The 40,683-nt window shown below is 65.6% G+C and carries 34 protein-coding genes and 1 tRNA gene (1 of these 35 cut by a window edge); 10 read left to right on the top strand and 25 right to left on the bottom strand.

Annotated elements, in window-relative coordinates; genetic code table 11:
- Positions 1–319: 319 nt before the first annotated feature.
- From rlmN to BMYO_RS10370, 9 genes are all read right to left on the bottom strand, one after another.
- Positions 320–1,489, bottom strand: coding sequence for a dual-specificity RNA methyltransferase RlmN (rlmN, locus tag BMYO_RS10410; RefSeq protein WP_094668394.1), 1,170 nt, complete (start codon positions 1,487–1,489; stop codon positions 320–322).
- A 138-nt stretch (positions 1,490–1,627) separates the two neighbouring features.
- On the bottom strand, positions 1,628–2,614 hold the full coding sequence (locus tag BMYO_RS10405; protein WP_094668393.1) for a phosphatidate cytidylyltransferase: 987 nt from the start codon (positions 2,612–2,614) through the stop codon (positions 1,628–1,630).
- A gap of 34 nt (positions 2,615–2,648) precedes the next feature.
- Entirely contained in the window at positions 2,649–3,200 is a 552-nt protein-coding gene (gene frr, locus BMYO_RS10400; RefSeq protein WP_094668392.1) for a ribosome recycling factor, read from the bottom strand.
- A gap of 105 nt (positions 3,201–3,305) precedes the next feature.
- Complete coding sequence (gene pyrH, locus BMYO_RS10395; RefSeq protein ID WP_094668391.1) at positions 3,306–4,046, bottom strand: UMP kinase; 741 nt, start codon at positions 4,044–4,046, stop codon at positions 3,306–3,308.
- 230 nt (positions 4,047–4,276) lie between these two features.
- A complete protein-coding gene (gene tsf / locus BMYO_RS10390; protein ID WP_094668390.1) occupies positions 4,277–5,131 on the bottom strand; it encodes a translation elongation factor Ts in 855 nt (284 codons plus the stop codon).
- A gap of 78 nt (positions 5,132–5,209) precedes the next feature.
- Complete coding sequence (gene rpsB, locus BMYO_RS10385; protein WP_094668389.1) at positions 5,210–6,049, bottom strand: 30S ribosomal protein S2; 840 nt, start codon at positions 6,047–6,049, stop codon at positions 5,210–5,212.
- 329 nt (positions 6,050–6,378) lie between these two features.
- Positions 6,379–6,864 (bottom strand): peptide deformylase, encoded by a 486-nt coding sequence (gene def / locus BMYO_RS10380; RefSeq protein WP_094668388.1) that lies wholly within the window; start codon positions 6,862–6,864, stop codon positions 6,379–6,381.
- Positions 6,865–6,869: 5 nt separating this feature from the next.
- A complete protein-coding gene (locus BMYO_RS10375) occupies positions 6,870–9,002 on the bottom strand; it encodes a long-chain fatty acid--CoA ligase (protein ID WP_094668387.1) in 2,133 nt (710 codons plus the stop codon).
- Between the two features lie 26 nt (positions 9,003–9,028).
- Positions 9,029–10,156 (bottom strand): GuaB3 family IMP dehydrogenase-related protein, encoded by a 1,128-nt coding sequence (locus BMYO_RS10370; RefSeq protein ID WP_094668386.1) that lies wholly within the window; start codon positions 10,154–10,156, stop codon positions 9,029–9,031.
- 137 nt (positions 10,157–10,293) lie between these two features.
- Between BMYO_RS10370 and BMYO_RS10365 the strand changes: the two genes are divergently transcribed.
- Both BMYO_RS10365 and BMYO_RS10360 read left to right on the top strand, forming a co-directional pair.
- Positions 10,294–11,514, top strand: a complete 1,221-nt coding sequence (locus BMYO_RS10365) for an NADP-dependent isocitrate dehydrogenase (RefSeq protein WP_094668385.1) — start codon at positions 10,294–10,296, stop codon at positions 11,512–11,514.
- A gap of 210 nt (positions 11,515–11,724) precedes the next feature.
- Positions 11,725–13,572: a substrate-binding domain-containing protein gene (locus BMYO_RS10360; RefSeq protein ID WP_094668384.1), complete on the top strand. Its 1,848-nt coding sequence runs from the start codon at positions 11,725–11,727 to the stop codon at positions 13,570–13,572.
- Here the strand turns inward: BMYO_RS10360 and BMYO_RS10355 are convergent.
- Positions 13,542–14,468, bottom strand: coding sequence for a M23 family metallopeptidase (locus tag BMYO_RS10355; protein WP_233428263.1), 927 nt, complete (start codon positions 14,466–14,468; stop codon positions 13,542–13,544). The two genes, BMYO_RS10360 and BMYO_RS10355, sit on opposite strands and share 31 nt — an antisense overlap.
- A 162-nt stretch (positions 14,469–14,630) precedes the next feature.
- Positions 14,631–15,482: an SDR family NAD(P)-dependent oxidoreductase gene (locus BMYO_RS10350; RefSeq protein WP_094668383.1), complete on the bottom strand. Its 852-nt coding sequence runs from the start codon at positions 15,480–15,482 to the stop codon at positions 14,631–14,633.
- Between the two features lie 304 nt (positions 15,483–15,786).
- On the opposite strand from BMYO_RS10350, the gene BMYO_RS10345 reads away from it, so the two are divergent.
- Both BMYO_RS10345 and BMYO_RS10340 read left to right on the top strand, forming a co-directional pair.
- A tRNA-Asn gene (locus BMYO_RS10345) sits at positions 15,787–15,859 on the top strand.
- Between the two features lie 106 nt (positions 15,860–15,965).
- Entirely contained in the window at positions 15,966–16,199 is a 234-nt protein-coding gene (locus tag BMYO_RS10340; RefSeq protein WP_094668382.1) for a hypothetical protein, read from the top strand.
- A gap of 71 nt (positions 16,200–16,270) precedes the next feature.
- Here BMYO_RS10340 and tsaD read toward each other — a convergent pair whose 3' ends face one another.
- The 13 genes from tsaD to BMYO_RS10275 all read right to left on the bottom strand — a co-directional run bounded on the left by tsaD (position 16,271) and on the right by BMYO_RS10275 (position 32,369).
- Positions 16,271–17,314, bottom strand: a complete 1,044-nt coding sequence (tsaD, locus tag BMYO_RS10335; RefSeq protein WP_094668381.1) for a tRNA (adenosine(37)-N6)-threonylcarbamoyltransferase complex transferase subunit TsaD — start codon at positions 17,312–17,314, stop codon at positions 16,271–16,273.
- Positions 17,311–17,958: a GNAT family N-acetyltransferase gene (locus BMYO_RS10330; RefSeq protein WP_094668380.1), complete on the bottom strand. Its 648-nt coding sequence runs from the start codon at positions 17,956–17,958 to the stop codon at positions 17,311–17,313. The genes tsaD and BMYO_RS10330 overlap by 4 nt, the downstream gene beginning before the upstream one ends.
- A complete protein-coding gene (gene tsaB, locus BMYO_RS10325; protein WP_094668379.1) occupies positions 17,958–18,779 on the bottom strand; it encodes a tRNA (adenosine(37)-N6)-threonylcarbamoyltransferase complex dimerization subunit type 1 TsaB in 822 nt (273 codons plus the stop codon). The genes BMYO_RS10330 and tsaB overlap by 1 nt, the downstream gene beginning before the upstream one ends.
- A 201-nt stretch (positions 18,780–18,980) precedes the next feature.
- Entirely contained in the window at positions 18,981–19,541 is a 561-nt protein-coding gene (tsaE, locus tag BMYO_RS10320) for a tRNA (adenosine(37)-N6)-threonylcarbamoyltransferase complex ATPase subunit type 1 TsaE (protein ID WP_094668378.1), read from the bottom strand.
- Positions 19,542–19,761: 220 nt separating this feature from the next.
- Positions 19,762–20,733, bottom strand: coding sequence for a DNA polymerase III subunit delta (holA, locus tag BMYO_RS10315; RefSeq protein WP_094668400.1), 972 nt, complete (start codon positions 20,731–20,733; stop codon positions 19,762–19,764).
- Positions 20,734–20,771: 38 nt separating this feature from the next.
- Complete coding sequence (locus BMYO_RS10310; protein WP_094668377.1) at positions 20,772–24,365, bottom strand: ATP-binding protein; 3,594 nt, start codon at positions 24,363–24,365, stop codon at positions 20,772–20,774.
- A gap of 1 nt (position 24,366) precedes the next feature.
- Positions 24,367–25,368, bottom strand: a complete 1,002-nt coding sequence (locus tag BMYO_RS10305) for a DUF4194 domain-containing protein (RefSeq protein WP_233428262.1) — start codon at positions 25,366–25,368, stop codon at positions 24,367–24,369.
- Positions 25,369–25,385: 17 nt separating this feature from the next.
- Positions 25,386–26,954 (bottom strand): DUF3375 family protein, encoded by a 1,569-nt coding sequence (locus tag BMYO_RS10300; RefSeq protein WP_094668376.1) that lies wholly within the window; start codon positions 26,952–26,954, stop codon positions 25,386–25,388.
- Between the two features lie 96 nt (positions 26,955–27,050).
- The gene (locus BMYO_RS10295) at positions 27,051–28,319 is read right to left on the bottom strand and encodes an ABC transporter permease (RefSeq protein WP_094668375.1); all 1,269 of its coding nucleotides are present in this window, start codon (positions 28,317–28,319) and stop codon (positions 27,051–27,053) included.
- Positions 28,316–29,056: an ABC transporter ATP-binding protein gene (locus BMYO_RS10290; RefSeq protein WP_233428261.1), complete on the bottom strand. Its 741-nt coding sequence runs from the start codon at positions 29,054–29,056 to the stop codon at positions 28,316–28,318. The genes BMYO_RS10295 and BMYO_RS10290 overlap by 4 nt, the downstream gene beginning before the upstream one ends.
- Positions 29,053–30,261 carry a peptidoglycan-binding domain-containing protein gene (locus BMYO_RS10285; protein WP_094668374.1) on the bottom strand — a complete coding sequence of 403 codons (1,209 nt, stop codon included), beginning with the start codon at positions 30,259–30,261 and terminating at the stop codon, positions 29,053–29,055. The genes BMYO_RS10290 and BMYO_RS10285 overlap by 4 nt, the downstream gene beginning before the upstream one ends.
- Positions 30,262–30,404: 143 nt before the next feature.
- Positions 30,405–31,331, bottom strand: a complete 927-nt coding sequence (locus BMYO_RS10280) for a hypothetical protein (RefSeq protein WP_094668373.1) — start codon at positions 31,329–31,331, stop codon at positions 30,405–30,407.
- A gap of 204 nt (positions 31,332–31,535) precedes the next feature.
- Positions 31,536–32,369, bottom strand: coding sequence for a hypothetical protein (locus BMYO_RS10275; protein ID WP_094668372.1), 834 nt, complete (start codon positions 32,367–32,369; stop codon positions 31,536–31,538).
- Positions 32,370–32,719: 350 nt separating this feature from the next.
- On the opposite strand from BMYO_RS10275, the gene BMYO_RS10270 reads away from it, so the two are divergent.
- From BMYO_RS10270 to BMYO_RS10245, 6 genes are all read left to right on the top strand, one after another.
- Positions 32,720–33,391: a response regulator transcription factor gene (locus BMYO_RS10270; RefSeq protein WP_094668371.1), complete on the top strand. Its 672-nt coding sequence runs from the start codon at positions 32,720–32,722 to the stop codon at positions 33,389–33,391.
- Complete coding sequence (locus BMYO_RS10265) at positions 33,388–34,944, top strand: sensor histidine kinase (protein WP_094668370.1); 1,557 nt, start codon at positions 33,388–33,390, stop codon at positions 34,942–34,944. Before BMYO_RS10270 ends, BMYO_RS10265 begins: the two co-directional genes overlap by 4 nt.
- A 309-nt stretch (positions 34,945–35,253) precedes the next feature.
- Positions 35,254–35,925 carry an MptD family putative ECF transporter S component gene (locus BMYO_RS10260; RefSeq protein WP_094668369.1) on the top strand — a complete coding sequence of 224 codons (672 nt, stop codon included), beginning with the start codon at positions 35,254–35,256 and terminating at the stop codon, positions 35,923–35,925.
- Positions 35,925–36,746 (top strand): energy-coupling factor transporter transmembrane component T, encoded by an 822-nt coding sequence (locus BMYO_RS10255; RefSeq protein WP_094668368.1) that lies wholly within the window; start codon positions 35,925–35,927, stop codon positions 36,744–36,746. The genes BMYO_RS10260 and BMYO_RS10255 overlap by 1 nt, the downstream gene beginning before the upstream one ends.
- Before the next feature lie 107 nt (positions 36,747–36,853).
- Positions 36,854–38,305, top strand: a complete 1,452-nt coding sequence (locus BMYO_RS10250) for an ABC transporter ATP-binding protein (RefSeq protein ID WP_233428260.1) — start codon at positions 36,854–36,856, stop codon at positions 38,303–38,305.
- Positions 38,302–39,207: a hypothetical protein gene (locus BMYO_RS10245; protein ID WP_233428259.1), complete on the top strand. Its 906-nt coding sequence runs from the start codon at positions 38,302–38,304 to the stop codon at positions 39,205–39,207. Before BMYO_RS10250 ends, BMYO_RS10245 begins: the two co-directional genes overlap by 4 nt.
- 814 nt (positions 39,208–40,021) lie before the next feature.
- Here BMYO_RS10245 and BMYO_RS10235 read toward each other — a convergent pair.
- Positions 40,022–40,683: the 3' portion of an SDR family NAD(P)-dependent oxidoreductase gene (locus BMYO_RS10235; RefSeq protein ID WP_094668366.1), read on the bottom strand. Its footprint extends 46 nt past the window's final position; only the last 662 of its 708 coding nucleotides appear in the window; its start codon lies beyond the right edge, outside the window; its stop codon occupies positions 40,022–40,024.

Genomic DNA, 40,683 nt, shown 5'->3' with positions numbered 1-40,683 from the left:
CAATTTCGGACGCGCTCCGCGCGTGCTCCGCTGGCTCGCCTGCCGGCTCGCACGTTGCCTACAAACAGCTCCGCTGTTTGCTTCACGGCAACGGCCCCGCAATTTCGGACGCGCTCCGCGCGTGTTCCGCTGGCTCGCCTGCCGGCTCGCACGTTGCCTACAAACAGCTCCGCTGTTTGCTTCACGGCAACGTCCGTCAGAGGGACCGATGCCACTTAGATAATTACGAGACGGACCACTGGCGTAAGACGCAAAAAAGCCCCTCTTTGGAGGGGCTGAATGATGCTCGGAGCAACCGCGCCGAGTTTATCGCTCGTGACTATCGCTCCTTGGCGGCGAGCTGTCCGCAGGCGCCGTCGATGTCCTGACCGCGGGTGTCACGCAATGTGGCGGTGATGCCCGCGGCATGCAGGATTTCCAGGAACCGCGCCTCATCTTCGGGCTTGGATGCGGTCCACTTCGATCCCTCAATCGGATTGAGCGGAATCGGATTCACATGCGCCCAGTCGTCGCCATAGTGGTTGAGCCGCTTGGCGAGCAGCTTGGCATGCTCGGCCTGATCGTTGATGCCGCGCATCAGGGCGTATTCGATGCTGACACGACGCTTGGAAGCCAGCCAGTAGTCGTGCGCCGCGTCCAACACCTGCGTGGTGTTGAAACGACGGTTCATCGGCACGAGCTCGTCGCGCAGCTCATCACTCGGCGCGTGCAGCGAGACGGCCAGACGCACCGGGATGCCCTCCTCGGTGAGCTTTCTGATGCCAGGCACCACACCCACGGTGGACACGGTGATGTTGCGCGCCGAGATGCCGAAGCCCTCGGGCGGCATCGCGGAAATCTGCCGTACGGCGGAGAGTACCGACTTGTAGTTGCCCATCGGCTCGCCCATGCCCATGAACACGATGTTGCTCAGGCGGCCCGGGCCGCCGGCCACCACGCCGTCGCGCATCATCTTGGCCGCCACGCACACCTGCTCGACAATCTCGCCGGCGGACATGTTGCGGGTTAGGCCCATCTTGCCGGTGGCGCAGAACGGGCAGCCCATGCCGCAGCCGACCTGCGAGGAGATGCACAGCGTGGTGCGCGTTGGATAGCGCATGAGTACGGATTCGATGAGCGAGCCATCGAACAGCCGCCACAGCGTCTTGATGGTGGTGCCTTCGTCGGCCACCTGCCGGGTGACCTCGGTGATGAGGTTCGGGAAGAACGCGGCGGCCGCCTCGTCGCGCTTGGCGGCGGGGAAATCGGTGAACTCGGCGGCGTTCACGTCGAAATGCCCGTAGTAGTGATTGGCGAGCTGCTTGACGCGGAATTTCGGCAACCCCAACTCGCCGGCCTTCTCGATGCGCTGTTCGGGCGTCATATCGACGAAATGCAGCGGAGGCTTGCCGCGACGGGCGTGGTCTTTGGACAGCACGTCACGGAAGGCGCCTTGGGTGCCGCCGGGCGTGATGCCGGTTTCCGGGGTTTCGTTGTCCTGGATGGTCATGGCTGTTCGCTTCGCTTCCGATGATCCGATGATGCATGAGATGCGGCAATCACGGCAGATGCCAAGGTGATTACCGATGTGATGCCTATGTGATGGCAGTTGATGAACGAGATAAGGGCGCAGGAGCGTCGTCCGGCATCACAGTCCGGTGACCCACAACAGCGCGCAGGTGAACGGCGCACTCATAAGGATGGAGTCCACGCGGTCCATCACGCCGCCGTGCCCTTTGAGCAGGTGGCCCATGTCCTTGATGCCGATGTCGCGCTTGAGCATGGAGGCGCACAAATCGCCGAATGTACCGACGGCGCCGATAAGGATGCCGGCCACGATGGGCACCCACCAGCGGGAGGCCCAGGTCGTGCCGTCATAGGTGCAGGCGAACACCGCGAAGGCGCCCGCCATCGCGAACAGCATGGAGCCGATGAGCCCTTCGACGGACTTCTTCGGCGAGATGCGTGGAGACAGCTTGTGCTTGCCGAGCCATGCGCCGGCGAACAGGCCGCCCGTGTCGGACAGGGCGGGCAGGAACACCAGCATGATGGCGTGTGCCACAGGATGATCGCTGAAGGTCAGCGGGATGATGATGCAGCTGGCGAGAAGCGGGATATAGAGCACGGTGAGCACGGAGACGGCCACATGGCTCAGCCGCGAGTGGTGCAGTTCCCCTCCCTCATGGTTGAAGGAGGATTCCAGTCGGGCGCTGGCATCGGTGCTGGAGAGCTTGCCGGCAACCGCCAGAGACAGGCGGTTGCCGAAACTCAGTTTGGCGCTGGCGGAAATCGCCACCAGGATGATGGAGACGATGATGCTCAGCGACATGGTGATGAGATGGTACGGCGAATAGTAGGTGGCGATAAGGGTGAAGGCCGAGCACACCCAGAGCATGAGCACCGGGATGTGCAGCCCGACGGTGGCGAAGTCCACGCGCAGCTCCCACAGCGCCAGAATCATGAACACGACGACCAGTAGCACGAACAGGTCGATGCTGAACAGCAGGGCGCCCACGATTATCGCGATCAACACCACGGCCGTGCCGATTGCCTGTGGCATGTTGCGGCCGGTCCTCTTGTTGATCTGGTCGAGCGTCTCTTCGGCCTCGGCATGAAGTTGTTCGTTGCGTTCCATAATCCTCCGTACCCGGTCTCTCGGCGGTGCCGAATCAGACCTCCATGATCTCCTTCTGCTTGGTCTCGAGCAGGGCGTCGATCTCGTCGGTGACGTTCTTGGTCGCCTTGTCGAGGTCCTTGAGCAGACGATCGCCCTCGTCCTCGCCCATGTCGCCATCCTTGACGGCCTTGTCGATGGACTCCTTGGCCTTGCGGCGGATGTTGCGCACGGCCACCTTGCCGTCCTCGGCCTTGCCCTTGGCGAGCTTGACGTACTCCTTGCGGCGGTCCTCGGTGAGCTCCGGCATGGTCAGGCGGATGACGTTGCCGTCGCGGTTCGGGTTGATGCCGAGGTCGGAGTTGCGCAGGGCCTTCTCGACCGCCGCGGCCTGGGAGGCGTCGAACGGGGTGACGGACAGCGTGCGCGGCTCCGGCACGCCGATGGAGGCGACGGCCTTGATCGGGGTCGGCGCGCCGTAGTAATCGACCATGATGCCGTTGAGCAGCGCCGGGTTGGCACGGCCGGTGCGGATGCCCGCGAAGTTCTCCTTGGTGTTCTCGATGGTCTTGGCCATCTGTTCCTTGGCCTGATCGATAAGGGACATATTCAACTCCTTGTGATGTGTGTTCGTCCGGTGTTCGTCGGTGAACGCTTGATATCTGATTGTAGGATCGCAGTCAATGGCGACGTGCGGTCATGACGGTTGGCGTCAGTCGGCCACACGCGATTCGGCGGAGGAGACCAGCGTGCCGATCTCCTCGCCCAGCAGGGCGCGGGTGACGTTGCCGGTGCCCTCGAGACCGAAGACACGGATGAGCTTCCTGTTGTCGCGGGCCATGGACAGTGCCGAGGCGTCCATAACGGCGAGGTTGTCCACCAGCGCGCGCTTGTAGCTCAGGGTCACGAAACGCTTGGCATTCGGGTCCTTGCGCGGGTCGGCGGTGTACACGCCGTCCACGCCGTTCTTGCCCATGAGCACCTCCTCGCAGTGAATCTCGAGGGAGCGCTGGATGGAGACCGTGTCCGTGGAGAAGTACGGCATGCCGGCACCGGCGCCGAAGATGACCACGCGGCCCTTTTCGAGGTGGCGGATGGCCTTGAGCGGGATGTACGGCTCGGCGACCTGACCCATGGTGATGGCGGTCTGCACGCGGGTGGCCTGGCCTTCCTGCTCGAGGAAGTCCTGCAGGGCCAGGCAGTTCATCACGGTGCCGAGCATGCCCATGTAGTCGCCGCGGGAGCGGTCGATGCCGGCCTGCTGGAGTTCGGCGCCGCGGAAGAAGTTGCCGCCGCCGACCACGATGGCCACCTGCACGCCCTGCTTGACGGCCGGGACGATTTCCTCGGCGATGCGGCGGACCACCTGGGTGTCGATGCCGACCTTGCCGCCGCCGAATGCTTCGCCGGAAAGCTTGAGCAGCACCCTGCGCGGCTTGTCCTGTTCAGTCATATTGTGCCTTTCCCTCAAAAAACCGGAAGTGCCTGAAAATATCCAGTAGATAAGCGTATCGGCTCACGACGACACCCCGCGCATCGACACCCGCTCGCACCGACGGAAATACGCGGGAAAGGCTTGGAGATTCATGCGGATACGGGAAAGCGCCATCCAACCTCGATACCGGGTTGGATGGCGCTTTCCGGCAATCACGCTAGGGGCGTAAGGCGGACCTTAGTGAAAGGTCACTCCTCCTCGGCGCCCTTGCCGACCTCGATGCGCACGAAGGCGGTGGCGGTGCCGCCGACCTCCTTGAACAGGTCGCCGACGGTCTTGGACGGGTCCTTGACGAACGGCTGCTCGAGCAGGACGACCTCCTTGAAGAAGGCGTTGAGACGACCCTCGACGATCTTCGGGACGATCTTCTCCGGCTTGCCCTCGGCCAAGGACTTCTCGGTGGCCACGCGACGCTCGGACTCGACCACATCGGCCGGGACGTCCTCGCGGGTCAGCCACTGGGCGCCCATGGCGGAGATCTGCAGGGCGGCCTCGTGGGCCACGGCGGCACCGGCCTTGTCGGTGGCGATCATGGCCACGATGCTCGGCGGCATCTCGGCGGACTTCTTGTGCGCGTAGATCTCGACGTGCTCGCCGGAGACCTTGGCGTACTGGCCGATCTTGACGTGCTCGCCGAACAGGGCGGCGGCCTCTTCGACAGCGACCTTGACGGTGGAGTCGCCGGCCTCGGCCTCCTCCAGCTCCTGGGCGGTGCTGGCGTCGGCGGCCACGGCGTAGCCGAGGACCTCATCGGCGAACTCGACAAACTTCGGGGTCTTGGCCACGAAGTCGGTCTCGGAGTTCAGCTCGACGGCGTAGCCGGTCTCACCGTTCGCGGTCTCGACGACCTTGGAGGCGATGGTGCCTTCCTGGGCCTTGCGGCCTTCGCGCTTGCCGGCCGCGGCGATGCCCTTGGCGCGGATGATTTCCTTGGCGCGAGCGACGTCGCCCTCGGCTTCGGTGAGGGCCTTCTTGACGTCGAGCATGCCGGCGCCGGTGTCTTCACGAACCTGCTTGATCAGTGCGGCGGTAATTGCTGCCATTGATTTTCTCCTTGAGAGTATTGCTTACCCATACATACGATGGGAAGCGCTTATTCAGGCACTTCCCATCGTAGAGCATCACTCGGCCTGCGGGGCCGGGGTCGCGGCGGTTTCGCCCTCGGCGGCAGCCGGAGCGGCGGTCTCGGCCGGAGCCTCGTTGGTCAGGAGTTCCTTTTCCCAAGCGGCCATCGGCTGATCGGAGGCCTCGCCGGCCTCCTTGTTGGCGCCGGAACGCTCGAGCAGACCCTCGGCGACGGCGTCGGCCATCAGGCTGGTGAGCAGCTCGATGCCGCGGATGGCGTCGTCGTTGGCCGGAATCGGGTATTCAACGGTGTCCGGATCGGCATTGGTGTCGACCAGGGCGACGACCGGGATGCCCAGCTTGTGGGCTTCCTCGACGGCCAGGGACTCCTTGGTGATGTCGACCACGAACATGGCGGACGGGGTGCGGCCCATGTTGCGGATACCGCCCAGCTGCTTCTCCAGCTTGTCCTTCTCGCGCTCGAGGAGCAGGAGCTCCTTCTTGGTCAGGCCGGAGCCGTGCACGTCGGAGAAGTCCATCTCCTCAAGTTCCTTGAGGCGGTTGACGCGCTTGGAGACGGTCTGGAAGTTGGTCAGCATGCCGCCGAGCCAACGCTCGGAGACGTAGGGCATGTTCACGCGGGTGGCCTGGGTGGAGACGGCCTCCTGAGCCTGCTTCTTGGTACCGACGAAGAGCACGGTGCCGTTGTGGGCCACGGTGGTCTTGATGAAGTCGTACGCCTTGTCGATCATGTCGAGCGACTTGAACAGGTTGATGATGTGGATGCCGTTGCGCTGGGTGAGGATGAACTGCTTCATCTTCGGGTTCCAACGACGGGTCTGGTGGCCGAAGTGCAGGCCGGCCTTGAGCATGTCGCTCATCGTGATCTGAGCCATGGTATTACTACCTTTCTTGTCGGTTCTTGCCTGGTCATGCGCACCTGCGTGCAGCCTCTCCCCCGCTTGCAGCGGGTTCGTGACCGACCGACACAGGCCGTCGCGAGCATGACGCGAATTTTTGGTGTGCCGGTTGACAATATTGGGGTGGCTTCGAACGCCTGCGACTGCGCTCGTTGCCAGGTGGCACACAAATTTCAAGAATATCACGGGATGTGGAAAAGGCTCCCGCGTCGTGAGACACGGGAGCCTGATGACATGAGGACGTCCGTCCGCCGCTCACCGATCGAAGTAATCGGAGTAATGGATCGGGGTGCGGAGGCCGTCGCCTACTTGCCGCGGTTGCGCATGTACCGCATCGCGGCGCGGCGCTCCTCCTTTTCGAGACGGTCGAGATAGACGTGGCCATCAAGATGGTCGCACTCATGCTGGAGCATGCGGCCCATCAGGCCATGGCCTTCAAGCACAATCTCCTTGCCGTCCAGATCGATGCCGCGCACGCGGGCGTAGTCGGCGCGACGGGTCTTGTACCACAGGCCGGGCACGGACAGGCAGCCCTCGTCGCCGTACTGCTCGCCGGAGGTCTCCTCGATGACCGGATTCAGGATGTAGCCCACCTTGCCGTCGATGTTGTACGAGAAGGCCCGCAGGCTCACACCGATCTGGTTGGCGGACAGGCCGGCGCGTCCGGGGTCGTTCACGGTTTCGAGCAGGTCGTCGACCAGCCGGCGCACGGCCGGGGTGATCTCCTTGATCTCGTCGCATGGGGTGCGCAGCACCGGATCGGGAACGACCCTGATCTCACGGATTGCCAATTGGTTTACTCCTCGTTCTTCGTGTTCTTCTCGTTGGATTGGGTGGGTTGGGCAGTCTCGTCCGCGGAGCCATCGGAAACGGCGGAATCCGTGGCTTCAGAAGCCTCGGCCTCGGCGTCGTGTCCGCCGTCCTGTTCGATGTCGCCCTTCGCCTTCTTGATCTTCTCGGACACACTGGCCAGCGAATCCGACACGCTGGTGCGCACCTGCTCGGAGGCCTGCTTCATCTGCTCCGAAGCCTGACGCACCTGTTCGGAGGCCTTCTTGACCGTCTCCTGGGTGCTGTCCAGGATCTTCACGGTGGCTGGCAACGGCTTGGCCGTACCGGCCTTCGGGGCGTACAGCTCGTCCTCGATGATCGATTCATAACGCTGCAGCACCTTGGCGCGCACGACCTTCAGGCTCGGGGTGAGCGTGCCGTTGGCCTGGCTGAACTCCTCGTCCAGAATCGCGAACTTGCGCACCGATTCGGCGCGGGAGACGTTGGCGTTGGCTTGATCCACGTATTGCTGGATGAAGGCGCGCACCGCGTCGTTGCCACGGGCTTCGTCGAGCGTCATGTTCGCGTCGAGGCCCTGACCCTCCAGCCAGGAGCGCAGCATGTCGGGCTCGAGCTCGATGAGCGCCGAGACGAACGGCTTGCCGTCGCCCACCACCACGGCATGCGCCACGATCGGGCAGCTGTTGATGATGTCCTCCATCGGCGCGGGGCTGATGTTCTTGCCGCCGGCGGTGATGATGATGTCCTTCTTGCGACCGGTGATGAACGTGAAGCCCTTGTCGTCCAGACGTCCCAGATCGCCGGTCTTGATCCAGCCGTCCGCGGTCATCGTCTGCGCGGTGAGTTCGGGCTGCTTGTAGTAGCCGAGGAAGACGTTCGGGCCGGTCAGCTCGATCTCATCGTCCTCGCCGAGACGCACGCCCATGCCGGGGCCGGGCTTGCCGACCGAACCGACCTCGTTGTCATCCTCCCAGTTGACGAGCATCGGCGCGGCCGTTTCGGTCATGCCGTAGCCCTGGATGAAGGTGATGTCGTCCATGCCGTTGAAGAAGTGGGCGAGATCCACGTTGAGCGGCGCGCCGCCGCAGGCGAGCCAACGAAGGTTCGGGCCCAACGCCGATCGGATGGACTTGCCCACCGTGGCCATGAAGAACGAGTGGCGGATGCGTTCGATGATGGAGTGCCCGCGACCGTCCTGCTCGTCCTTGCTCCACTTGACGAAATGCTTGACGGACTGCGCGAAGATACGTCCCTGGATGCCGGCGCCGGCTTTCTGCGAGGCGGCGTTGTACACCTTCTCGAACACGCGCGGCACGCCCAGCAGATACGTGGGCTTGAAGCTGCGGATGTCCGCGAGCAGGTGTTTGGCGTTGGGGATGTACCCCACCACGCCGCAGCCGCCGATGGCTACGTACTGGATGTATCGGGCGAAGCAATGCGCCAACGGCAGGAACAGCAGCAGACGATTGTCGTCGTAGAGCATGCCGCGCAGAATCTCGTAGCCGTTGAGCACGATGTGCGTGTAGTTACGGTTGGAGAGCATGGCGCCCTTGGGCTTGCCGGTGGACCCGGAGGTGTACACCACGGTGAGCAGGTCGTCCGCCTTGATGCGGGCGATGGCCTGCTCGAGCGTCTCATCCGAGACGCCCTCGCCGAAGTCTGCCACCGCATCGAGCCCGTCCGCTTGGAAATTGAAGACGTACTTCATGGACGGATGGTCGGCGCGGATCTGCTCGAGCGTCTGGGAGCGCTGGAAATCGCCGGCGAAGGCGATGACGGGATTGACCTCTTCGACGATGCTGGCGGTCTGCTTCGCGGAATCGGTCTCGTAGATGGGCACGACCACTGCGCCGATGGCGGCGCAGGCGAAGTCCGTGATGCCCCACTCGTAGCAGGTCGGCGAATAGATGAGGACCATGGTTCCGGGCTTGATGCCCAGACCCAGCAGTCCCCTGGCGACCTCGCGCACGCGGGAGAGCATTTCGGATGCGGTGGCGCTGCGCCACTGGTGGGTCTGCTCGTCCTGCCACTCGGCGATGGTGTCGTCCGGGGTGCGCGCGGCGCGCTTGGCCAGCAGGGAGAAGACCGTATCCTCGTCGGTCGTCACATACCTGGGTGCTTCAACTAGTTCACGCATGTTCACTACTATACGGCGCGGTTCCCTCAGCGGGCGGAATACGGGGTGACCACCATGCCGCAACGCTGGAAGTTCTTCACATCCACGTAGCCGGTGGAGGCCATGGCGCGCTTGAGGGCGCCGATGAAGTTGGTCTTGCCGTCCGCCTGATGGCTCGGTCCGAACAGGATCTGCTTGAGGGAGCCGACCGTGCCCACCGAGGTGCGGAACCCGCGCGGCAACGTCTGGTGACGGGCCTCGGCGCCCCAATGCGTGCCCTTGCCGGGCGCCTCAGTGGCGCGGGCCAGAGGCGCACCGAGCATCACGGCGTCGGCACCGAGCGCCAGCGCCTTGACGAAGCTGCCGGAGTCGCCCAGGCCGCCGTCGGCGATGACCTGCACGTAGCGGCCGCCGGATTCGTCCATGTAGTCGCGACGGGCCTCGGCCACGTCCGCGATGGCGGTGGCCATGGGGGCCTGCACGCCGATGGTCTGGCGGGTGGCGGAGACCGCGCCGCCGCCGAAGCCGACGAGCACGCCCGCGGCGCCGGTGCGCATGAGGTGCAGGGCCGCGGTGTAGTTGGTGACGCCGCCGACGATGACCGGCACGTCGAGGTCGTAGATGAACTTCTTCAGATTGAGTGGGGTGTGATCCGAGGAGACGTGCTCGGCGGAGACCACGGTGCCGCGGATGACGAACAGGTCAACGCCCGCATCGACCACGGTCGAGTAGAACTCCTGCGTGCGCTGCGGGGAGAGGGCGCCGGCCACGGTGACTCCGGCCTCGCGGATCTCGTGCAGACGCTGCGTGATGAGCTCGGGCTTGACCGGCTGCGCGGCGTAGATCTGCTGGATGCGTGCGGTGGCCTGATTGGCGGGCAGGTCGGAGATCTCCTCGAGCAGCGGGGTCGGATCGTCGTAGCGGGTCCACAGACCCTCGAGGTCGAGCACGCCGAGCGCACCCATCTTGCCCATGTCGATGGCGGTTTCCGGGCTGGTCACCGAATCCATCGGGGCGCTGAGCACCGGAACGTCGAACTCGTAGGCGTCGATCTGCCAGGAGGTGGAGACGTCCTCGGGGTCGCGCGTGCGACGGGACGGAACGATGGCGACGTCATCCAGCGCATAGCCGAGACGGCCCTTTTTACCCAAACCGATTTCAATTTCCTGAGACATGGCTTCAAGACTATTGCCGGGGACGGACGCGGGACGGACGCGCGCCCGGCAGTGTCCATATTGTCGTCACGGAAAGCCGGCCGTTACAAACTTGCGCTAAGACTTGAAACACTTCACACCATCTACAGGGAGGAAACATGGCCAAAATCAAGGTCGAAGGCACCGTCGTGGAGCTCGACGGCGACGAGATGACCCGCGTGATCTGGAAGGACATCAAGGACCGTCTGATCCTGCCGTATCTCGACGTGAACCTCGACTACTACGATCTGGGCATCCAGCACCGTGACGAGACCGACGACCAGGTGACCATCGACGCCGCGCACGCCATTCAGAAGCACCATGTGGGCGTCAAGTGCGCCACCATCACCCCGGACGAGGCGCGCGTCAAGGAATTCGGCCTGAAGAAGATGTGGAAGTCCCCCAACGGCACAATCCGCAACATCCTCGGCGGCACCATCTTCCGCGAGCCGATCGTGATGAGCAACGTGCCGCGTCTGGTGCCCGGATGGACCAAGCCGATCGTGGTAGCCCGCCACGCCTTCGGCGACCAGTACAAGGCCACCGACTTCAAGGTTCCGGGCGCCGGGCGCCTGACCGTGACCTTCACCCCGTCCGACGGTTCCGAGCCCATCCAGCATGTGGTCTACGACTACGGCGAGGACGGCGGCGTGGCCCAGGTGCAGTACAACGTGAACGATTCGATCCGCGGCTTCGCCCGCGCCTGCTTCAACTACGGTCTCAAGCGCCACTACCCGGTGTACCTGTCCACCAAGAACACGATCCTCAAGGCGTACGACGGCCAGTTCAAGGACATCTTCGCGGAAGTGTACGAGACCGAGTACAAGGACCGGTTCGAGGCCGCCGGGCTCACCTACGAGCACCGCCTCATCGACGACATGGTGGCCAGCTCCCTGAAGTGGCACGGCGGCTACATCTGGGCCTGCAAGAACTATGACGGCGACGTGCAGTCCGACTCCGTGGCGCAGGGCTTCGGCTCGCTGGGTCTCATGACCTCCGTGCTCATGACCCCGGATGGCCAGACCGTGGAGGCCGAGGCGGCGCACGGCACAGTGACCCGTCACTACCGCCGCTGGCTCAAGGGCGAGAAGACCTCGACCAACCCGATCGCCTCGATCTTCGCGTGGACCGGCGGTCTCAAGCACCGCGCCGATCTGGACAACACCCCTGAGGTGCGCCACTTCGCCGAAACGTTGGAGAAGGTCATCGTCGACACCGTCGAGGGCGGCCAGATGACCAAGGATCTGGCCATGCTCATCGGCCCGGACGAGCCGTGGCTCGACACCGAGGGCTTCATGAACGCGCTGGACGAGAACCTGCAGAAGGCCCTGGCCGACTGATAACGGACCATGGGTCGGCTGTCGGCGGCATCCCCGGCATCCCCGGCATTCCCGGCACCGCCGATGGCCGACCCACCAGTCCCCTATGACCCTGATTTGTCCCGGATACGCGGCGACCGCACCGCGTATCCGGGACTTTTTCATACACCGCCGACTACTATCGGTATTCAGCTTGTTTCCGACGCCCGTTTGAGGAGGTTTCGTACGCCTATGGTGTTCGCACACCGTCCAGCCACCGCATTCACCGCCCTTGCCGCGACCTGCGCGATGGTGCTTTCGTTGGCATCCTGCGCCTCGAACTCCGACACACACACCAACGACGGCCAGACCACGATCACCATGTCCTCGACGGGCGCCGTGGCCCTGTTCACGCCCTCCGACGGCATCACGCTGAGCCAGCAGACGCCCTTGAACAAGTGGGCGAAGCTTACTCCGGACCTCACCGCGTCGCTGACTGACGCCGGTTTCAAAAAGGACAACATCACGCACACCACATCGGACTCGCTCGACAAGCAGAGCCGCGCCATCCAGGACTATGTGGTGAGTCATCTGTCGGACAAGGGCAAGACGAACGATGCGGGCATCGTCATCGAGCCCGAGAACATGACCCTGCTCGTGGCCCCGGTGGTCGAGGCGGATGCCTCCACCCGCCAGTACGGCGATTACGTAAGCCAGGAGCTGCGCACCACGCAGGACGAGGCCGGTGACGACGCCGACACGTCCGCAAACGGTTCGTCGAACAGTTCGTCAGCCGGTTCGTCGAGCGGTTCGACGTCCGGCTCGACGGATTCCAAGGATTCCGCCGACGCCAAGGATTCCGGTTCCAAGGATTCATCCGGCTCCGCCGCCCGATCCGATGATTCCGATGGCTCGTCCGAATCGTCGGACGACGCATCCTCCGATTCATCGTCCGACGCCACCGACAGTGCGGGCACCGCGGACGACACGCAGGCCGAGGCGGCCGACCGTCTGGTCTCCTCGCTCAAACTCGCCAAGGAATCCGGCATGCATGTGGTGCTGCTGGGCAACAGTATCGAGGGGTACAAGCCGGACGCGTTCGTGAAGTTCACGGACGCGCAGACCATCGGCAAGTTGCAGGCGGAGAAGGTCGTCTCCAAACTCCAGCTCGCCAAGGCCAGCAAGGACAATCCGAAGCGTATTGAGGTGCTGCTGCCCTACACCCCGGTCAAGGACGGCACGTCCGACGACGCATCCGACAGCGCATCGGATGACGCATCCGGCACCGTAGCGGACACGGACGAATCCACGTTCGCCCAGGAGGCGTTCCGCGGCATCTGGCAGGTGCTGGGCGCCTACTACGAAAAGGGCGTGGCGGAAAGCCCCTCGGGCACGCTGGACGCCAATACCACCGAGGACGATTGGCACGCCGTGGCATACGACGCCTCCAAGGAGGGGTCGAGCGCCAAGGTGCTGGCCACGCGGCTGAAGTCGGGCACGGACTCCCCCACCCGCGTGGATGCCGTCATCGCATTGAACGATTATGTGGCCTCCGAGGTGGTCAGCGAACTCAAGGATCTCGGATATACGGGATCGGCTGCGGACATCAACCCGCAGATCACGATCTCGGGCATCGTGGGCAACATCGCCGGCAAGAAGGATCTGGCCCGTCAGGCCGTGCCCGACCCCATCAAGTCACCGGAGAACGATACCGCCGATCAGGATGCGGCCGATGATGGCACCGCCAAGGACGAGCACGACGCCTCCTCGGACAAGACCGACAAGGCCCGCGATTCCCAGTGGCCGCTGGTCACCGGATATGGCGCATACATCTCGAACATTCCCTCCGTGGTCAACGGCAAGCAGTGGATGACCGGCATCGCGAACCGCAAGGTCATCGCCTCCGATATCGCCGATGCCTGCGTGCGGCTCAACACTGGCAAGGCGCTGTCGGGGATGTCCTCGGTGCGCAACGGCGAGGTCGGAGGCGTCGCGAAGGTGCCGATCATCAGCGAACCGCCGCTGGCTGTAAGCGCCAGCAACCTCAAGGCCGCGCTCATCGACCCTGGCTATATCACTCTGGCCGACGCGGGACTGTGACGGGCCGGGTCCGCCCAGTCCCAATCCATCCACGGTCGGAGTAACTCCCCGTCCAGCGGCTTCAACGCGATTTTCCTGTTGCCCGTGTAGCGCTGCGGATCAAGGTAGCCCGTGGCGCTTCTTCTCAGTCCCCAGTGAAGGCAATGGTCCTCGCAATGATCGGAATCCCCTTCCACCGTGGCGACAGGCTGGTTCCGGGACACGCGCGAACCCACGTTGAGCGTGGTGGTCGCCGGCTCGAACGTGGAGGTCACGCCGTTGTCATGCCGTATGCTCACCACATGCTTTCCCGCTACCTTGCCGGCGAAACTCACGGTTCCGGCTTTCGGCGCGACGATTCCGGTACCTTGTTCGGCCATCAGATCCACGCCGCGATGCCCCGGAAGCCAGGGACTTGCGGGACCGTCGAACCGTTGCTCGATTCGTGGTTCCTCGACCGGCCAGCTGTACATCGCCGCGCAACGTGACGGGGTGTCCTCGTCGATTTCGCCGGAACGGTTGTTCTCTCCCGCCATTATTACGGCTTCGGCAACTTCATCGGACAACCACGCAGACGGCACTATCGACGCCGGCATTGTTGATGCCGGCACTGTCGTCACCATCGGCATCGGGCAGATGCCATTCTGCGCCACACTGGCAGAAACAAGCTCCGTCGATGCCGATGCGTCACCATCGCCCTCCGGGGAATTGCCCCCGGAGGGCAGACGATGCGTCATGATGCCCAATGACATGACCAGAGCACAACAGCACACTGCCGTCACTGCGAGCAGCCCGACGACGTACCGATGACGTTCCTCGGTCTGCCGCTGCTCCCACGCATGATGCTTGGCGTGCCGCATGGCCGCCCGTGCGGCCTCGTCGCGCCGCCAATCGAACCAATACCCGTTGTATCGCATATGCCCTCCTTGGTGATGATTGCGCATCGGCGTCTTCGCCGTACGACACCACCTTGGAGGGCGTTTGCCCCATACGTCCAGCCGAACGCGGCCATGTGGTCCCAGCTTGCGGAGTTATCCACATTCACGCCCGGCGAACGTGCTGTGGTCGTTAGTACGTCGTTAGTACACGGAATAACCGCCATCGACCTGCAGGTTGGTGCCGGTGACGTATGAGGAGGCGTCGCTGGTGAGGAACAGCACCGCGGAGGCGATCTCCTCGTTGGTGCCGAACCGGTGCATCGGCACCGGCGCGGTCATCAGGTCGTGCGCCTCGGGCACGATGCGCCCCTCGAAGATGCCGGACCACACGTATCCGGGCGAGATCGCGTTCGAGCGGATGCCATAGGGCGCCAAAGCGGCCGCAAGATAGCGCGCATACTCGTAGATGCCGGCCTTGGACGCGCCATAGGCGGCCACCGGTGAGGGGCCTCCGGCGATGAAGTTCGCGTTATGCGCCGACAGGGACGACGTGAAGACCAGCGAGCCGCCGTGGCCATGGTCGCGCATGATGTGCTGGGCGATCTGGGCCGTCAGATAGGCACCGGTCAGATTGATGTCGATGGTTTTCTGCCAGACCTCGTACGGCTCGTCCGCATCGTCGCCGGGCACGTTCACGCCGGCATTGATGAACGCGACGTCCACGGTGCCGAGCTCGTCGATCAGTGACGTCTTCAGCGCGTCCACCTGTTCCCGGTCGGACACGTCGCAGTACAACGGTACGACGTTGGTGCCATAGCGCTCGGACAGTTCCTTCGCCAGTGGTTCGAGCACGTCCTTGGTGCGCGGCAGATCGACGATGGCCACGTCGGCGCCCGCCTCGGCCCATGCCGCCGCTACGTTGCGGCCGAGACCGCCGGCGCCGCCGGTGACGAATCCCTTCTTGCCCGTCAGGGAGAAACGGTCCATGATGCGGTGGTCCGGTTCCTTCCATTGATCGAGCGGATACTGATCGAAAATCGTGGCGTCCGCCATGATGTTCCTCCGTTGTTCGGTGCTGCGGCATCCGCGCCGCTGCCGTTACGGCGAGCCTAACATAGGGAGGCATCGGTTAGACACTGCGACGGGCGCTCGAGTCGTGACGGCTGAGGCCATCGCAACCGTGGACAGTTGGTGCGGCGTCCGGGAGGAGTTCTCGGAAGACCCCGTTGGTCGCCGTGATGGTTGCGGAGTGCGAATCATTGCGACACGCCGGAGAGTCCCTGCAAGTTGCATTGCCAAGGATTGCGGATAACATATTCATCTTGTGCGCAGCGCTTGGCGATGCACACAGACGCATTCCTGCGTAGCTCAGTTGGCAGAGCATCCGACTGTTAATCGGACGGTCGCTGGTTCAAGCCCAGCCGCAGGAGCTCGATAAAAGGCCTCGGATTCGTCCGAGGCTTTTTGTTTTCTCGACAAATGGACTGTCAGGTTCTATCCCGGAAGTGTCCATTCCCTCACGGAAAGGAGACGAAGATGCCTGAGGAGAACGTGTTCATCATCGACGGAATCAAAACCCAGTGGGATGACGACACGATGGTCGTCTCCGAACTGGGCTTTGACAGGACCGCGACATTGGATGACCGGGGCAACATCCTGTCATCTACATTCGGCAAGGAGGGAGAGTCCTTCCTGCATCATTGGTTCGGCAAGATGAAGCCGATGATTGACGATTTCCGCGCTATCGATAGGGAATATGCCAATGCCTGAGGTGTTCTTCCTCGCCGGATACAGCCCGGCTGACTCTTCGCACGTTTTCGCGGCAGAGGATAAGACGTCGCTCACATACTGACCTTGGTCAGGGGCATGGCGGAATCGATGGCGAAGTCCGGGGCGCTGGGGGCGACTCCGGCCTCGACAAGGTTCACGCCGAGCATGGCGACCATGGCGCCGTTGTCCGTGCACAGCTTGATCTGCGGGATACGCACCTCGACGCCATGCCGCTCGCCGTATTCCAGCAGCTTGGCGCGCAGCTGCGAGTTAGCGGAGAAGCCACCTCCCACGATCAGCGTGTTCGAGCCGTACTGCTCGCAGCCGCGCATGGCCTTGCGAGCCAGCACGGTGGCCACGGAATCGGCCAGCGACGCGCACACATCGTCCACGGGGATCTCATGCCCCTCAGCCTGCTCGCTTTCCACCCAACGGGCCACGGCGGTCTTGACGCCGGAGAAGCTGAAGTCGTACGGATGGGCGGCGCCGGCCTTGCCCTGCGTGAGACCCTGCGGCACACGGATGGCGTGCGGGTCGCCGTGCTGGGCATGACGGTCGATGTGCGGGCCACCGGGGTACGGGAAGCCCAGCAGTCGCGCCACCTTGTCGAAGCATTCGCCCGCCGCGTCGTCCAGCGTGGTACCCACCACGCCGATCCTGCGGGGCATGTCCTCCACATGCAGCAGCGACGTGTGGCCACCCGAGACGATCAACGCGAGCGTGTCCGGCGGGAACGCGCCGAACTGCAGCTGCGTGACCGCGATATGCCCGATCACATGGTTGATGCCGTACAGCGGCTTGCCGGAGGCCCATGCCAACGCCTTGGCGCCGGAGACGCCCACGGCCAGGCAGCCGGCGAGGCCGGGGCCTGCGGAGACGGCGATGGCGTCCACGTCGGCGAGCGTCATGTTCGCGTCGGCCAACGCTTTGGAAACGCATGGCACGAACGCCTCGGCGTGGGCGCGCGAGGCGATTTCGGGAATCACGCCGCCGTATCGCGCGTGCTCCTCCATCGAGGAGGCCACCACGTTGGAAAGCAGCTCGCGGCCGCGCACGATGGCCGCCGCGGTCTCGTCGCAGGTGGATTCGATGCCCAGTACGATCGGTTCGCTCATGATTGCCGCCCCTGTTCCTTGTCGTCGCCGTGTTCGCCGTCGTGATTGCTGCCGCGATTGACGTCGCCGCCATTGATGACACCGGCATCCGCAGCCGTGCCGACGGTGCTCTGGAAGCCGACCACGCGCGGCTCCAGATCCAACGCCATCACGTATGCGTCGATGCCTTCCGGCTGGTAGTACCGTTTGCGCAGGCCGATGCGCTCGAAGCCGAAGCCCCGGTAGAGGGCAATGGCCGGCTCGTTGACCACGCTGACCTCGAGCAGCATGCGTCGCGCGCCCTGATCTTTGGCCCGGGCGATGAGCTCCCCCATCAACGCCTTCGCGATGCCCCGACGCTGGTAGGCACGGCCAACGCCCACGTCCATGATTTCCGCGTCCTCGCCGTCGTACCAGTATCCGGCGAATCCGCGGACGATGGGAGCCGGCGAGGCTTCCGCCGAAGACTCGGCCGGGGATTGCGCTACGCCCGCCGCGTCCGGCGACCCGTCCGCCACGTCGAATACGTAGACGCGCCCCGGCGCGGTCAGTTCCTGCCTTACCGATGCCTCGCTCCACGCGTGGTTGCCGAACAGCTCGACCTCCAGCGCCCGCATGGCGGCGATGGCACGCTCACGGCCAAGTTCATCCAATCCCCTGATCATCAGGCCGTCCGCTCCGCGCCTTCATGGCCCAGCACATGCTTGAGCGGCGCCGGCACCTCGGCGTCCGGACGCCGCAGATACAGCGGTTCGACCGGGGCGCCCGGATTGCGGTCGGCTGCGACGACCGCATCCGCAGCGAAGATGTCGAGTCCCTGCGCGCCCTGATCGAGCACGGACTCGTCGACGATGTCGCCGACCGATGCGATGCCCGACAGCACGTCGGCGTACTTTGCTGCGCCGTGGCCGATGACGTCCACCACCACGTCGCCTTCGACGGCCTGACGGTATGCATGCACCGCATGGTTCACGCGTTCCACGATCGACGCCGGGTAATCGATGTCCATGGCGATGAGCGGGGCGGACGGAGCATCGGCAACCTCGACGTCTCCCCTGTCCAACGGGCTCGGGCACAGTTCGAAATACAGCTGCTTGCGGCGGGCGTCGTTCACGGCGAGCGTGAGCACATGCAGCGTCTTGGGGTCGCCGAGCGTGCCGGCCTTGGACCGACGGATGAGATTCCACTGCGCCTGCGGTTCGAGCACGTTGCGTCCGACGAGCCGGGCGCCCGTGGCGAAGGCCAATGCCTTGGCCGCCACGATGCCGGCGCGCAGGCCGGTGAACGGCGCGGGCCCCAAGCCCACGATGATTTCGTCGAGGTCGGCGGGCTTCAGTCCCGCCTCCGAGACCGCACGGGCGATGTTGCCCTGCAACCTCTCCACATGGGTGCGCGAATCGGTCTCGACAATGGGTTCATGCCCTCCCGTGACGCCGACCGTGGAACCGAACGAGGTGTCGATCACCAGCGTATGGTGCGTGCCCAATGCAATCCTCCTCACAACATCGGCCGGAATACCCGGCCGGAAAAAGCCCTTACGAGTGTACTACCAGGGCCGCCTCGGAGCGGTTCCGGCATGCGCTTCCATTCGCGTCCTGATTCCCTATGCAACGGGAAACGAGGAGATGTGCATCTCGCCACACCTCCCCAGTTCCTTGTGGCAAGAGCCGAGACCGGCGAATGCCGGCTACAGCGAGAACGACGCCCAGCGCGCGCCGACCGGGACGAACCGCACGATGCGGTCGCCGTCACCGGTCAGTTCGCCGTCCTCGTCGACCGCGCGGGCCGCCTCCAGCGGGCGCTCGATATGAATCTCGAGACGTTCGGGGGCCAGGGCCGTGGCCATCTGCTCGCCCCACTCCATGAGTACCACCGTGTGCTCGCCGGGGTCCTCCAGCTCCTCGTCCAATCCCAGCGATTCGAGCTCGTCCAACAGACGACCGACCGCGTCCTGACCGGGCGCGTAGGATGCGCCGCCGAGCCGGTAGGCGTCCACATGCACCAGATGCGCGGGCGTGCCGTCCGGGAACCTGCCATCCAGTTCACGGGCGATGGTGAAGGTCGGCGAGACGATGGGCTCCCCGATGGCGAGGCCTGCGCCGAAGCCCTGCGCGAACGTGGTCTTGCCGGCGCCCAGCGGACCGGACAGCAGCAGCACGTCGCCGCCACGCACCAGACCCGCCACGCGGCGTCCCAACGCCTGCATGTCCTCGCCGGTCGGCACCGTCACCGTGGTTGTTTCGCTCATATTCCATACTCCTTCCCAACCGTTACGTCATGTGCTCCGATGTATCCCGTTATGCCATATGTATGCCCTATGCCGCCGCGTCGCCGATGCGAAACCGGCACGGCACGACATCGTATCGAACGGATGTTCCATTCGGCTCGACTCCCGCCGGCACACCCGTTCCGGCTCGCCCCGGACAGCCGGCGGACGGCCTCGGAAGCGACCGTCCGTCCGTCGGCCATCATCGCCCCTTGCGGCTGATGTCCTCGATGCAGCGTTCCAGCGCATACAGCGGATCGCCGCCGTTCGACTTGCTCTGCTCATCCGCCCAGGCGAGCATGCGGATGCAGTGGGACAATCCCGGCGAGGTCCATCCGCCGAGCTGTCTCATCGCGTTGCGCAGCACCCAGGGGTTCGTCTTTGCCTCGGCTTGCGAGATCGTGCCGGACTTCACGGCGGACGCCTTGGCGAGGGTGCGCAGCTTCATCGCAAGCGCGCCGATGAGCGCGATCGGGTCCGTGCCCTGCTCGACGGCGGAGCGCATCATCACGATGGCTTCAGCGGTCCGACCCTCCACGGCCTTGTCGGCCACGGCGAAGCCGGTGACCTGCGGGTTGGCCGTCAGATACTGGTTCACACGGTCCAGACCGATGGGGTCGTCGTCGAAGTCGAAGCACAGTTGTTCGCACATGGCGGCCAGTTCTCCGGTCCTGCCGCCCAGCACGGAGACGAGCTGTTGGGCGGCCATCGGCTCCACGCGCCGGCCACGTTTCTCGAACTGTGCGATAACGAAGTTGAGCTGGGCGTCCGGCTTCTTGAGGTCGGGCACCTCCTCTTTGCGGGCGCCCGCCTTGACGAGTTGGTCGAGGACGCGCTTGCCCTTCACGCCGCCCTCATGCTGGCAGATCACCACGCTGGAGCCGGCGGGGTCCTTCAGCGCCTCCTTGGTGTAGTCCACCAGCGCCTCGGCGAGCCGGTCGTCCGCGTTCTGCAGGTTCGTGAGCTTGACCACGGCCACGTCCGCGAGCAGCGACGGGCTGACCGCCTCGTCGAAGGCGTACCGGTCCGCCGTGGTGGCGTCCAGTTCGATGAGTTCCGCGTCGGGCCGGGCCTTGAGCGCCGCGGCACACAGTTCCTTGACGCGTTCCCCGTTGAGATAGGCGTCCCCGCCCGGCACCACCGTCACCGGTGCGTTCGTTGCTGCTCTGGCCATGGTTTCCATCACCCCACATCCGTTGGACAATCAACCGATCAGTCGTCGACGCGCTCCTCCAAGGCGTCGGCGTAGTCGCCCCATGTGGCTTCGGCGAGCGAGGTCAGCCCTGTGTCGGGGTCCTTGCGGGTCACGTAGGCCTTGGTGGAGACCTCGAGGATCTCGCCGGTCTTGCTTTCGGGGGCGGAGACGATCACCTGGAAGCCGAGTCGCGGCAGCACGCTCAGCGCGCGCTGCGTGTAGCGGCCGTCGGCCTTGATGAGCGCCTCGTCGAGGAACAGCGTGGTGTAGCTGGGTTTGAGCCGGTTCTCCATGCCGCCGCCGAGCAGGTAGATGAGCGCCGCGCCGTAGACGAACGAGGTGAGCTCCTGCAGGGCGCCGCCCGAACGCCCGCCGGTGGAGGTGATGCGTTCGTCCGGCCCGTCCTCGTGATGCACGACGGCGTAGAACGAGGAGCGGCAGCGCGGGTCGAGGTTGCGCGCGCCGTAGCTGCGGATGCCGTTGACGTCCTTGACCTGGGCGAGTTCGCGGCGCAGCAGTTCGATGATCGGGGCGCACGCGGCGAACGTCCGGCGGGATTCCCCGATATCGCCCTGCCGACCGTCGCCGCCGCCCTTCCAGTCGTTGAGCAGGCGGATGGCGCGCTGCAACCCGGCCGCGAAGGCACGGTCCGGACGGCGCACGTCCGCATGCAGCGACAGACTGCCGTGCCGCGGGCCGAAGGTCTGCCCGTCCAGCATCGCGTTGATGCGATCGAGCTGGTCGAGGATGTCGCCGGCGTCCGTGTCAATGGCGCGCTTGATGGTCAGCAGGCTCATCAGCAGCTGGTCGAGGCACCGCCGGTATTCGGCGTCCGTGGCCGCGACGGCGGACAGCCGCGTCAGGCTGTCGAGCTCATCGAGATAGTACCGGTAGTCCGCCACGCTGGCGGTCAGCGCATCGTCATCGGCCGCATACAGGCCGACGTAGGTGCCCATGCGCGATTCGACGGCGGTGCGCTTGGCGTCGGCCTGGCTCTCCAGCAGGGCGACGTGCGCCGCCACGTCCTTGCCGATTCCCGCGATGACCCGGTCCGTGAAACTCGTCTGCGGCGTTATGGAACCTGGCGCGCTCGCGACTGCACCCGTGCTCGTCGCCGCACCCGCGCCGATGATCATATGGGCCCGAATCGCCGCATCCGTCATGCCGGAGAACTTGTTCTCGTACGATTCCGCGAGCGCGGCAAGGACGTCCTCGGGCAGGGCGTCGGCGCGCTCGGCCTTGCCCACGCCTGTGCCTGACCCTGCGGCTGTGTCTGCGTTCGCGCCCGTGTGGTCGCGCAGCCATAGCACGGCCGCGTCCACGGCCTGTCCGGCGAAGGCGGCGTCGCGTTCCGCCTCGATGCGGCGGCGTTCGATTCGGTCGAGCTCGTCGTTCAGCTCGTCACGCTGCCGGGTGAGTTCGGCGAGCTTGGGGTCCTTGACGATGGCGTCGATGGCGTTCTGCGTGTCCTCGATGGCCTTGCGCGCGCCGGCCACGTCGATGCGTTCCCATGAGGTGTAGGCGAGCTGGTTGGCCAGTTCGAGTCCGCGATGCAGGTTGTCGGACTGCGTCTTGGCGGCCGTGTAGTCGTGTTCCGCCTCCTGAAGGGCCGCCTGCGCGTCCTTGATACGTCGGTTGAGCGCGTCGAGGGAGGACTCGTTGGCGAATCCGATGACCTGCGCGCGGTCCTTGATGCCGTGCTGTCCGCGCGAGCCGGATTTGATCTGGCCGTCCGCCTGCACCTGACGGGTGTCGCGGTCCGTGTCGTCGATGGCGTCGACGCACCGTGCGTCGAGCCGTTCGGAGCAGGTCTGCATACGCAGCCATCCGATGAACGGCGAGTCCTCGCGGTAGCGCAGTTTGCCGGACAGCCAATCCGCATCATCGGATGAGGCATGCCCGTTTCCGTTGTCCCCCGCACCGTCGGCTCCGGTGCGCGCGCGGCCGTCCACCTCGTAGTCATGCGTGGTGTCGATGAACTGCCAGGTGCGGCGGGTCATCGCGTGCGGGTCGATGGTGCTGACCTTGGCGGCGAAGCCCCGCTCGTGGCGCTTGTCCACCAGAATGGTCTGGGCGATGGGTGCGTAGGCCACGTTCATGGCCAGACGCCAGCGTTCCTGATCCTCGCGCACGTCCATGAGTTCGGCGACGTAGGGCAGTTCGGCTGCGGTCAGTCCGGTGGCGCGGCAGAGCATGGCCCGGGTCTCGTCCATCTGCTGGGAGATGCGGGTGCGCTGGGATTGTTGCCGGTCGAAGTCGCGCTGGGCCCGTTCGATCGCCGTACGGGCGTCGGCTCGGGCGTTGATGGCCGCGGTGAGGGATTCCTCGCATGCATCGGCGTGCTCGTCGTATCCACGTTTGAAGTTCACGGCGTCCAGGCGTCGTTCGTTCCACGCCTCTTCGGTGTCGGGCAGCTGCTCCCCGATAGATGCGAACGTCTGTTCGATGCGCGTGCGGGTGGCTTCGACGTCGTCCAGGGTCCTGCGGGCCTGCTCGAGTTCCATGTCGAGGCGGGTCAGGTTCCCGCCATCCAATCCCTGCATCTGGGCGCGAATCAGGTCGAGGCGGGACCGCAGGCTCTCGGCACGGCGGCGGGCGGACTTGGCCTCGCCATCCCGGTCCCCCTGTTCGGCGCGGTCGATCGGCAGCTGCCTGGCTACCTCCTCGGCCATACGGGCCGTCGCCCAGTCGCGCAAGATCTGAGGCACCGCGCCGTCGGCCGGTCTGACCGGGTCGAAGGCGAGCGCCTTGCCACGCGCCTCGGCCCATGCGTCATAAGCCTCGCGGATGCCGCGCAGGGCGTTCATCCGGCGGGTCTTCTCCTCCATGGCGTGGAAGTTCTGGTCGTAGCGTTCGTAGTCCTCGATGGTGGTGCGGGCCAGTTCGAGGGCCTCCGGCACGCCGAGCACGCCCTGCTTGAAGATGTCGTCGAGCCGGGAGGGCGCGTCAGCGGACTGGATTTTGGCGAGCAGACGGCATGCTTCGGCGCTCAGGCCCATGACGGCCCAGATGTGCTCGTGGAACGCCTCGGCGCTGGGGAACGTGAGGCATTGTGGGTATGCGGCCTTGAGCTGCGTCGGCGTGAACGGCGCGTCGCGGTAGCGGTCCATGGCGCGCGGGTCGATCCGCTGGTCCCAGACCGCGTACTGGCGGCGTACGGCGTTCTTCTCGTCGCCGGGCATGAGGTACAGGAACTTGCCGCACGACAGGGTCGCGCCATCGGTCGCGTTGCGGTAGGTGTCCACGATCGCGCCCCAGACGGCCTGCGGCGCGCCGGTTGCGCGGTCGCGGCCGCGCAGGTAGATCGGCCGGTCGCCGTCGCCGGTGTTGCCCACGCCGACCATGCCGAGCAGGTACGTGTAGTCACTGCGCTCCGAACGGCCCGAATTCGAAGCCTTGTTGAACGGGGTGCCGGTCGGGTACAGCAGTGAGATCTGCGCGTCCACCAGCGTGGATTTGCCGGATTCGCTGGCGCCGGCGAGCAGCGTCACCGGCAGGTCGCGGTCCATGGACGGACGGAACTCGTGGTAGCCCTCGTACGATCCCCAGTTGACCAGCTGACGGCTTTCCATCATCCACCGGTCGGCGATCATCTGCAGGTCCTTGGCCATATCACTCCCCTTCCGTTTCGCCCGCCGCGTTGCCGGCGGCGTCGGTGGCGTTCCCATCGTCGGACTCGTCCGTCGTGTCGCCGAAGAGCGGCTCGGCGTACCGGCGTTCGTCGGGCGCATCGCCCGCATCCGTGGCGTTCGTCTCCGCATCGGCCGCGGACCGGCCCGCACCAAGCCCCTCGGCATCGTATCCGTCGGAGCCATCGCCGGTACCGTCCCGGACATCCCGTCCGTCCTCGTCCCGCACCGCGGCGTCGGCCGCGTCCAGCCACACGTCGGCCAGCTCGCGGTCGAGCACCACCGGCACGAGCGGCGTGATGCGGTACATCGTCTCGTCCTCGGCCAGATGGTCGAGATACCCGTAGGTGCACATCGCGGAGACCACGGCCCCCACCTGTTTGAGCACGCCCTCCTCGTCGTTGCGGGAGGCGAGGTAGCCGGTACCGGTGGCGAGCGCCGCCCTGATCTCCTCGAAGCTGACCAGCCAGTCGTCCTCCCCCTCGTGCGCGTTCTCGTATTCGAGCACGCGGATGCGCAGGAAGGCGAGCAACGCCGCCTCCTCGCGTTTGAGGCTCGTGCGGGTCTTGAGCGCGCGCAGCGTAACGTCGGAGTCGGCCACGGGCATGGCGATCATGATGCGGTAACGTTCGTTGACCACGAGTTCGAGCAGGTCGTTGTTGAGCGAACGGACCACGGCGGCCCGGTTGTCGAGCACGGTGTCGTAGAGGTCGCCGGAGATGTAGCGCTCGCGTTTGAGCGCGATTGCGGCCCGGCGCGCGTCGGCGGTCATGTCGCCGCTGTCGCCCTCGAACAGGGCGTATGGGTTGACCGCGCCTTCGGTGTCGCCGGTGTCCGCATCGTGTGGCTCGTCCGTCGCGTATGAGACGTCCGTATCATGCGGTTCGTTCGACCCGTATGCCCCGGAGGGCCTGAGCTGCTCGACGTTCTCTCCGGGATGCCGTGCCATGTCGTTCGTATCGTCCATATTTTCCCTGTCGTTCATCGTTCCCGTTTCCACGCTCATCCTTGCCTCGTCATCGCATCCAGTTCGTCGCGGTCGGCGGCCACCGGGCGCGTGACCCAGTCCCGGGGGCTGCCGTCGAGCGAGATGCAGTGCCAAATCACGCCGTTGACGCCGTCGCCCCGGTTGCCGCGCATGCCGCCATCCGCTCCGTCGAGCAGTCCGCCGGCGCCTTGGACGGCGCCGAGCAGGCCGACGATCTCGCTTTCACGGCGTTCGCGCTCGGGCAGACGGTTGAAGCTGGAGACCACGTCGATACGCCCGTCCGGGAACATCACCGGATCGCGTCGGATGAGTCCGGCCATGCGCCTGACGCGGGGGCCACCGCCGCTGATCAGGGCCTTGAGATCGATGGGCGCGACGTCCAGGGCGTCAAGGGACGTCTCATCGGCGAGTCCTGGAGTGGCGGCCCGAGCCATCGTGCGTGCCGGACGGGTGGGCAGGGCGGCGAACTGCGCGCCCGCACTGCCGGTCGGGTACGGGCGGGCGGCGTCCGACGGGTGCTCCCGCGCGTCGGCGTTGAGTCGTACGAACAGCCGGTTGAGGGTGCCGAGCATCGTGCGGTAGCGTGTGTCGGTCTGCTGGCGCACGAGTCGGCTGACGGCCTCGTCGGAGACGCGCATCTGGCTGCGCACCGATTCGAGGCCCACGTAGATGCGGGCGAGTTCGTCACGGATCTGATCGAGCAGCGCGCTCGACTCGCCGGCCAGATACGGGGTGCGTGCGATGTCGCGCAGCGCGTCGTCGATCTGCTTCCGGCCCTCGTCGGTGATGATCACCTGGAAGGCGTCCTCGAAGCGTCGGCCGGAATCCGATTCGTGGAACAGACGCCGGTATTCGTCATGGTAGGCGGTGAGGATCTCGTCCACGCTCATGTCGCTGGCCTGCATGCGACGGCGCAGCGCATCGCCGTTGTCCCGTTCGGTGAGCACGAGTTCACGCAGATCGATGGGTACGCCGCGCAACGTGTTGTGGATCACGGCGATGACGTCGTGGACCTGCGCCTCGCTCAGCGCGGCGTGCTGTTGGCCCTGTTGGATGCGTTTGATCTCGTGGCGGCGCTCCTTGATCTCCTCATTGAGGAGCTTGACCCGCTCGCCCGGGTCGGCGGTCAACTGCATGCGCGCATGCTCGATCTCCATGATGATCGAATTGGCCTGCGCGCCCGACAGCGTGCGGGATTCGTCCTCCAGACGTCCCAGCGCCTCGATGGCGCGATGGGCGCGGGCGGTGAGCCGGTAGAGGAACCGGTGGGATGCGGCGTCATGCGAGTTGGCGAGCCATGCGTAGTCGCCTTCGCCCTCCCGGCTCAGGTCCACGAGGATGCGGTGGGCGGCCTCGCCGTACGAGTCGTCGCGCAGCACGTAGTCGCCGTTCCGTTCCAGCAGTTCGAGGCTGTGCGCGAAGCGCTCCTCCACGGTCTCACGCGGCAGTTCGCCGGTCAGCGGGTCGAAGGCGGCGCGCAGCAACGCCACGTAGAGCATCGCGTTCTGGCGTAGCAGCAACCGGAGCACTCCGGTCTCGTAGACCGGCCGCAGACGTTCCATCTCACGCCTGATGTCGCCCATGCATCTCCTTATCGTCCCGCCGATCGCAACGTATCGACGCTAGCACATGCACGGGAGCGTCGCCTCGCGAACGCCTCTCCGTAGCCCCGTCCGCGCCTATTCCCCGCGCAGGGCTTCGGTGGGGGTGAGGCGTGCGGCGCGGGAGGCCGGGTAGAGGCCGGCAAGGATGCCGACCAGGACGGTAGCGGCCCATGCGAGCGGCAGGCCGGTCCAGTCGAGGGCAGGCGGCTGGCCGGTGCCGGCGGCCACGCCTATGGCCGTGCCCGCGCCGACCGCCACACCGACCAGCCCGCCGATGGCCGACAGCATCGCCGCCTCGGTGACGAACTGCATGCGGATCGACCCGCGTGTGGCGCCCAGCGCGCGTCTCAGGCCGATTTCGCCGCGTCGCTCCATCACGGTGACGATCATCATGTTGGCGATGCTCATGCCGCCCACCGCCAGAGCGATCACGCCGATCATGAGGCCAAGCGCGGTCAGCGAGTCGTTGGTGGTGTTGCGCGCCTCGGAGAGGTTGGCCGACGCGGTCACGGACACGTTGCCGCCGGAGAGGTTGGCCGCGTGGGCGATCATGCGCCGCAACGCCTCCGCATTGCCAGGGCGGGTGCGCACGTAGATCCGGCTGATTCGGCCTATGACGTCGGCTTGGTCCGCATAGTGCGCGAGCGCGCAGTCGGCGCCGATGAGGACCGACGAGTCGATGTCCTGCGCCTGCGGCGCGGCCTCGAGGATGCCGATGACCCCGTACCAGCTGTTGTCGATGAGCACGCGGTCGCCCGGTTCGTTGACGCCAAGCCGGTAGGCTGCCTCGGAACCGAGCACCGCGACCGGCAGCTGCTCGTTGTTCCGGTCGATGCCGTGGCCTTGGGCGATGCCGACGCCGACCGCATCGAGCGCGCCTGGGCGCATGACCGCCACGGCGAGGGCGTTGCCGTTGGTGGAGGGCACGAGCTCGTTTTTGAACACCTGCGCTCCGTCCGGCGCGGTGAGGAACACGCCCACCCGTTCGACGGCGCGCTGCCGGGCGATGGTTTCGGGCGCGTATTCGGGCAGCGGCACAGGCTGTCCGCTGGAATCCTGACCGGGGGTGACGACCTGCAGGTTCGCGCCGAGCGCGTCGAGCCGGGCGAGCAGGGCCGTCTGATTGGAGGCGGCGATGCCGGAGAGCGCCACATAGGCGGCGACTCCCAGCGCGATGCCCAGGGATGCCAGGATCGTGCGTGAGACGCGGCCAATCGCCCCGATCCACGCCGTCCGCAGCAGGTCGAGAACGCGTGCGCCGAGCGGCTTGCGCGCTGCCGTCGCCCTGCACGCATCGGCCGGCATGCCCGCAGACTGTTCCATGCGATGGTCCGGCCCGCTCATGCGACCACCTCCGTGACCGTTTCCGTGACCACGCCGTCCTGGATGTGGAGCCGTCGGGGGAATCGCGCGGCCACGTTCGGGTCGTGCGTGACGACCACCAGAGACGCCCCCGAGGCGGCTGCGTCGAGCAGCAGGGCGACGATTGCGTGCCCGGTGGTGGTGTCGAGCGCGCCGGTCGGCTCGTCGGCGAAGATGATGTCCGGCTGTTTGGCCAGTGCGCGGGCGATGGCCACGCGCTGCTGCTCGCCGCCGGACAGTTGCGAGGGCCTGTGGTGCATGCGCTCGCCGAGTCCCACGCGCTCCAGCGCCTCAGCGGCCTGACGGCGCCGCTCCCTGCGCGGCAACGCGGTGTACTGCAGGCCGGTCATCACGTTCTCCAAGGCGGAGACGGTGGCGATGAGGTGGAACTGCTGGAACACGAAGCCGATGTGTTCGGCGCGCAACGCGCTGCGACGCCGCTCCCCCATGGAGGCCACGTCCGCACCGTCGTAGGCGATCGTGCCGGAGGTGGGCATGTCGAGCGTGCCGAGCAGTGACAGCAGCGTCGATTTGCCCGAGCCGGACGGGCCCACGATGGCGATCCGTTCGTCGCGGCCGATCGCCAGCGACGTGTCGTGCAGGATTTCCAGCGGCGAGCCGTCCTTGCCGACGAACGCCTTGGTCACATGCCGCAACGTCAGCAACGGCGGATGCCCCGCATCCCCGCCCCGGTCGGAATCGGAACCGCCCCGCATCATGAGATCACCACCCTGTCTCCGACCTTCAGGCCATCGGCCTTGAGGATCTGCACCTGCGCGTTGGCCACCAGCCCGATCTCGACCGTCACCCGTTCGAGCGCGTCGCCCCGGATCACCTCGACCGCGTACGTGTCGCCGGCGGAGGCGATGAGCGCGGTGACCGGCACGATGAGCGTCTCCTCATTCGAGGCGTCGGCATTCGGCACGATGATCTGGACGGCCGTGGGCCCGAATTTCGCCACCTGCGTCTGGTCGGGGAAGTCGATGCGCACCGAAGGCTGGGTGACCTGCCCATCCTTGCCGGCGGACTGGCCGGAGGATTGTCCGGTGGACGCGCCTGAGGACTGGCCTCCCTGATCAACCGCGGTGAGCGTGGTGTCGAGGGTGGTGTTGTCCGGCAGGACGACCTTCGCCTTGTCGCCGGCCTTGAACGTGGCGGCCTGTCCGGCGGTGATCGTGGCCTGCGCGTGCAGGGTGACGCCCGTATAGGTGGCCGGACTCACATTGGTCTGCCCCAGTTTGGCGGCCACGGTCTTGATGCGGATGGGTGCCGCAGGGGCCACGGCCACGCTGGACGGCTGGAAGACGCCGCTGGCGACGTCCCCGTCGAGGCCGAGCGACCATCGTTGCCATTGGCGGACCGCCTCCTTGGTGTATCCGTCGAAATGGTTGTCCGGCGCGCCCCAGAAGTAGCCGAGTTCGGCGAGGTTCTGCTCCAATTGGGCCACGTCCGGCCCGTCCGTGACGCCGGTGTCGAGCGTGCGCCAGAACGGGCGCTCGCCGTGGAAGAGCACCACGGGTACGCCGTCCATCTCGTACACCTGTTCGCCGGTGCCGATCTGCTTGCCGGCCACCGGTAGCTGGGTGATGATGCCGGTCGCCTCGGCGAAGTCGGACGCCGTGTCGTATGTCAGGGTGGCGCCGAGCCGGATCTCGGCGTTGAGGACGCCCGAGGTGACCGGCTGGGCGCGCAACGTGGTCACATCGACCTTCCGCGCGGATGACCGGGTGGATGCCCGCGCGGACCCGGCTGATTGCCCAACTGATTGCGCGGACAGATGCCCGTCCGCCGTCATCCGGCCGATGAGCGTCCACGGTCTCATGGTCGCGGCCGTCGCGGCCAGTGCGGCCACCGCGACCAGCGCGATGACGATCGCGACCGTCCGGCGCCGTTTGAAGAACCGCCGTGTTTCCGTCCGTGTCATGGTCGTGGCTCCTTCACTGTCATTGCGCTGATATCGGGTTCATACGGGGTTACATGGGTAGGGGGTTCATGGGTAGGGGTCGTATGCATCGGGCGCGTATCGCATCGGCATCGCGCTTCCCATGACGGCACAAGAGCGCACCGTCACGAGACCGCGCCGGTTGCCTCGTCCAGCACCTTCATGTAGTCGTAGCCGAATTCCTCGGTCGCGCCGTCGAAGCCGAAGGCGATGCGTGCGTCGCCGACCGGGCATTCCTTGAGGAAGCGTCGCAGCTCCTCCTCGCCAACCGTCTTGGGGATGAGTATCGTCGTCGGCTCGTCGCCGGTCGGGTCGGCGACCCAACCGAAGCCTTTGGCGCGTGCCTTCCGGGCGTAGTCGAGCGCCGCCTGCCTCTCCTCCTCGGAGTAGGTGGGCGCGCCTGCGGCGAGGTCCTGAGCCGGCTGCGTGAAGTCCGGGTTCTTCGCCTCGCAGTCCGCGTACTCCTGCTGCTTCGACTCGTAGGGCGAGCCGGCGAGCGCCGCGGCATCCTTGAACGCCACCCATACGGCGCCGTAGTCGATGAAGGTGAGCATGGCGTTCGCGTACAACGACTGGGTGCCGGCGTCGGCGCTCACGCTCGTGCCGCCGTCTCCTGCCGCGACCGGCTGCCCGCTCGCGTCGATCATGCGCAGCATGACCATGTTCTTGGAGGTCGCCGCCTTCGCCTTGCCTTCCGCATCCGGCACGCCGGGAGCCGCAGTCGCCTGCGCATCGAAGCCCTTGCCGGTCAGGCAGGAGAGGAACCGTTTGGCGGTCGCATCGGTGGGAAGGGCGTCGGTCGCATTGCCGCCGCCGTTCGCGGACGCATCGATACCGGTGACGCCCGTATCGTCGCCGCCGTTTGCGGCGAACGGCGAGGAGCAGCCGGCGAGCGCGGCCATGCACAGGCCGGACGCGAGGGTCAGGGCCAGCGTACGGCGGATTGCGCGGGCGCTTGGACGTCCGGCGGGTCGGGTCGGGCGGCCGCTTGATGATGGGTTGTTCGTACGATTGTCGTCCAGGCTGGTCGGCACAACGATTGCAGTGCGCATGATGGGTTCCTTCTCGGGTTGTGTGTACGGGCTGTTGTCTGGCCCGTTGTCGTCGTTGTCCATCCAACCGTCCGACCGGTGGCGTGTCGGTGGGCGATCGCCTTACCTTCGGCTTACGTCGATCCGATGTCGGCACGCCGTATGCGGAGGCGCCGGGAAGCCCTGCGGAGGCGCCCGGCCCGTCACGCCCCGCAAAGCCATCGGTCACGATAATCGTTCGTCGCTGATGCGGCTGTAGGCCTCGCATTCGCCGGTGCAGCCGACGCCGAATGGGATGCCGTCATGGGTGGGCCACTTGTCGCCCGAATAGGTGTCGAAGAAGCGTCGCAGCTCCTGATAGGAGACATCCGAGGGGATCTCCACGATCTTATCCTCGCCCGGCGAGGGGTCGGTCATCCAGCCGAATCCGTCCGCGCGGGCCTGACGGGCGAAATCGATCAGAATCTGCTGCGCGTCGGAGTCCGTCGTGCCACTGGACGATCCGCCGGACGTGCTGCCGGACTTCGCATAGTTCGGCTGCGCGAAGTCCGGGTTCGCCTGTTCGCAGGCGGCATAGTCGGCCTGCTTGTCCCCGTAGATCGAGCCGGCGAGCGCCTTGGAATTCCGGAATCCCACCCAGGCTCCCTCCTGCTCGGAGACGATGGTGTACATCACGTCCGGGTAGAGCGGGTCGGAGTCGCCGCTGATCTGCGTGCCGGGCCCGGGGATGATGGGGGCACCGTCCGCGCCGAGCCGTCGCACCACCACGGTGGTTTTTGGGGCCGACTCCAAAGAGCCGCTGGGTGCCAGCGCGCTGCTTTCGACCACCTTCGCGTCGAAGCCCTTCTCCACCAGGCAGGCCGTGAATCGTTTGGCGATCGTCTCCAGTTCGGCCGTGGTGAGGTTCGCGGCAGGGTCGGCGTCCATGCCGTCCGATGACGTGCCCGCTGGGGCCGATACATCGGTCCCGGGCGTCGGGCCGCCGGTTCCGCCGTCTCCGGCGCTGGTGACCGAGCAGCCGGCGAGCCCGATCAGGCAGGTCGCGGCTGCGGCGACCATCAGCAGTGTTCTGCAAGGCCGGGCGCCCCGGCAGTAGCGGCCGGCTGTCAAAGCCTGCGACTCATCGGCCGTTGCGCTATTGCTTGCGAACCTGTTTCCCGTGTTCATCGGTTGCTCCCTCGCTTCCTGTTCCACGCGCCGGACGCGGATGTCGTATCCCTTGCGGCATCCGGCATCATCGCGGCGTCGCTTCCATGACACCTCCGGACCGGTGGCGCGATGGTGGGAAAAACCCTTACTTTCGCCTTACCGTGGTGCCGCGACGATGGATACGTAACGGCGGATGGATAATGGACGTGGCTGGTTCCGGCAGGGTTCGCCCGGCGGAACCATGCGGAAAGGGCGGGATCATGAGGATTCTCATCGTCGAGGACGACCGTGAGCTGGCGGCCGCGTTGGATGACGCGCTGCGCTACGAGGGGTACGCGACGAGCATGGCCACGACCGGTACCGAGGCGTTGCAGGCCCTTGCCGAGCAAACCATCGACATCGTGCTCCTGGACCGTGATCTGCCGGTGCTTTCGGGCGACGCGGTGATGGCCACGATCGCCGCGAACCGGCTGCCCGTGGCGGTGATCATGCTCACGGCCGCCGCTGAGGTGAGCGACCGGGTGAGCGGGCTCGACCTCGGCGCGGACGATTATCTGACCAAGCCGTTCGCCTATCCGGAATTGCTGGCCCGCATCCGCGCGTTGCAGCGTCGCGCCGGCCGGGCCGACGCCACGGCCGCGGTCATGACGCACGGGGACCTGACGCTCGACACCACGCGCCGGCTGGTCTTCCGCAATCATGGCCGCACGCTCGTCAAACTCACGCCCAAGGAGTACGGCGTGTTGCTCGAACTGATGCGCGCGGACGGCGGGTACGTGAGCGTGCAGGAACTGTACGAGACGGTCTGGGACGATGCGACCGCCGCCGAACCGGCGGACGTGATCAAGACCACCATCTATTCGCTGCGCCGCAAGCTGGGCGACCGCGACGCCATCGAATCCACGCGAGGGGAAGGATACCGGCTGTCATGACACCGCTTCCCCCGACCTCCCCTGCGGGCGGCCGCATGCGGGGGCTCCGCCCCCTGCTCAACCGTCTCGCCGTCCTGGCCCGCCGTCTGCGTCCCTCATCGTTCCGCGCGAAGGTGACCTTGGCCGTCGCGCTGACGATCATCGTAATGATGACGGCGTTGATCGTCGCGCAGAACATCATCGTGACCCGCACCGCCGCCAGACAGAACGAGATGATGTCGCTGTGCATGAACTATGACGGCAGCGTCTCCGTCTCCACGGGCAAGGAGTATTCGGATGCCGCCCCGACGGGCGACATCCCCATGGCCTGCTACTCGGGCACGCGCGGCAACCTTGAGGGGGCGACGCTGTACTCCCCGGCGAACACGCAGGAATGGGACGACGTCGAATCCGGCGCCTCCCAAGACAAGCCGCTCATCCTCGATAAGAGCAACGGCGTGATCCTCAGCACGGCGAACGCCGTCACCGACTCCCTGACCGGCATGATGCGCACGGTGTCGATCGTGATGCTCGCCCTGTTCGGTCTGATCGCGGTCGGGGCAGCATGGTTCATCGGCACGGTGCTCTCCCGGCGCGTGACCGCCGTGGACCGTCAGGTGGCCGCGCTGCAGCCGGACGACCTGAGCGCGCGGCTCGACGTGAAGCCCGGCCATGACGACATCGACCGGCTCGTGGAGTCGATCAACGGCATGCTCGACCGCGTGCAGGCATCCTCCGAGGCCGAACGCCGGTTCGTGTCCAACGCCTCGCATGAGCTGCGCACGCCGATTGCCGCCGTGGAGACGAATCTCGACGCGCCGCTCGCCCAAGGCCGGTTCCCCAAGGACGTGGAACCGTCCGTGCGCCGGGCGCTCGCCGCGAACCGACGCGGCGCGGCCTTGGTGCAGGCGTTGCTGACGCTGTCGCGCATCCAGAGCGGCGCGTTCGGCGGCGCAGGAGATGGTACCGGCAATGGCGGCAATCGTGGCAGCAGCCTCAGCGTCATCGGCGACCGCACCATAACGGACGGCACCGCCGCCGCGAACCTGAACGATTGCGTGGATGCCGCGCTTGAGGATATCGGCGCGGACGTGCGGGAGCACAGCGTCACCGTGCAGGTCGATCGCCCGGACTCATCCGCCGGTCCCGTCACGGTGCCCGTCAATCCGTCGTTGCTGGCGCTTGCAGTGGGCAATCTGATCCGCAACGCCGCGGTGCACAACGTGCAGGACGGCTCGATTAAGATCGCCATCGATGCGGATGCCGGCACGGATGCCGACGGGAACGGGAAGACGACCAGCGGCGAGACAACGGACGGCGACACCGTGCCTCGCATGACGGCCCACGGCGGAACCATCGCCCTGACCGTGACGAACACCACCGACGAGACGCTGCCGGACGATCTGGACGACCTCATGCAGCCGTTCCATCGCGGCACCAACTCGCGCATCAGCGCAGTGCCCGGCGTGGGGCTGGGCCTGTCCATCGCGGAAGCCGCATGCAAGGCGATGGGCGCCGCGCTGGAACTGGGACGAACCGAGGATGGTCGATTCCGCGCCACGATCCTGTTCTGAAAGCAGCACGACGGGTCTTCCTGCGTGGTCCTACATGGTCTTTACATGGTCGTGCGTGGTCGTGCGCGTGCAGCGTGATACGCCGCAGAATCCGTGACGCACCGTGCACGACGAGGAACATGCCCCGCCCGATTCATATCGACCTGCGCAAGCCCGAGTCATCCTGACAGCCCTATCCGGCGCGACAGGCCGAAAGCGCCCGGTGGAAAATTGGGTATTGCCTTTCCCCTGAATCACCGATACATTGGCGAGAGGACCATCATCCATTCATACGAACATCCACGCGAACTCATACGAAACGGAATCATCGTGACCTCACCGAATACGCCCGCAGAAACCCCGAACCAGACCGTGCAGTCCACACCGCAGCCCGCGACGGAAGCCGGCAAGCCCGGCAAACTCCAGGTCTCCGACCTCATCACCATCGGCGTGTTCGCGGCGCTGTACTTCGTGATGGTGTGCATCGCCACGCTCGTGAGCACCCTCGTCATGGGCGGCTTCGGCTCGATCTTCCTGCCGGCCGTGGCCGCGCTGATCTCCGGCTGCGTGTACATGCTGCTCGCGGCCCGTCTCGGCAAGTTCGGCGGCATCACCGTCATGGGACTGGTGGTCGGCCTGTTCCTGTTCGTCTCCGGCCACTTCGTGCTCTCGTTCATCGCCAGCATTGTCTTCCCCGTGGCCGCCGACCTCATCGCGCGCGCCGGCAAGTACAAGAGCAAGGCGCTGCTGCTCGTCAGCTACGTGGTCTTCTCCTACGGCCTGACCGGCCCGATCCTGCCGCTGTGGTTCATGAAGGACGCCTACGTGGCGAGCCTTCAGGCGCGCGGCAAGGACGCGGCGTACATCGATGGCGTCTTCGCCAACATCAACACCGGCTCGTTCTTCCTGGCGATGGGCGCGATCCTGGTCTGCGCGGCCCTCGGCGGCTGGTTCGGACAGAGGATGCTCAGGAAGCACTTCGTCAAGGCCGGCATCGTCTGATGCGGCCCGCCCCTAGCAATGCCTCAGCGAACGCCTCACGGCCGTCGGGAACACCGGCGACGGGGGCGTTCGCGTATGCCGTCCGGTCCGGGCAGGCCGGTCGGACTGCGTGGGGCGACCGTGCCGGCCGGCCCACGCTCGACCCGCGCACGAAGCTGTTCCTGCTGCTCGCGGCCAATCTCATGCTGTTCTTCCATGTGGCGCTGACCACGCAGATCGTCATGGTCGTCCTGTTCCTCATCCCGCTGGCGGCGGCCGGACGATGGAAGACGACGCTCAATTTCGCCATCACCTATGCCGTGTTCACGGCGCTGGGCCTACTCGACCCGGACGCGCTCGGCCTGCCATGGCTGCATGTGGTTTCGGCGCTGGCCGTGGGTCTGGCCATGATGCTGCCCTGCTTCATCACCGGCGCCTACGCGTTCGCCACCACGTCGGCCAGCGAGTTCATCTGCTCGATGCGGCGCATGCATGCGCCCGAGGCCGTGGTAATCCCCTGTGTGGTGGTGATCCGGTTCTTCCCCACCATCGCCGAGGACTACCGTCAGATCCGCAACGCGATGGCCCTGCGCGGCATCGCGGCGGGCGGCTGGGGGCTGCTGAGGCATCCGGCGCAGTCGTTGGAATACATTCTCATCCCGCTGCTCATGAACGCCACGACCGTGGCTCAGGACCTGTCCGTGGCCGCCCTGACCAAGGGGTTGGGACGTGAGGGGGCGCATACCTCGCACACACGGATTCGCATGGGTGCCTTCGACTGGCTGGCGATGGCTGCGGTGAGCGCGCCGATCATCCTTGACATGGCTGGGGTGCTGCGATGAGCGTGCGGCACTTGGAATTCGCCGATAATCATGGTGCTAATCGGACAACATGTCGATTGAATAGCGATGAGGATGCACAGGACATCCGTATGTGGGAGCCATCCGACATGGAATGCAAAACAGACAACGTGTCGTTCAGATACGAGCATGCGCAGGAAACGGCCTTGCGCAACGTCTCCTTGGGCGTCCATCAAGGACAGTGCATCGTATTGTGCGGCGCCAGCGGCTGCGGCAAGACCACTTACTCCCGCATAGTCAACAGCCTTGTTCCGCAGTTCTTCCACGGCGAGTTCACCGGCCGACAGATCACCTGCGGCCTCGACGCGACGACCGTGCCGATCGACCGGCTCACGCCGTTGGTCGGCAGCGTGTTCCAGAATCCGAAGACCCAGTACTTCAACGCGAACGTCACCGACGAGCTGGCGTTCGCCGCCGAGAACATGGGATTGCCGGCGGACGACATCAACCGGCGCATCGCGTCGGCGGCCGACCGGTTCGGCATCGGACCACTGCTCGGGCGCAGCATCTTCCACCTGTCCGGCGGACAGAAGCAGCGCATCGCGATGGCGGCGGCGAGCGTGCTGGACCCGAGACTGATGGTGCTGGATGAACCGACCAGCAATCTCGACGCGCACGCCATCGCGGACATGCGCGTCATGATCGAGCGAATGAAGGCCGACGGGCTCACCATCGTCATCGCCGAGCACCGGCTCGCATGGCTCAACGGTGTGGCCGACCGGTACGTGGTCTTCGACGGCGGCCGCATCGTCAGGGAGTACGAGGCCAGCGAATTCTTGGCGCTCTCCCCCGGCTGCATCGCCGCGATGGGTCTGCGCGCGCTCGACCTCGAGCCATATCGCAGGCGGATCGCGCAGATGGAGAAGAATCCGGCGTCGGCCTCCACCTCCTCCGCCGTCTCCGATACAGCGCCGCTGCTTGCCACGCACGGCCTCGCCATCGGCTATCGCGGCCGCGACGGCTTCACCCGGCGCGTACCGGATATGTGCTTCCACGCCGGTGAGATCACCGGGCTGATGGGCCACAACGGTTGCGGCAAGACCACGTTCGTGAAGACGCTGACCGGGCTCGTCAAGCCGGCCGGCGGCACCATCATGCTCAACGGTCGGAGGGCCAGGCCGCGCGACCTCACGCGCGCCGGATTCATGGTGATGCAGGACGTCAATTATCAGCTGTTCTCCGACAGCGTGCGCGAGGAGCTCATGATCGGGTTGGACGAAACCGACCCGTCCGTGGTCGCGCAGGCCGACCGGGTGCTCGCCGACCTCGATCTCACCGCGTTCGCCGACCGGCATCCGATGAGCCTGTCGGGCGGGCAGAAGCAACGCGTGGCCATCGGCTCGGCGCTGATGTGCGGCAAGGACCTCATCATCCTCGACGAGCCGACCAGCGGCCTCGACCGTTACCATATGGAGCAGGTGGGCGAACTGCTGCGCCGATTGGCCGCCCGCGGCAAGGCGATTCTCGTGGTCACGCACGATGAGGAGCTGGCCGCCGGCTGGTGCGATCGCATCATCAATCTGGAAAGGAACCAATCATGAACACAGCGAACACGCTGGGCACTCCGGACGCACCGGCATTCGACATCGCCGACTGGCTTGGGGACTGGGAAAGCTTCGAGCACTACATCGACTCGGACGACACCGCCATCCAGCAGACCTGGGAGGCCGCCGAGCGAGCGGTGCTCGCCAATCCCCGGATGGCTCCGATGGCCGCCCACGGCATCCGAACGTTCTGGTCGATGGCGTGCACCACCACGAGCCCGGAGAACATCATCCACATCGGCTGGTGGCGGGTGAGCGAGCCGGATGGGACCGATGGCGACGTGAATGGCACCACAGGCGGCGATACGACCAACACCTCCAGCGGCGGTACGAGCGACAACGCCGACACCGCAACCGCCGCCGGCGTCACGGCCAGCGCGGTGATCCGCATCGAATGGTTCGCCGAGGACAACACGAGCCTTGACGTCTACGACTACCGGCTCGACCATGTGATCGCGCACGGTCTGGAAGGATCCCCCACGTTCGTGTTCACGACCGACGACCCCAATGCCGAGGACAGCCCGTTCCGCTGGCTGCTGGCCATCGCACCCCTGCCCTCGCGCAAGGCGTTCGCCGAAGGCGGACTGCTGAGCCATCTGCACTTCCAGTACGCCAATGACCTGCACACCTTGGTGTCCAGTGGAACAGACGGCGGCAAGGAGGGTCAGGCCGGCTCCGGGGAACACCGGTCCAACAGGAACGAATCTGCCGGGAACAGGCCCGGCGAGGATACCGTCATCGGCGGAGAGCCGGATGCCAACGTCCATACCGACGGCACCGCGTCTGCCTCAGCCACGGAAACCCTGCGCAACCCGCGCTGGTACGCCACGATGTGTGCCGACGAGGGCACCGCGGAGGACCGTTGCACGATCATCCGCGCGTTGCATCACCTGCAGTAGTCGAGTTCACCGCGAGCATCGCATGACAAAGATCTAGCGTCCTGCGTCATGAATTCGTTGATTATGTTTTTGGCTCCCCTTGTTAGGACGTTGCCGTGAAGCAAACAGCGGAGCTGTTTGTAGGCAACGTACGAGCCGACAGGCGAGCCAGCAGAACACGCGCGAAGCGCGTCCGTAATTGCAGGACGAACTGGCCCGCGAAGCGGGACTGAGGGGGTAGCGAATTCGTCAACGAATTTCCGACGCGGCATGCTAGGCACCGCAACCTTCGCCCCGCCGAATACCTACAGCCGAACACAAGGCGGTGTTCTTCCGCCAACGGCCGTCGAGCACTGTGGTATCCGCACGGCATGTGAACTTCAGCGGCTCTAATGACGCTCCGTAGCGACTCAAAAGCGGGACGCAAGTGCAAAATCGGCGAATCTGCGTTTGCGTCCCACTCGGATTCGGGACGCAAACGCAATACCGGCGAAATTGCACTTCCGTCCCACTACCAAGGACTCCAAATCCTTGGAATTCCGCCATTCCTCGATAATCCCCAAATAAAGCGAGTGAAATGGGAGCGGGACGCAAACGCAAAATCAGCCGAAATGCGTTTGCGTCCCGCTCTTACCTCAGGTATTGGCGAATCACCGGCGCGTCGCATTCGTTGGCGAATCACCATCGCCAACGAATGCACTCGGCACATTCACCCCCTGCGACTCTTGGCCTCAAATCACGACGAGTCGGCAGGAGGCCAGACTCGATTGGATACGCAGGACACTGACGGCAATCGGTGATCACCGCCGCGCGACCGGTCGACCGGGAACCGGCATCAGCTGTTGCGGTTGATTTCGATGTCGGTGACGGTGAGGTTCGCCTCGTTGACGAGGTTGAACAGGATGACCTCGGCGAGCGGGCCGGGCTGCATGAAGGTGTGCTGCTTGGCCTCGGACACGTAATCATGGCTGTCGCGGTAGAAGGCGGTGTCGATGCCGCCCGGGTAGACGGCCACCACCTTGACGCTGGTGCCCTTGTATGCCGCCTGCAGGCTCTTGGTATAGCCCTTCTCGCCCCACTTGGTGGCGCAGTACACGCTCTCGTTCGCATTGCCTCGGGTGGCCGCGGTGCTCATGATCTGGGCGATCTTGACGTCCTGTTCGCCGCAGGCCTTGAGCGTCTCCACGGTCCACAGAATCATGCCCTTGAGTCCCTTGAGGCACTTGTCCACGTCGGCGGCCTCGTAGGCGGTGGGCACCTTGAACGACGGCTGGCCGGCGTTGTTGATGAGCAAGTCGATGTGGCCCAACGCGGCGATGTCGGCCACGGAGGCGCGCACGAACGCCTCGTCGGTGATGTCGCCTACATAGGCCCGGTATGATTCGGCCGGCCACTGCGCGGTAAGCTCCGCCTGTCGTTCGGCGTTGAAGTCGATGCCGGCCACGAGCCAGCCCTTGGCGATGAGCTGGCTGGCGAATTCGTAGCCGAGTCCCAGCG

Origin of the sequence: Bifidobacterium myosotis (assembly GCF_002259745.1) — a bacterium.
In the GTDB taxonomy this organism is placed as follows: Bacteria; Actinomycetota; Actinomycetes; order Actinomycetales; family Bifidobacteriaceae; genus Bifidobacterium; species Bifidobacterium myosotis.
This window is presented reverse-complemented; position numbering and strand designations above follow the sequence as displayed.

Bases quoted from the DNA above. Each gene is read 5' to 3' on its own strand.
- tsaE (WP_094668378.1), bottom strand. From the start codon at position 19,541: ATGAGCGAAACAACCACGGTGACGGTGCCGACCGGCGAGGACATGCAG.
- BMYO_RS10280 (WP_094668373.1), bottom strand. From the start codon at position 31,331: ATGCGCACTGCAATCGTTGTGCCGACCAGCCTGGACGACAATCGTACG.
- BMYO_RS10295 (WP_094668375.1), bottom strand. From the start codon at position 28,319: ATGAGCGGGCCGGACCATCGCATGGAACAGTCTGCGGGCATGCCGGCC.
- BMYO_RS10355 (WP_233428263.1), bottom strand. From the start codon at position 14,468: ATGCGATACAACGGGTATTGGTTCGATTGGCGGCGCGACGAGGCCGCA.
- BMYO_RS10285 (WP_094668374.1), bottom strand. From the start codon at position 30,261: ATGACACGGACGGAAACACGGCGGTTCTTCAAACGGCGCCGGACGGTC.
- BMYO_RS10365 (WP_094668385.1), top strand. From the start codon at position 10,294: ATGGCCAAAATCAAGGTCGAAGGCACCGTCGTGGAGCTCGACGGCGAC.
- BMYO_RS10300 (WP_094668376.1), bottom strand. From the start codon at position 26,954: ATGGGCGACATCAGGCGTGAGATGGAACGTCTGCGGCCGGTCTACGAG.
- tsaD (WP_094668381.1), bottom strand. From the start codon at position 17,314: ATGAGCGAACCGATCGTACTGGGCATCGAATCCACCTGCGACGAGACC.
- BMYO_RS10340 (WP_094668382.1), top strand. From the start codon at position 15,966: ATGCCTGAGGAGAACGTGTTCATCATCGACGGAATCAAAACCCAGTGG.
- BMYO_RS10250 (WP_233428260.1), top strand. From the start codon at position 36,854: ATGGAATGCAAAACAGACAACGTGTCGTTCAGATACGAGCATGCGCAG.
- BMYO_RS10330 (WP_094668380.1), bottom strand. From the start codon at position 17,958: ATGATCAGGGGATTGGATGAACTTGGCCGTGAGCGTGCCATCGCCGCC.
- BMYO_RS10265 (WP_094668370.1), top strand. From the start codon at position 33,388: ATGACACCGCTTCCCCCGACCTCCCCTGCGGGCGGCCGCATGCGGGGG.
- holA (WP_094668400.1), bottom strand. From the start codon at position 20,733: ATGGCCAGAGCAGCAACGAACGCACCGGTGACGGTGGTGCCGGGCGGG.
- BMYO_RS10375 (WP_094668387.1), bottom strand. From the start codon at position 9,002: ATGCGTGAACTAGTTGAAGCACCCAGGTATGTGACGACCGACGAGGAT.
- BMYO_RS10270 (WP_094668371.1), top strand. From the start codon at position 32,720: ATGAGGATTCTCATCGTCGAGGACGACCGTGAGCTGGCGGCCGCGTTG.
- BMYO_RS10360 (WP_094668384.1), top strand. From the start codon at position 11,725: ATGGTGTTCGCACACCGTCCAGCCACCGCATTCACCGCCCTTGCCGCG.
- BMYO_RS10350 (WP_094668383.1), bottom strand. From the start codon at position 15,482: ATGGCGGACGCCACGATTTTCGATCAGTATCCGCTCGATCAATGGAAG.
- frr (WP_094668392.1), bottom strand. From the start codon at position 3,200: ATGTCCCTTATCGATCAGGCCAAGGAACAGATGGCCAAGACCATCGAG.
- rpsB (WP_094668389.1), bottom strand. From the start codon at position 6,049: ATGGCTCAGATCACGATGAGCGACATGCTCAAGGCCGGCCTGCACTTC.
- rlmN (WP_094668394.1), bottom strand. From the start codon at position 1,489: ATGACCATCCAGGACAACGAAACCCCGGAAACCGGCATCACGCCCGGC.
- BMYO_RS10255 (WP_094668368.1), top strand. From the start codon at position 35,925: ATGCGGCCCGCCCCTAGCAATGCCTCAGCGAACGCCTCACGGCCGTCG.
- BMYO_RS10245 (WP_233428259.1), top strand. From the start codon at position 38,302: ATGAACACAGCGAACACGCTGGGCACTCCGGACGCACCGGCATTCGAC.
- tsf (WP_094668390.1), bottom strand. From the start codon at position 5,131: ATGGCAGCAATTACCGCCGCACTGATCAAGCAGGTTCGTGAAGACACC.
- BMYO_RS10405 (WP_094668393.1), bottom strand. From the start codon at position 2,614: ATGGAACGCAACGAACAACTTCATGCCGAGGCCGAAGAGACGCTCGAC.
- pyrH (WP_094668391.1), bottom strand. From the start codon at position 4,046: ATGACTGAACAGGACAAGCCGCGCAGGGTGCTGCTCAAGCTTTCCGGC.
- BMYO_RS10310 (WP_094668377.1), bottom strand. From the start codon at position 24,365: ATGGCCAAGGACCTGCAGATGATCGCCGACCGGTGGATGATGGAAAGC.
- BMYO_RS10275 (WP_094668372.1), bottom strand. From the start codon at position 32,369: ATGGTCGCCGCAGCCGCGACCTGCCTGATCGGGCTCGCCGGCTGCTCG.
- BMYO_RS10370 (WP_094668386.1), bottom strand. From the start codon at position 10,156: ATGTCTCAGGAAATTGAAATCGGTTTGGGTAAAAAGGGCCGTCTCGGC.
- BMYO_RS10290 (WP_233428261.1), bottom strand. From the start codon at position 29,056: ATGATGCGGGGCGGTTCCGATTCCGACCGGGGCGGGGATGCGGGGCAT.
- BMYO_RS10305 (WP_233428262.1), bottom strand. From the start codon at position 25,368: ATGAACGACAGGGAAAATATGGACGATACGAACGACATGGCACGGCAT.